The sequence below is a fragment of the Paenibacillus piri genome (genome assembly GCF_004354045.1).
Classification (GTDB): Bacteria; Bacillota; Bacilli; order Paenibacillales; family NBRC-103111; genus Paenibacillus_S; species Paenibacillus_S piri.
In genome coordinates, this window is sequence record NZ_SMRT01000005.1 from 57,672 (window position 1) to 115,342 (window position 57,671).

The window sequence follows — 57,671 nt, forward strand, 5'->3', positions numbered from 1 at the left end:
GCGCGGCAACAAAAGGATGCTGGACCGTATACGTTCGGCCGTCCAGCTGCACTTTTACTTCGGCCGCCGACGCTCCGGCCATCAGCGGAATGCCGTCGCCCTGATAGACGCCGGGGCGAACCTCCTTCGCTTTCGCCGTGCTGGTGCCGCAGAACATATCCGGCATGTACAGCGTAATATCGATGTCCGCTTGGCCGACAGGACGTTCATCTGCCCGCATAATCGTGACGGTGAACGTGTTGGGCTTCAGGACAACCGCTTCGGCGGCGTTTAATTGGACTTGGAACGTATAAGGCCCCTGTACCGATTCCGTCATAGCCGGGCGGTCCGAGACCGCCGCAGCTCCGGTGCCCGCTCCGGCCAGCATCCATCCGACAAACGCAATCATGGCCAAAACGGCCGCCCCGCAAAAAAACAGGTTACCCCGGTTTCGACTGGCGCTCATGCTACCCACCTTCCTTCTCCTTGGTGTAAATTTTCCGCTTTGGCCTTCGACCCGCACTTTATAAATATCGTGCAGCGGGAAAGTTTATGCTCCTTTTCGGTCATTCCGGACGAACGCGGCGGGCGGAACCTTCAATACTGTCATACCGCGCAAGCGAGGCAAGGCTGTATCAACCGCTTTCGGCGGCATGCAGTATGCCATGTATTGTCAATGGGTTGCCATGTGACAGCTGCGGCTCGGGAGTGTGCGGCCGCTAAAGCGTATCGCGGACTGCCGCACGGCACGCAAAAAAACGGCCTTCTCCGCTGCTGCGGTTCAAGGCCGTTCCAATAGCATCAATAGAACTTTAATAGCGGTTCAAAAGCAGTCCGATCAGGCCGGCTGTTTGATCGGCCTGGGAGCTTGTTTACCGAAGGATACGACATACAAGAGTGCGCTCGCAATGACAATAAAGCTCAGCAGCAAAATAAGATTGCTGTACAAGTAGGCATGCGAGTCCGAGATAAGGGGGTGCAGCGGGAACGCGAACAGCTGCCGCTCCATTGTTTTGGCGACAATCGCCGTCACTACCGCCCCGGAAATCGTCGATATCATATTAAACAGGCCCATGCCGACGCCGATTTGATGGCTGGGCAATATTTGCGTTACGCTTTCCGTCAATGCGGTTTGCAGGAAGGAAAATCCGATATACATCATAATTAGCGCCACACCGATATACCATACCCAAAGCCCGATGGAGGAAGATTGCAGCAGCAGGCTGAGCGTGATTAGCGACAGCCCCGTGTACACGACAAAATGGCTTCCCCGCTTGACCGTCATATTGCCCGCGACTTTACCGAAGATGACTGCGCTGATGGCTCCCGGGAACATGATGAGTCCGATATTTTCCGTGTTCAATCCGTATATTTTGTTAAGCATGAGCGGAAGCACGAACATGATGGACATGACGGTTCCGAAGATGAGAAAGCCGATGATAAGCCCGCTCCGGTACAGCCGGTTCGTGAAGAGGGCCGGTTCGACGAACGGCTCCTTCGCCCGGCGAATATGGATGATGAACACGATTAATGCGAAGAAAGCCGCGAGCAGGAAGAGCCAGCGCGTTTCTGTCGTAAACAGGACTAGCATTGTCACTACGACTCCTAGCAGCGCTGCGCCGATAATATCCAGGCTGCCCGTTTTGCGTTGTTCCTTCGGCAGAAACTTCCGGAAAAAAGGGATCGCGACGAGAACGGGGAGCGGAATAAGAAACAAATACGCCCAATGGAGCGATCCGGCAATATAACCGCCGAGCACCGGACCGATCCCGACTGCAAAGGAAGCCGTCGACGTGATGACGCCGAACAATTTTCCCCTTTCCGCTGCCGTGAAAAACCGGGCCACCATAACAAATACGAGCGCCGGGATGGCCGATCCGCCGGCCCCTTGAAGCGCCCGCGACAGGATGACGGCCGGATACCAAGCCTGCAGCACGAAACCAAGAACAGAACCCAGGCTGTACAAAATGATTCCGATCGTTATCAGTTTTTTGATACCGTACATATCGGATAGCTTGCCGAAAATGACCATTCCCATTCCGAAAAAAATGAAAAAGACCGTAACTACCCAGCTTACGCCGGCGGCATCCAGCTCAAACTGCTTGGCAATGCTCGGAGTCGATACGTTGAATACCGATTCGTTCAGTACAGAGAAAAAGATGACGTAATAGATCCACAGCACGCTTTTTTTTATATTTGAAGCTTCGGCTGCCTGTTTGTTGTTGCTCTCCACAAAGTTCATTTTCGATATACCTTTCCTATCCGTATAAGAGTTGTTCCGCTGTCGCCGGCCTGGGCGTGGCGTCAGCGTTTTATGCCGCTAACAGCTGTATAAATCGGCGTAGTATTTTCGGCCTGTCACTGGCCGGTTCATATCATACTATCTCCTTTCCCGGTGCTGTACGATCTTGATAACACAATGAATGAGTTTCGAATTCCCCCTTATACTAGCATGTAATTGGCGGCTGTATTTCTTATCAATTGCTGTGTTGGTTCACCCGATTGAGAAAAATATTCATCAACAGGGGAAGGGAAATCAGGATTGGAGGATCGTCGGGCCGAGGAACGTGGAGCGTAACAACCTGATAGGGCACCGGATAGTAAGGTTTGACGACAATAGGCTCTCTTGAACGGGTGCGCAGCGTCGTATGCGGGAGCAATATGTCCAGCGCCTGGCTTCCCCAAGAGATCGATGTAGCCATCAGGTAATAGGTGCCGGGTTTGACGCCTTTGAAGCAAAATTCTCCCGGGGAAGAAAGAAGTGTTCCGTGTATAGGCAGGCCTTCGGGGATCGGTTTGGCAAACAGGCCGATCAAAATTATGCCCTCAAAAGGTACCGAAGTCCTGATGGTGCCTTCGACTCTGGCGTGTTGGTCGACGATGAAGTTCTTTTCGCGCCAGTCGTCAAGCTTTCGCAATAACCTGAAGTGCCGGTCCGTTTGCAGCCTCGAGTTCCGGAAGTCGGACGGGGTCATGCCGACGCGTTCGGTAAAACGGGTGGTGAAGGTTCCCAGACTTTGCTGTCCGATCTCCAGTCCGATATCGCGTATGCTCAAATTCGTTTGCAGCAGCAAATCCTTGGCCTTTTGCAAGCGCAGAGAAGATACGAAATATAGAGGCGGAAGGCCGATTCTTTCCTTGAAAATGCGCGTGAAATGGTAAGGACTATAGGATGCTTGCTTGGCCAATCGGGAAAGCGGAAGCGGATCATAGATGTGCTGATGAATGTACGCAATCACTTCGTCAATCTCTGAATACCGGTCGTTCACCGTTATGGACACCTTCCTTTCGTCTATCCCTGCATCATACAGAACAAAGGTTCGCATTATATTTTATCACATTTATTATATAAATGGAAACACCGGCTTGTCTTTTTCTTCTCCCCGGAAGCAAGCGGAAGAGCAGGCGATTACGCCTGCTCTTCCGCTTGTACTTAATTATGGAGTTTCGGATCTAAATAGTTCTGGCGCCGATCCATCGTCTTGCTTCCTCGAACCGGATCGGCATCGTCGACGGATCGCCCTGCCATAAGCCGCGAAACATGCGAGCCACGGGAGGGAGGTCCAGATGAGCCTCATCCAGCAGCGCCGGATGCTCGCAAAACAGCTCCCGCGGGCTCATATGCCCAAGGCATACCCCGTCCTTCACGACGATTGCGTGATCGGCCCATTCGGCCACCAGCTGCATGTTATGAGTCGCTATAATGACCGTTTTGCCATCTGCGGCCAGCCGATCCATAATATGCTGTATGCGTTTTTGACCGAGCGGATCCAGAAATGCCATCGGCTCGTCCAAAATAACGACTTCCGTATTCATCGCAATGACGCCGGCGACGGCCACCTGTTTTTTTTGCCCGAAGCTCAGCTCCGCCGGATTCAGCCCGGCCAAATGGGAAATACCGACCATTTCCATGCTTTCCATGGCCAGACGATTCGCTTCGCTTGCCGACAGCCCCAGCTGAGCCGGACCGAATGCCACGTCATCCTTCACGGTCATCGAAATGATCTGGTCGTCGGGATCCTGGAATACAACGCCGACCCGCTGTACGAGCTCCGCCTGCGTCGTTTTATTCAGCCGTTCGCCACGAAATAAAATCGTGCCCGATTCGCAACCGAACAAGCCGTTCATATGAAAGATCAGCGTCGATTTGCCGGCGCCGTTGGGCCCGACAATCGCCGTCTTTTGACCAAGCGGAATACGGAAGCTGATCCCGTTCAACGCAGCCGTACGGTCCTGTTTGTAGCGGTAGCATACCTGCTCGAACTGAAAAACGGATTCAACCATCGGCTCACCACCTTCCTATCGCATCATATAAGCCTATGGCCAGCACCGGCGCCAACCATACTGCGGAGGCCGCCCGGTCGGCCGCCTCCGGCGGAGAGAGCTCCAGCTGCGGAGGGATGCCTCTGTAGCCGCGCGACATCATTCCCATATAAATCCGTTCCGAACGCGCCAACGAGCGCAGCAGCAGGCCGCCGAGCAGCCTCGACAATACGGCGTAGCTTGTCCATGAAATCAGACTCCGCCGCTTCATGCCGCGGCTTCGCAATGCCTGCAGCATGCGGGCCGCCTCCTCCCGGAGCACATCCGTAAAGCGCAGCGTAAACAAAATGAGCTCGATAAAAATACCCGGCACGCGGAGGCGGACTAACGCCTGGAAAAATTCGGGCATCGCCATCCGGTAAAACAGCAGCGTCAGCATCTGCATTGTAAAGAGCAGCCTGGCCGAGTAAATGGCGGCTTTCTCCAGGCCGTACAACGATATTGTAAATAATCCGGCGCTGACCGGCAGGCGATTTTCGTACAACGTAAAAAACAGCAGCGAGAAGGCTACAAACGGTATTACAAACCGCAGCCGGCGCCATAAAAAAGCAAGCGGAACGCGGCACAGCGCGAGCATCAGCTGACCGTACACAAGCAGAAAAATAAGCGGTTCCAGCTGTTTGATGGAAACGCCTATTATAATAAGAATAAGTACCGTTATTATTTTATAAGGCGGGTAATCAATCAGCCATTTCATCTCTTGCGACCTGCCAGAAATTTGCCCAGCAGCAGAAACAGAACGAATGTCAGCGCGACTCCTGCAAGTCCGGCCATACTGGAGGACAGCCAGGAATCGATTCCGGGAATCGTGTAGTCCGGCATCGGCGACGCTATCTTGCTTGCAGTGGCGTGCTCGATATAGCCGATTTCCTCTCCAGCTTTCTCAAAGCCGTCCGGGCTTGAAGACGCGAATAACGAAATAAATCCGCCGATAATGAGCGATACGATCAACCAGCTGATCACCTGCTTATTCATGGTGTCGTCGACTCCTCTCTGAACTGAAACGAGGACCGAAGCGCGAACGGCAGCACGATGGCGGTGATGACGCCTTCTCCGACGCCGATAAACGCATGCCAGAACAGCAGCGCCTTGGCGGCGGTGCCGAAAGGGATAACGCCCGAGAGCGCCAATTCAGCAGCGACCACGAGTGCAACCGCCTGGACGCACAGCCAACTGGTGATGAATACCTTCAACGGCTGCGGGATCAAGGAGATGGGCCGCAAAAGCCGGTCTGCAAGAACGGCTATGCCTGGCGCCAAAATGGCCATATTCAATAAATTGGTACCGAGCGCGGTAATGCCCCCATCCTGAAAAACGATCGCCTGAATGGCAACCACGGTGGTCATAATGAGCGTCGCCGGCCAAAAGCCGAACAATAACGCTGCCAGCGCGCCCCCGATCAAATGCCCTGAAGTGGCGGCTCCCAGCAGAGGAAAGTTAATCATTTGGGAGGCGAAAATAAATGCGGACATCACGCCCATGACAGGCACGGCGCGGTACTGCAGCTTGTTTCTGGAATACCGGACGCTCTTGGCCAGCACGGCAGCCGTTACCACCGCAGAAGCTCCCCATACTTTGGGATCCAATATGCCGTCAGGAATATGCACGGTACATTCCTCCATCCTTCATGTGAAAACCAGTATTTATCATACCACGGTAGCACGAATGTGTAAATGCGTAACACTAGAAAATGCGTTAGGAGAAAAGGCACATGATTTTTGTTTAAATCTGGCAGGAAAATGGTGCTATTTGCTTAGCGATTGTGATACAATGAGCACAGTGTCAAGAAACGCAAACATTTCACACCGATAGCGGCAAACCTGTCGAAAGATGAGGACGCAAAACCGCAGCCAACACATTTGGAACTGGCAGCGGGTTTACCGATATTTGTGTCCGTAATTGCTTTCTATGCAGAACTGTCCTGGGGTCGGGCAGTTTTTTTGTTTAAACGGAACGTATAAGAGTCTGTGCGTTGCTTCGCACAGCCTTGACTAACAACGCTCGTCCTTTGAGATTGATTCTCACGAATAAAATCAGAATACAGGAAGGTTCTCACCATGGATAACGAATCATTGTTGGCTAAAGTTCGCGACATGGAGCATGAATTTATTACACATTGGCTTAATGCAGTCAGTTCACAGTTTGCTGATGCGGATAAAGATCACTTGTATCAAATCGGGCGGGCTTATTTTCAATACATGACCGAGCTTGCAATTTCTGCTGAGAATCATCCGGCCATCTCGCACGCGGCGCAGTGGTTTATGCGTTCGGACAACGATATGATGACGGTTCAACGAATTCATTACAACTCCCGCTCGTGGCGGCAAGCCTTGCATGCAATCGGCGGCAAGCTGCTGACGATGGAGCTTTTCAAGCGGTTCTGCGACAGAATCGATCACTTCGAAAGCGAAATGTGCCGTATTTATTGGGAGCAGGCGGCCGAGCGTACCAAAGAGAAAGAGCTGGTATTGGATCAGCTGCACGACGACAGAATGAATTTGATCGGTAAAATGGCCTCCAGCATGGCCCATGAAATTCGCAATCCGCTTACATCCATAAAAGGCTTTCTGAAATTGCTGCGAACCGGCATTCATCAGCAGCCGTTTCATAAAGCGGACTCTTATCTCGATTACATAGAGCATGAATGCGATAACATTTTAATGCAGGTGACCGGATTTCTCAGCTTCTCCAAGCGTCCGATCATGGAGGAGGAGCCGGTCTACATTTCAGCCAAGCAGGTGCTGGATCATAACATCTCGCTGTTGAATCCGCGGCTGATCGATGAGAATGTCGATTTGACGCTTGCCGTTCCGGAGCATATCAAAATCCGGGTTCAAAAGCTGGCCATTCAACAGGTGCTGTCCAATCTGCTGAACAACGGCGTCGATGCGCTATCCTCCGTCAAAACAAACAAGCGGATCACGATCATTTGTTACGAGGATCATGCTAACGCTTACATAAGGGTCAGCAACAACGGTCCGAAAATTCCGCCGGAATTGGGGCAGACGATCTTCACTCCGTTCGTCACGAACAAAGAGAACGGGACCGGGCTCGGCCTTGCGATCTGCAAGCAGATCATGCTTCAGAACAATGGCGATATTTCATATACAAGCAACGATCAGGAGACGGCTTTTCTGCTTACATTCCGCCGATCCTAGCCGGCTGCTTCCGCCCGCGCCTACGATCAAATAACGAACCGCGCGCTGCGTTTCACGTAATAGCACGGTTCTTTTGCATGCTGTTATTCAATACAACCGGAACCGTCGATTCAACTTGGGCTGCCAATAAGGTATAATACTACCGACGATACAAGCTTGGGCTTACGAGGCCGGCTTTCTGCTGAAAGCCCGGGGGAGGAAACGCGAATGGATTTTTTCGGTCAAAAGGTACTGCCGGCCGTACGCAAAATGCGGGATTTGGAGCTGCTGGTAAACAGCCGGTTCGCCTATCTGGTTTTATTGGACAGCCATATTTCACAGTTGATGAGCATATCGCAGCTGGCGAGAACGCATAAGAAGAAGCTGCTTATCCATGCGGATCTCATTCACGGCCTGAAAACCGATGAATATGCGATTGAATTTTTATGCCAGACAATAAGGCCCGCCGGCATTATTTCGACGAAGAGCACCGCAATCGCTACGGCGAAGAAAAACAGGCTGCTGGCGATTCAGCGGCATTTTTTGCTCGATACGACCGCTTTGGAAATGACCTACAAGCTGACGGAGAAAAATCAGCCCGATTACATCGAGGTGCTGCCGGGTGTCATGCCGCATATTATCGCCGAAATGCACAGCAAGCTGAGCATCCCGATCCTCGCCGGCGGTCTGATCCGTACCGTAGACGAGGTGGAGATGGCGCTTCAGGCCGGTGCAGTTGCCGTTACGACCTCCCGTCGTGACATTTGGAGCCCGTATGAAGCCGGTGGCAGCGCAAATGAGTAAGGCAGCGGCTATTAGAGTGGCAATGACTTAGGCAGGAGAAGATCGGAACAAGGTCAAACGATTTGGTAAAAATAGGAGTATCAGGAAAAGTCCGTCAGTCAAGGGCAAAAGACAGAGGTTACATCCAGCGGAAGATGAGGTTGAAAGGACTGGGTTTAAAATAGCAGCAGGGCATTGGTTGAAGCAAAAGAAAAGCAAAACGCGAAGGTTGGCGTTTAGCTTTGGCTTTTTGGGCCGGACCGGCTGCTTTATGTCGGGTCCACAGCCGCGGGTTCGACCGCATCGCGAATATGGCGGTCGAGCGCCTGCAGCTGGCTCGCCTTCTGCGAATCGCTCCACCCGAATCGCTCCGCCATATAATCCGTAACCGGCTGTTTGAAGCGACGCACCGCCGCTATGTTGAAATAGAGCGACCCGGTTCTGCGGATGAAGAAATCAAGCGGCGACACGACCATTTCCTCCTCGATGCCGTACAGCAGCGAAGCGAACCAGACGCCTGGCATGCCGCGACGTGCCGCTTCTTCGCCGTGAGCCCGGTACAGCTCCAGCACGCGGTCCGTATTGGAGCCGTAGCGGCGTACCGTCGCTGCGGCATCCGCCTCGCTCAGACCGGCGTTTATACACTCGGATATCTTCGTTTGGACGAACATATCGAAGCCGCCTGAGCCTCCGACGTCGCCGCCGGAGAGTCGGATCTTGTCCGTCGCGCAGCCGGGCAATGCCGCATGGCCTTCCTGCTGCAGCTGCGAGGCGACCAGATTGACGATCCGTTCGGCCATTTTCCGGTAACCGGTCAGCTTGCCGCCGGCAATGGTAATGAGGCCGGACGGGGCGATGAAGATTTCGTCCTTGCGCGACAGCTCGGAGGGCGATTTGCCGTCCTCGTGGATGAGCGGCCGCAGCCCCGACCAGCTGGACTCCACATCGTCCGGACCGAGATCTAGCGTCGGGAACATAAAATTCGCCGCGCGCAAAATATAGTCCCGGTCGTCCACGGTCATACGGGGGTGGGCGATATCTCCGGCATAGTTCGTATCGGTCGTGCCGATGTAGGTTTTGCCGTCGCGCGGAATCGCGAACACCATCCGCCCGTCCGGCGTATCGAAGTAAGTCGCCTGATTGAGCGGAAACCGCCCGCCGTCGATCACGAGATGAACGCCCTTGGTCAAATGCAGCCGTTTGCCCTGCTTGGAGCCGTCGATCTCGCGAATCGTATCGACCCATGGGCCGGCAGCGTTGACGATCCGTTTGGCATACACGTTCACGCTTTCTCCATTCCACTGATCGACGACCGTAACTCCGGCGAGCTTCTCCTGCTCGTACAGCAGCTTGTCGGCTTTGGCGTAATTAACCGCTGTGGCGCCGCGGCGCACCGCCTCTTTCATCGTTTCGATCGTCAGCCGCGCGTCGTCCGTCCGGTATTCGACGTAATAGCCGCCGCCTTTCAGCTTGTCGGTGCGAAGCAGCGGCTCCATCTGCAACGTTTTCTCCTTGCCCAGCATAATTCTGCGCTCCTGCCGGCGGACGCCGGCCAGCAGATCGTAGACGAGCAGCCCGACAGAGGTGGCAAGCTTGCCGTAAGTTCCGCCTTCGATGATCGGCAGCAGCATCCATTCGGGCGTCGTCACATGAGGAGCATTTTCATAGACGATCGCGCGTTCCTTGCCGACCTCGGCGACCAGCTTGAACTCCAGCTGCTTTAAGTAGCGCAGCCCGCCATGAATCAGCTTGGTCGAACGGCTGGACGTACCCGCGCCAAAGTCCTGCATCTCGATCAATCCGGTTTGCATGCCGCGGCTTTGCGCATCCAACGCGATGCCTGCCCCCGTAATGCCTCCGCCGATCACGAGCAGATCCAACTGCTGCTGTCCCAATGCGTTCAAGTTCGCGGAGCGCTGTTCCCCTGAAAAACGTGCCACCATACCGAATCCCACCCTTTTTTTTCAACATAATGGATTTTCGTTGTAAGCCAAAAGCCAAAAAAGACCGTAAACATAACCCGTTCGCTTTTGCAAAGGGCATGTTCCGGTCGGCTCTCCATCTCTGACCAAGCTATTAACTTGTGAATTAATCCGATCATACCATGCGTTCCGGGATTAATCAATACAGTTGACAGTGAAAAACATAGTGTGTTAGATTGCATCTGTGAAAGCGTATCGCATTGTCAAAGTGAGGCGGCAGGGGGGAGAAGCCATGAATCAAAACCGTTACGTAGTTGCCATTGACCAAGGGACAACGAGCTGCAGAGCTATAGTTTTTGATCCGCGGGGGAGTATTGTCAGTACGGCGCAAAAGGAATTTACCCAATTTTTCCCAAAATCGGGTTGGGTGGAGCATGACGCCGAAGAAATTTGGCAAGTACAGCTGGAAGTGCTCCGCGAAGCGGTGCAATCGGTCGCATTGGAGGACATTGCGGCGATCGGTATTACGAATCAGCGGGAAACGACCGTCGTGTGGGATAAGCTGACCGGCAAACCGCTGCATCCGGCCATTGTATGGCAGTGCCGCAGAACGAGCGACATGTGCGAGCAACTGAAGCAGCAAGGCTGGGAGCCTGTCGTGCGGAGCAAGACGGGGCTCGTGCTGGACGCCTATTTCTCAGGCACGAAGCTGAAATGGCTGCTTGACAGCAGTCCGGAAATCCGCGTCAAGGCGGAGCGGGGAGAGGCGCTGTTCGGCACGATCGATTCTTGGCTGATCTGGAAGCTGACGGAAGGCCGCCAGCATGTAACGGACGTGACCAACGCTTCAAGAACGATGCTGTTGAATATTCATACCGTGCAATGGGATGAAGACATTTTGCGCGAATTCAATATTCCGAAGGCTATGCTGCCGGAGGTGAAATCATCCAGCGAGGTATACGGCTACACCACGCTGCTGGGCGCAGGCATCCGCATTCCGATTGCCGGCGCTGCGGGAGACCAGCAGGCGGCTTTATTCGGACAAGGCTGCTTTACCGAAGGGATGGCGAAAAACACATACGGCACCGGCTGCTTCGTGCTGATACAAACCGGAGAAAAGCCGGTCATATCGGAGAAAGGCCTTATAACGACGATTGCCTGGGGGCTGAAGGGCCAAGTAAGCTACGCTCTCGAAGGCAGCGTGTTCAATGCCGGCACGGTCGTGCAGTGGCTTCGCGACGGACTCGGCATCATCGGCCATGCCGCCGAGTCGGAAGCCGCGGCAGCCTCCGTCGACGATACCGGCGGCGTCTATTTCGTGCCGGCCTTCACCGGTCTGGGTACGCCGTATTGGGAGCCGGAGGCGCGGGGCATGATCACGGGCCTGACGCGCGCAACGACCCGGGCGCATATTGTTCGCGCCGCTCTGGAATCGATCGCGTTCCAAAGCCTGGACGTGCTGCAGGTGATGGAAGAGGAGTCGGGCATTCATTTGCGCGAGCTGAGAGTGGACGGGGGAGCGGTGAAAAACGATTTCTTGATGCAATTTCAGGCTGATCTGCTCGGCGTTACCGTCACAAGGCCGAAAATTACGGAGACGACAGCGCTCGGCGCGGCATTTTTGGCGGGCTTGGCCGTCGGCGTATGGAACGATCCGTCTGAGCTGGAGCAGTTAAAAGGCTATGACCGTTCGTTCGCCCCGCTCAAAGACGAAGCTTACCGCCGGCAGGCGGCTGCCGGCTGGCAGCGCGCCGTTGCATACCAATTAGGACGATAAAGACAAGCGATTCATATGAACGCGCCCCCTTATCGGTAATCCGCCAGCTTTCGGATACCGCTTGGGGGCGCTGTCATATCCCGGGAGTTCCGTATCGTCCGCTTCGCCATACGCATCTGCGCCTAAGCCTTTTTTACGAGACCGGCAATCCCTGTTCCTCCTTCACCGTCAAAATCATGCCGCGCAATTGTCAAGTCAATCCGTATGTATGGGAAATTTGCGCATATAGATAGATTAGATGTTTTGAATGGGGGAATGTTTATGGCGATTCATCCGCCACTGTTGCAGCGCGGGGCTACGATCGGTGTTGTGACGCTGGGAAGTCCGCTTCCCGCCTCCGAAATTGACCAACGGATAGCATTTTTAAGAAGCTGGGGGTTCCAGGTCATTACGGGCGATTACGTATACGCGGATAACGGATACTTGTCCGGAACGGATGAGCAGAGGGCGGCCGACTTGATGCACATGTTCGCGAATCCGGAGGTCAGGCTGATTTTACCTACGAGAGGAGGGGTGGGCGTTGCGGGGATTTTGCCGTTTCTCGACTACCGGATGATTGCCGCAAATCCTAAAATTATAAGCGGCTACAGCGATATCAGCGTTTTGTTGAACGTGCTGTACCAGTTTTCCAATATGATCACATTATCCAGCCTGCTGCTGATCGATTTCAAGCCGGAGACTCCCGCTTACAATTTCGATCAGTTTTTCGGGATGACCTCCACGACGGTCGCGCCGAAGGTTATTCAAAGTCCTCCCGGGATGTCGATGGTCGGTCGGGTGCCGGGAGATGTCACGGCACGAATCGTCGGAGGCAATATTTCGTCCATTGTCGACACGTTAGGCACTCCATACGAAATCAATACCTCCGGCAAAATATTGTTTCTCGAGGAAACCCATGAGCCTGTAAATAAAGTGTACCGGCTCGTCAATCATCTGAAGCTTGCAGGCAAACTGGACGATTGTATCGGTATTGTAATGGGCGAATGTACGGGGTGTCATATTTCGTACGGCAAAACGTATGAAGATCTGATTACGGATTTCATCGTTCCTCTGGGCAAACCGCTGCTGACCCATTTTCCCGCGGCGCATGGCACCTATAAAGCCGCTGTTCCGATTGGCGCGATGGTCAATTTGAATACGAATAACGCTACGGTCACCGTTTTGGAGCCGATGGTCGGAATAGGGATGTAATCCGGATTGTACGGCCCATACGAAAAGCCGAGTGGATCGACAAGACCGCACCCGGCTTTTTTTGTTGCCAGAAAGTATAAGATTTTATACTTTGCTTCGTACAACCTTGATAAACGCGCTCTTCCTCTAAGGTCGGCGGCGCCGTAGTAAAGTATGCGGCATGCCAGAATACAAGGGCAGTGCTAGAGAGGATGATCGACCATGAAACCGAAGCCATTGATCCTACTAACGTGTTCGGAAAGCGAAAAGATACCGCTTAGTGTGGTCCGGGACCTCGATAGGATGGATGATGGAGACCCGGAAGTGCCCCCGCAATTCGCATGTGCTTGCGGCGGAGCCATGTACCCGGAGTACTACAAAGGTGTGCATGGTTATGAATACCGGATCGAAGACCGGTTAATAAAAAAAGAGGTAGCAGAAGACACAAGAGTAGAACAGTAAGAGGGCATGGAAGTGGGGTGGAAAGTTTACGGGCCGTCTTTGAAGTCGTGTTCCCCCTGCCCAATCTAATCGAAGGAACACGACTTCAACAACGGCTGTAACCCCACATCCATCCCTCCCGACGCTCAAACGTAAATCCTATACCAAGGACGCCGCAAGGCGTTTTGTATTATAACGCAACCGATTGACGCTGCTTCTGCTTGAAATAAACCCATTCCTTGAAGCCGATCTCTTTCAGCCGCTTGGCAACCAGCTCCCAATCGTCGCCGACGCGTTCCGGCTTGTGGGCGTCGGAGCCAAAGGTGACCTTCACCCCGTAATGAAGCGCGCGTTCCAATATGGCATCGGCCGGGTACCAGCCGCCGCAATCTTTAGTTTTGCCGGACGTGTTGATTTCGATGGCAATATCCTGTTCGCCGATGATTTGCAGCGTGCGGTCAACCGCATCCGTCGGGATATCGGTAAACGGGGAGTAATAGGCGCGCATGGCGTCGATATGGCCGAGAATTTGAAACATGCCGCTGCGCGCGGATTGGCCGATCAGATCGTAGTACTGTTCCTTGTGCACGATTTTTTCCTTTTCGCTTAAGCCGTGGAACCGCTTTTTATTGAAAATGCTGACGCCCCCCGACAAATGAACGGAGCCGATAATATAGTCAAACGGATATTTCTCGTACATGCTGCTGTACAAGTCCGCATGCTCCGGAAAAAAATCCGATTCCACGCCGAGCAGCACATCGATTTTGCCGTTATATTCCTGCTTCAGCTTGAGGACTTCCTCCACGTAGCGGGCAAACTCGCTTTTGGCCATGGCGATACCCGGCTGCTCCTGCTCCACATCGCTTGCAAAATAGGGCGAATGATCGGATATTCCGATCACGGACAAGCCATGGCGGATGCCGGCTTCAACGTAGTCGCGTATCGTTCCTATCGCATGACCGCAGCGTTCATGGTGCGTATGCAAGTCGAATTTCATGATGAGATCACTCCGATCCAATAAATTGTATTTCCTGCATCCCTTTGAGATCCAGCAAAAATTGATGCAGCGCCGAGCTCAAATAACGTCCGGATTTGTAGACGACGCCAACGGGATGACTGATCTCAAGCTCGTTGACCTTGACCATCTTTAAGGTGCCCATCCGCAGCTCATTGGATATGGACAGTTTGGATATGATAGCCGCCCCGAGATTCAGCTCAACCATCCGCTTGACTTCCTCGCTGCTTGACAATTCCATCACAATTTGCGGCTCGACATTCAGCAGCTTGAAAATTTGATCCACGAACCGGCGCCCGGCCGTTTCCGGAGACAGCATGATCAGCGGCGTGTCGTGCAGCTTCTCGATCGGCAGATGGGCATACCGGCTTAACGGATGCTCCGGCGCGACCACCAGCTCGAAGGTGTCATAGTAAAGCACGGAGCTTTCGAGGGACGGATGCTTTTCGAACAAATACGTAATGCCGATGTCGATCGTCCCGTTTTCCACGCTTTGCATGATTTGCGACGAGGTCATGGAATGGATCGTTGTTTTGATCAGCGGAAACTGGTTTTGAAAATAGGACAGCACCCGCGGCAAAATTTGAATCGCTATCGACGTCGTTGTCCCCAAATGAATATGGCCCTGCGGAATTTGATTTAAATCGGCAAGCCGCTGCTTTAAATCCTCGACTGTTTGCAGAACCCGTTCCGCATGCTCCAAAAACACGCGTCCGCTGTCGGTCAGCGTCACCGGCTGATTGCGGTCGATCAGCACCGTCTTGAACTCGTCCTCAAGACTTTTGATTTGGGCGGATACGGCAGGCTGGGTCAAATTCAGCAGCTCGCCCGCTTTGCGAAAGCTCATTGTTTTGGATATCGTCAGCAATGTTTCCAACTGGTTTAAATTCATCTGGAACCCTCCTCTCCCAAAGGGTGAGCAATCGAAACAGGCAGAAGTATAGATATAATTTATCGGCCTGATACAAAATATAAATCCATTTTCTCATTAATATCCATTATAAAGCACTTGCGATGAGGGAGCAAACCCGTTAACGGTACATTTGAGACTGTCGATTAAAAGGGGATAAGGGCTTGGAGGATGGCTTCAGGGCGAGTTTGAGCTTCGAAGTCACCTCCAAAGTCTGTTCCCCGCAATTAATCGATAGTCTCCATTTAATCGTTAACAACCGCATGATTCACCTATTATATACGGTGAATGGGCAGATTATTTTCCGTAACGGATTTGCTGCCGCGATCTGTTACGTGTTTGAAAGCATGGCGGCCAGCTCCATCAGATGGCCGCACACGAGCTCCGGCCGGACGCCGGCGCGCTGCTGCTGTTCCTGCAGCGTATCCCGGCTCACGAGGCCAGACAGCACTAGCGCCGTGCGGCAGCCGGCGGCCTGCCCGCCTTGAATATCGGTCGACAGGTTGTCGCCGACCACCCAGATTTGCTCCCGCGGCAGCCCGAGCTTGGCGATCGCATAGTTCATGATGATCGGCGACGGCTTGCCGATCACGACGGGAGCGGTCTGGCTCGCCCGCTCGATAGACGCCGCGATCGAACCGGCTCCCGGCTGCAGCTCGTTGTTCCACGGCAGCAGGTGATCCGGGTTCGTCAGCACGGAGACGGCGCCGCCGCGAATATAGCGGACAGCAGCGGCGAGCTTGCCGTAGCTGAATTCGCGGTCGATCCCTTGCACGACAAATGCAGGCGTATCATCATCCTCGCAGACGATCGTAAAGCCGGCTTCACGCAGCGCCTGCCGCAGACCGTTTTCGCCTATGGCGTAGACGCGGCCGCCCTGCTGCCGCTCCTGCATATACAGTGCGGCGGCCTGGGAAGAAGTGAGCACCTCCTCCGGCAGCGCGGCGATGCCGACCTTCCGCAAATGATCCGCCACCTGATCGGGCGTGCGGGATGAATTGTTCGTGACATATAAATACGGGAAGCCCTGAGCTTTCAGCCATCCGATAAATTCAGCGGCATAAGGGATCGGTCGATCCCCGTGATATAAGGTTCCGTCCAAATCGAGCAAAAATCCGAGCATGTCGTATCCCCCTTGCTAATCTTTTTTCGTCATAAACTCCATTGTAACAAAAAGAAGGCCAAAAAGGCATACGCGTAATCATGCTGAGCTGCAGCGGTTGATTTTTTTTCGGAAACTGGCACCTGTCGACGGTTTATGGAATACATGTAAGAAAAGACATATAAGAATAGCTTATACAATAAATAACTATTTCTTATAATTTCATCGAAATAACTTCCATCCGCAGCTTTCTTATCATGTCGCTTATAATCGTTACTGGAGGAGTCGGCAGCATGAAACTACTTGAATCCATTGAGCAAGCGTTTCGAAGCGTTAACAACCCTGCCCCGCATGAATTGAAGGCCATCATTTTAAAGCTGGAATTGACCCCCGAGAAGGTAGCCCCCTATATTGCGGAGCCTTCTTCCTTGCCGTACGGGCGGACGGTGCTGCGTCAGTCGGACGATGCCGAGGTTATTTTGATCCATTTGCCGCAAGGCAGCCAAACGTTCATCCACGACCATGGGGCATCCACCGGATGCGCGTTTATTTTGGAAGGGCGAATGACGAACGTCGTTTACCGGCTGGACAATTATGGCTATGCCCGCGAAAGCGGGGAAATCGGCTTGCAGGAACGGCAGTTTCTGTTCGCTACGCGCGGGCAGGTTCATCAGATGAGAAACGCGGGACCGTCGCGCTTGGTGTCTTTCCATGTTTATACCCCCCGTCTGACCGATACGAGAACATACCGAACTTATGAGCAGGTGCTCGACTATGTAATTTAGCCGTCCAGCTGCTCCATCCGAACTACATGCCATCTAGATTTCGGGAAAAAGATACGGTTTACAGGTGGAACGACCTGTGATAGTATTGTTAAAAATTTTCGGATGGAGGGATGGTATGAACGGTTTGGAGTCCATTCAGGCGGTAGTGCTCGATTTGGACGGCACACTGTTAAACAGCGGGAAGCGCGTATCCGCAAACAATCTTCGGGCCGTATTGGATTGCTATGATTGCGGCATTCATGTGATCATTGCAACCGCCCGGCCGGCGAGGTCGGTCCGTCTGCTGCTGCCTGCGGAGCTGCTGGCTTTAGGCTGCCTGATTTACTATAATGGGGCTCACACCGTCGATTCGGCTTATGGTGTCGAAGATCATATCCGGCTTGACTCTGCAACGACTGCCGCACTTTGCGATACCGTTTGGGCCTTATGGCCAAACCGGCTTGTCGCCTTCGAAGCAGACGGTGAGATGTACAGCAACGCCGCATTGAGCATGGAACAAAGGGGCATTCTCGGACTGACGGACGGGGCCCCTTTGCCGGCAGTGCTGCCCCTGGATGCAATCCGCCGGCTGCAGCCGGAAAAGCTGCTGCTGACGAACGAAACGAATTTGAATATTTTTCCCGAGCTTGCGCGGAACTTCGCCGGTCGTGTCCAACTGGTGCTGACAGACGGAGAAAGGCTGATCCAGATCATGAGCGCTTCCGTATCTAAAGCTGCCGCGCTCGGACCGGTTTTGCGGCGCAGAGGATTACAGCCGGAACATATAATGGTTTTCGGGGATGACTACAACGATCTTGAGCTCTTCGAGTTGTGCGGTTATCCGGTCGCAATGGAAAATGCGATTGCGGATTTGAAGAGCAGGGCGGCGTTTATTACGAAATCGAATGACGATGACGGGGTAGCGTCAGTTCTTGACAAGCTGGTTAAGCTTCGTAAACCGGCTGTCATCTAGAACTAGAGCGATCAAGCAGCGGACAGGCAGTATGCGCGCCGGAATCCATATTTGCCGTCTATAACCGGCTGCAGGCTGAGAGGGAGCTCGTTATTTTATGAATGCTGCGGCCCCTGCGCTCATAACTATGTAATACCAGGAGCGATCCGGAATCGTTGCAAAGGGGCTGGTCCGATGTCATTTTTTGAGAAAATGAAGCAGGGAGCATCCGATGCTGCCAAAAAAGCGCAGCAAACGGTCGAAATTACGAGGCTGCGCGCGCAAATTTCGTCCAAAGAAAAAGAAATTGAAAAATCGTTCGCCCTCATCGGCGAATCGGTCTACCAGGCTCATTCGGCCGGCGATTGGAAGAAAGCGGCCGTTGCCGCTTATTTCGCGCATATCCAGGGATTGCAGCAGGATATTCAGGCGATTGAGTGGAAGATCACGGAAGCGAAGCATGAGAAAGTATGCCGCTGCGGCAAGGTGGTTGCCCGCGATGTGAAGTTTTGCTCGGTCTGCGGCTACCGCTTTGAAGAGCAGCCGGACCCGGCCGAAGAGGCCGAGGCGGCGGTAGTACAGACGATTTGCCGCGTGTGCCGGACGTCGAACGAGCCCGACGCCAAATATTGCGCTAATTGCGGCATCTCCATGTAGCTGGATAACTTCCAGATTTTTCTTGTAAAAGGTAACAGCACATGGTAGTATATAACAATTAAGTGGAAGGGCTTCTAGGGATCCGAGGGCGCGAAAGCGCCGGTTCGAACCAAGCGAAGCCGGACGCCGGCCGGAAGGCCGCGTTACACCGTAGGGATAAAAGACCTCGAGCAAGTTCCGCCTGCCAAGGCGAAACGGCACGAGGTCTTTTCTGCTTTAGCGGAGGAAAGGAGAAGGGCGATCGATGAACGCAATACGGGTCGAAGGGTTGAGCAAAACATTCGCAGTCAAGCAAAAGGCAAGCGGGCTGATGGGCAGCGTGCAGTCGCTGTTGAAGCCGCGCTTCAGCGAGAAAGCGGCGGTCCGCCGGATCGATCTGACGGTGGAACAGGGAGAGACGCTGGCGTTCCTCGGACCGAACGGGGCGGGCAAATCGACGACGATCAAAATGCTCACCGGCATTTTGCATCCGTCCGGCGGCGCTGCGGAGGTGCTGGGTCTGTGTCCGTGGAAGGAGCGCCGCAGGCTGGCTTATCATATCGGCTCCGTATTCGGGCAAAAATCGCAGCTCTGGTATCATCTCCCGCCGCTCGACTCCTTCGAGCTGATGAGCCGGATTTACGAGCTGAAGCGCGCGGACTATTTCAGCCGCCGCGACGATCTGATCCGGCGCTTCGAGCTGGAGCCGTATTTGCACACCCCTGTGCGCAAACTGTCGCTCGGCGAGCGGATGCGCTGCGAGATTGCCGCGGCCATGCTGCACCGGCCGAAAATAGTATTTCTCGACGAACCGACCATCGGGCTGGACGTCATCGTCAAGCAAAAGATCCGCGAGCTGATCCGCGAGATGAACAGCGAGGAAGGAACGACGGTGTTCCTGACCTCGCATGATGCCGGCGATATCGAGCAGCTGTGCAAGCGGGCCGTCGTCATCAATCACGGCCAGGTTATTTTGGACGAAGGCGTGGAACGGATGAAGCGGGAGCTGCTCACCGAGAAGACGATCCGGCTGCAGCTGCAGGAGCCCGGTCCGCCCTTTCGTTTTCCCGGCGTCGAAGTGCTGCGGCAGGAGGGAGGCGCGATGGAGCTGTCTGTCGAAACGGTGACGGCCGGCATCGAACAGGTGCTGGCTCACATCGTAAGCCACTACCGTGTCGTCGACGTGACGATTGAGGACCCGCCGATGGAGCAGATCATCACTCACATTTATGCCAAAGATTCCGCCGTACGGCGGGAGGAAGCGAGGCAGCGGCCATGAGCGTACTCCCGGAAAGAGAGAGCCGGATGGCAGACCGGCATGCTGTCGAAGCCGAGGGGCGTTTCGCCAAGCCGCATAGGCTTGCAGCCTCGGTGTTGGGAAAAGCGGTGAAATATAGCGCCATCGGCCGGGTGACGCTGCGCAACCATTTCGCCTATGTAATTGATTTTATCGTCCGCTCGATCTTTCTCATCATGATTATGTATGTGTTCATCCAATTGTGGCGCGTTACCTATCAAGGCGAAGGAACGGCGCTGATTGAAGGCTACAGCTACGAGCGGCTGATCTGGTATATTTTGTTCGCCGAAGCGCTCACGACCGCATTCCCCAGCTTATCCACGCGCATCGAGGAGGAAGTGAAGAACGGCGATGTCGGCTACAAGCTGACCCGGCCTTTGAACTATATCGGCTACCACTATGTCGGGTATGCAAGCGAGGTCGGCATCCGGCTGCTGGTCAACGTCGGCATCGGCGGCTTGCTCGGAGTGGCCGTGTTCGGATGGCCGTCATTCGGGTGGGGCTGGGCCGGTTTTTTGCTCATATCGTTCGGCGCCGTTACGATCAACTTTTTACTGAATATGGGGCTGGCGCTGTGCGCTTTTTGGGTGGAGGAGACGCGCGGCCTGGAGTTCGTTTATCATAAAATGCTGTTCACGATCGGAGGCATGCTCATGCCGCTCGAGCTGTTTCCGCAGCAATTGCAGGATGTATGCCGGTGGCTGCCGTTTCAAACGGTGCTTTATTTTCCGGCGAAAACGGCGGTCAGATGGGACGATGTTCACCTGCTGCCGATGCTGTTGACGCAGGCGCTGTGGGTTGTACTGTTGGCAGCGGTCGTCGGACTGATGTATTGGAGAGGCGTAAGGAAGCTGAACGTAAACGGCGGGTAGCTGCGCTTGTCTCGTCCCCGACGGGCGGCAAAGTCAATGATCCCGAATGCCGCAGCGCTTGCATCTGCAGGGGGGAGCTATCGAATGCCAGCGATATCAGGAAAACTGCGCCATGATTCAGGAGTCATGCGATCGGAGGAATACAGCCAATGTGGGGAAAAATAGCAGGATTATCCGCTTTTGTCTGGGGCTGCTGGAAGCTGAATTTGGCGGGCTCGATGGAGTTCCGCATGAGCTTTCTGCTGACTGCAGGAATGATGGTCATCAACAACATGGTATGGATTTTGTTCTGGGGCCTTTACTTCAACCGGTTCCAGGTGGTGAACGGCTGGTCGTTCCAGGACGTCGTGATGATGTGGTCGGTCAGCGCGGGCGGCTTCGGCTTATCGGCCGTTTTATTCGGCAACGCATACCGGCTGGGCTCGCTGATTGCGGCCGGACAGCTGGACATTTATTTGTCCCAGCCGAAGCCGGTGCTGCTGCATATTTTGATCAGCCGCATGTCGGTATCGGCGATCGGCGATGTTATATTTTCGCTGCTCTTGTATGCCCTGTTCGGCAACCATACCATTGCAGGCTTGCTGAAATATGCGCTTGCGCTGCTGATCGCCATGCTGATTCTGATGTTTTTCGTCGTCATCGTGCAGTCGCTCGCGTTTTTTATCGGCAATGCCGAAGGCTTGGGCCAGCAAATATTTAACGGACTGCTCGCCTTTTCAACGTATCCGACGGGAATTTTTACCGGCTGGGGCAAGCTGATTTTGTTCACGGTGCTGCCGGCGGGCTTTATCAGCTATTTGCCGATCGGATTGCTGCGCGCGGCGGAGCCGGTATTTTTGACGCAGGCCATAAGTGTAGCGGCAGCGCTGGCCGTGGGCGGGACGTGGTTTTTTTATTACGGGCTGAAAAAGTACAGCTCCGGTAATATGATGGGCATGCGGAACTAGCGGATGACGTACCTCCCGGCATTTGCGGAGCTGCTGCAAGATGTCGATTCGTTGCGGAATACTGCGAAAGTAGTATACTTATTTGGTATATTTAGGTATAATGTAGGGAGCGTTTGTGCCTAATCCGTGTGATTTTGTCGAAGAGAGGACCGATTCGTTTATGAAGGCTGAATATATTAATCCGTTTTTGGAGTCTGCAAGAATAGTCATTGAGCAAGTGGCTAACATTAGACCTTCGACCGGGCAGCTTGGAATCAAGGACGTGAAATTCGCAGAAAAATATATTTGGATCCAGATCGGGATGACCGGACAAATGCAGGGCGACATCGTATTTGGCCTGCATGAGGAAGTTGCGTTGAAGATGGTGTCCGCGATGATGGGCGGATTCGTCATTACCGAAATGGACGAGATGAGCAGAAGCGCCATTTCCGAGCTCGGCAATATGATCAGCGGCAATGCGAGCACGATGCTGTATAACCAAGGCGTTAGGGTCGATATTACGCCTCCCAAATTGCTGCATTCCGCAACTTCGGCAGGATTTTTGCCCAAGAAAGCATTGACCATTCCGCTTATCATGGAAGGAATCGGCGAGCTGGATATTCAGGTTTTGATCGTATAAGACAAATCGGCTACAATACAAAGTGGAGGTCTTCTGGCAAAACTGCAGAGGACGGTCCGCTTTTTTTAGTTGTTGTGGAGTTTAGGAAATTATGCGCAGCAAATTTCTGTGGATAACCGGGGGCTCCCCCAAAAGTAATAGGAATTGGCTTCGGAGCTTCACGTCACTTTTGGGGGACTTTGTTAGTTGTTGTGGAGGAGTAGCGAATGTTGAACGGAAAAATTGCGGTTATTACCGGGGCTTCGAGCGGGCTCGGCGCGATACTGGCGCGGCAGCTCTCCGAACGCGGGGCTGTTCCAGTATTGATGGCCCGCTCGGAGGATAAGCTGTCTCTGGCGGCGGCGGCTCTGGCAGGGCGTCCGCACGGCATGTACAAGCTGGACGTAACTTCAACCGAACAGGTCATGCGGACGATGCAGCAGGTGATGGACCGCTATGGCCGTATCGATATTTTGATTAATAACGCCGGCTACGGCGTATTCGAATCATTCGTCGAAGCGTCGCTGGAAGAAATCGAAAGCATGATGGACGTCAATTACTTGGGTACGGTGCGGTGCACCAAAGCGGTGCTTCCTTATATGCTGAAGGCGGGAAGCGGACATATTGTCAATATTGCGTCTATGGCCGGAAAAATCGGTTCCGCCAAGTCGAGCGGCTATGCGGCGACCAAGCATGCGGTGCTCGGCTTTACGAACAGCCTGCGCCAAGAGCTGGCAGGCTCGGGCGTTTCGCTCACGGCGGTTAATCCGGGTCCGATCGACACGCCCTTCTTCGAACGGGCGGATCCTTCCGGCAATTATGTGAAAAACATTCAATGGTTTATGCTGAAGCCGGAGAAGGTGGCGACAGTCGTATTAAAAGCGATCGGGAAACGGATTCCGGAGATCGATCTTCCGTTCGTCGCCGGTGTGGGGATCAAGTTGTTTCAGCTATTTCCGCGGACATTCGATAAATTGGCGGGCAAACTAATAAATAAAAAGTAAGACGTTGACGGACGATCCGGGGTTAAACGGGAGGAGCGGGGAACGCGAAGTTCCGCCGGCTCCTCCTTCGAGTTTTCGTCGTATCCCCGATGCGGCAAATCGCCGCAATCCCGACGGACGGACGGGTGGGCGGCGGCTATTGTTGCTCCGGCGGCTGTTCGGTCTCACTGTGCTTGGCTTTCAGCGCTAAATTCAAATCGCGTACCTCTTCGTACAAGCCGCGGATAACGGCCCGGCTTTCCGGATGAGACTGGTTCCAATGACTCGCCAATGCCGGCATCGTTCTGTGAATATGGTTATAGATCGACCATACTTTAATTTTCTCTACCGTTTCAGGGCTGCTGTCGCCGGTCAGAAGCTCGGCGAATTTTTCGACCAGGGCGTCGAATTCCTTCGCGAATTCGGGATTCATAGAAGCTCCACCTTTCAGAACATAATAGGATGAGATGAGTGTAAGTCTAGCGCACGTATGCTGTTATGTCAAAATATGCCTTCAGAAGCTGCGGCTTATGCGCCGGTACGGATTAGCGAAAGGAGCGGACATAAGCAATGGAAACCGCGAACGGGACATTGATCGAACGGCTGGCGATGCGCAGCCCGAATAAAGGCATTTTGCTGTATACGATCACCTATATGAGCGAAGGGTTGAAGGTGAAAGGGTATTTGGCGGTGCCGGATAGGCGGAAGCCCTGTCCCGGGGTGATCTATTGCCGCGGCGGGATACGCAAAGTGGGCATGGTCCGCAAACGCCGCATCTTGTCGATGGCGAAGCGCGGATACGCGGTGTTTGCGCCATTTTACCGCGGCAACGAAGGCGGCGAAGGCAGGGAGGACTTCGGCGGCGAGGACCGGTTCGACGTATGCCATGCGATCACGCTTATGCGATCGCTGCCGGAGGTGGAGCCGGGACCCGTGCCGCTGATCGGCTTTTCCCGCGGAGCGATCATGGCGCTGCTGGCGGCCAGGCAGTGCGAGCAGGCCGGTCCGGTTGTCGTCTGGGGCGGCGTCAGCGACCTGTTCGACACCTATGAGCAGCGGGTGGACCTGCGCCGCATGCTGAAGCGGGTCGTCGGCCACCCGCGCAAGGAGGCGGCGGCCTACGTGAGCCGCTCGCCCGTTTATTGGCTGGATGAGCTCCGGGTTCCGGTCATGATTGTGCACGGAACAGCCGACAGCCAGGTCGATGTCTCCCATGCCCGCAAGCTGGCGTTGGGCTTGGAGCAGGCCGGCAAAGATTATACAATGGAGCTTTACGAGGGAATGAACCACCGGTTTCCGAGGGAGGCCGACGAACGGGCGCTGGATGCGGTGTTCGCCTGGATTTCCAGAAAACGGATGGATTCGGGGGCAAGGGGATAAGCCTTGATGTTGGGAACAGCCATTGGTATGATGCTTTTATGAAGGGGGAGTTTGATGAACAGCGGTTTTTCGGCTTTACAGGTGGATGAGTTTTACGTCCGAAAGCTTCAGGAGATGAACATCGTATCGCCTTCGCCGATTCAGGCGGAAGCGATACCGATCATTTTACAAGGCAAAGATGTGGTGGCGCAGTCGCAGACCGGCTCGGGCAAAACGTTGGCTTACGCGCTGCCTTTACTGCATAAAATAGACAAGGATTCCAAGGACGTACAAGCTGTCGTGCTCGTACCTACCCGTGAGCTGGGGGTACAGATCTTTCAGACGCTGGAGCTTCTCACGGCGGAGAGCGGCATTCGTGTGCAGGCTTTAATCGGCGGGGCTGCGATCAGCAGGCAGATTGACCGCTTGAAGCTGCGTCCGCAGCTGATCGTCGGCACGCCGGGACGCGTGCTTGAGCTGTTGAAGCTTCGCAAGCTCAGCATGCATTATGTGCAAACCATCATCGTGGACGAGGTCGACCAGGTGTTCGAGCTCGGTTCGATGAACGAGGTCGAGGCGATTTTCAAAGGGATGCAGCGCGAGCGTCAAATGCTGTTTTTCTCGGCTACGATGCCCGAACCGATCGAAGCGGTCATTGGCCGCTGGATGCAAGCTCCGGTATATGTACAAGTGAATCCGCAGCAGCGAACGTCGGAAACGCTGGACCATTTGTATTTCGTTTGCGAGGAGCGGGACAAGATCGACATGCTGCGCAGAATCGTCCGGTTGTACAACCCGCCTGCCGCCATCGTCTTCATTAATGAGATCGAAGATGTAGCGGAAGTGATCGGCAAGCTGCAGTTTGCCAATTTGTCGATTGAAGCCTTATACGGAGATGCCGGCAAGCAGGACAGGGCCGCAGTGATGCAGGCGTTCCGCGCCGGAAAGTTCCAGCTGCTGCTGGCGACGGATATCGCTGCGCGGGGATTGGACATTCCCCATGTGACGCATGTCATTAACCTGGACCCTCCGATCGATGCGGATCATTACGTGCATCGGGTCGGGCGGACCGGGCGGATGGGGAAAAAGGGGACGGCAATCTCGATTATTACGCCTAAAGAACGATTTATTATGAACAAATTTTCGAGGACGCTAGGCGTAACGATTCAGGAAAAAGAAATGGCTTACGGCAAAGTGTACGAGCCGGGCCAACGCAAAAACTACGCTGCGGAAGCGCGTCAAGCGAAGCCGGCGCTTTCCAGACGCCCCAAGGGGAAAGCGGACGGGGACGCCGCCATGCGTCAGCCGGGAGAGCAGCCGCATGCGCCATCCAAGGCTCCCGCATCGCAAGCGCGCGCAGGCATGCCGGCCGAAACCGGCGGCAAGCCTGTCAGCAAAGCCGCCAACCCTCCCGCCCCGGCGGTTAAGAAGAAGTCGGAGCGCGAGCGGAAGCGCGATAGTAAAAATAAAGGAGCGCCGCGATGGCTCAAGGAGAAGCGGAATAAGCCGACCTAATCCGGAAGCGGCGTCCGGCTTGCAATGACTTGGCAGAGAAGAGTCAAAACGTAAAGAGCTTTATTGGGTTATCGGAAGGAGCCGTGCATGGGAGCATGGGGAAGCTGATCAGATTTTTACTGATGCTTGCGCTGGCGGCAGCGCTGCTGGCCGGAGGTCTGTATTTATACGCCCAGCCGCAGCAGACTTTGGATCTGAATTACTCGGATCTGTCGATCAAAAACAAGCTGGCGGACATGATCGCCTCGCGGAAGCTGGAGGTTGAGCTGACGGAGCCCGAGGTGAACAATTTGCTCAAAAAGGCGCTGGCCAAGCAAAGCTCCGTCCGCGGCGAGGTTGAAGTGACCGGCGCCCGGTTTACGCTGAACGGCAGCGAGTGGATCGCCGATGTCAATCTGCTGTACCAAAAGCGCTGGCAAATCGGCGCTGAGCTGATGTTTGCCGTCAGCTGGCAGGAGCCGTACGTGACGGTAGTTCATACCGGTACGCGCATCAGACAGGCGGGCATTCCATCGGAATGGTTCCGGCTGAAGCCGCTTCAAGTGCCGCTCAACGATTATATGCCGAAGCTGGCCGGAGTTAAAAGCATTGACTTTCTGGAGCATGGCGTAAGGCTGAAACTGGGAATCATGCTTCATTAGCCGATACTTCGTACCGATAGATCCGCCGAATTATTTTATCACGAAAGAGAGCACCCGTTCCAAGGCAATCAAACCTTGCAGCGGGTGCTCTTTATTTAGCGGCTACCGCTTTGGGTTGCCGCGCAGCTGCTTGTGAATCTTCTTCCACCGTTCCTTCTCCGCACGCGCTGCGCCGGCATCGATTTTGCGCTCGTTATAAGCGAGCTCCTTTTGCAGCTTCACATAGCTGGCATACCGCTCCCGGCCGAGCGTCCCGTCCTCCAGCGCGGCGCGGACGGCGCAGCCGGGCTCCTGCTCGTGCCGGCAATCGCTGTAGCGGCATTCGGCGGCGAGCTCCTCGACGTCGTGGAATGCGGCGCCCAGCGAATCGCTGCCTTCCCACAGCTGCAGCTCGCGCATTCCCGGCGTGTCGATGATGATCGCGCCGTCGGGCAGAACGACGAGCTCGCGATGCGTCGTCGTGTGCTTGCCGCGGTCGTCTCCTTCTCGGACACCGCCGGTTTTCTGACGCTGTTCGCCGTACAGGCTGTTGAGCAGCGTCGACTTGCCCGCGCCGGAGGAGCCGAGCAGCGCAATCGTTTCGCCCGGCCGCAGCGTGGCCGCGAGCGTTTCGACACCGTCTTCCGCCAAGCTGTTGACGGTGTATACAGGCAGTCCGAGGGATATGGCCTCGACCTCGCGCAGCCGGGCCTCCACATCGTCGCAAAGATCTTTTTTCGTCAGAACGATTTCAGGAGCGGCGCCGCTTTCGTAGGCCATGAGCAAGTAACGCTCCAGCCGGCGCACATTGAAATCGAGGTTTAATGCCATGATGAGAAACACCCGATCCACGTTCGTGGCGACAATCTGCTCCTCCGTTGTCGTTCCGGCAATTTGGCGGGAAAATTTGCTCTTGCGCTCGAAAATCCGGTGAATGACCGCCTTGCGTTCTCCCGGCAGCTTGGTCATCCATACCCAATCGCCGACGGCCGGATAATCTTCCCGTCTTATCGCCGCAAAGCGGCTTTTGCCCGACAGCTCGCCCAGCCATTCGCCGTCCTCTGCGTAAATGCGGTACAAATGCTTATGCTCCAGTGCAATTCGGCCGATATCGTGGCTGTCCGGGTTAGGTTGATTGGCAAAAAGCGGCTGAAAGCCGTAAGTTTCCAAAGTTGTCTGTTTTTCCATGAATCCTCCTCGAATTGATGAACCTGTACTTAATTATTCTCATTCCGGATGCCGGCACACTCATTCCCTACATCACTCCGTTCCTTATAGATAACGACTAGTATATACATAATCGCGGCATTTCAAAAGGGTGAAAATCGCTATAACCGATCATTCTTGTGCATGGGAGCGCAGCGACTTCCAGGGATAGACAAACAACCCTCCGCGCGCCGTGAAGGCGGGGCAGAGGGCTCTACAAAAGCCTCGAACAATTACTTTTTCCGTTTATTTACATAAGAAGGATAGACGATTTCTCCCGTGTCCAGCTTCGCCAGTTCATCGGCAGTCCAGCCTGCAAGCTTGTTGTTGCCGGTTACGCCGGTCAGCTTAATTTTATATTTGCTGTCCAGATAGCCGTTCAGAGCCGGCATATCGGCTTCCTTCAGCTCGCGCAGCTTTTTCTTGCCCTGCAGCTGACCGAGCATGATGCCGATCGTTTCGGCGGCCAGGCTTGTGTTCGGTTGAATTCGGGCGCTGCCGTAAGCAATCGCGGAGGAGCCGACATTTTTACCGGCTACGATCACGTTATCGTAATTTTTCAGCATAAAGCTGCGCAGCGGCATGCCGTACTTGTCCGGACGTCCCATCTCGATGCCCCATTTGTTCGCGCTGGTGCCCTGCAGATCGAGCGGGTATCCGGCAATGCTGACGTTATCCCAGAACATTTTCGCGCCGAGCATATCGGAAGGCTTCAATACGTAATCCGTTTCGTAATGGTTGTATTCCCGAATGTACAAATAGTTGGGGAAGCCGTTCAGCTCCGCATGCTCCCAGCCCGTTATATTTTTACGGAAATGGTTCAATATGAGCGGTAGTTCTTTTTTGCCCAACTCCATTGCTTCGGCCACGGACTTGTCGTCGGACGGATCGACCGTGTAAATCAGAAACGCGTTGATCGCCACCTCGCCGTCCCGCTGATTGACCGCATTAAGCCCGCGCAAAAACAACCGGTCGTTCGTCGGCTTATATTTATTCGTCATACCGCTTAACCCGATGGCGAAGCTTTCGCTGACAGAACCGCCGCCGTACTTGGCGCTGCGCTGCTCCGGCGTCAGTGCGTTAAAGCTGGAATTGAACTTGGCCCAGTCGACATTTTTAAATTTCATCATCATTCCGGCGCTCATGTACTCAATATTTTTTTGGCCGTAAAACTGCTCCAAACCCGGCAGCCGGTTCGACTGCAGCTTGCTGAGCAGGGCGGCAAAGTCGGTATTATCGACCCAATAGTCAGCCTTGATCATTTTCTTGGCGCCGTCTTTGCCTGTATAGGTAACGGATTCTACCGCATGCGGTCCGAATTGGCCTTGAACCTGCTTAATGTCCCCGATTTTAATACCTGATTCGATAGGGATATCTTTTTTCAGCTTGTCAAAATATTGCGTGAACTCCGACAGCTTGCGGATTTTCCCGTTCCGGAAGCCGTCGAACAGCTCTTTGGCCCGTCCCTGTACAAGCAGTTGATGCTTTTCGTCCCTCGTTTCGTCGAGAAACAGCATCTCGCCCTGCAGCACTTGGCCCCCGAACGCTTCGCGCGGATCAAGAACCTTAACCTTCAAGCCTTCATCCGCTGCGGCTCTTGCCAAATAAAGACCTTCCAGCTCGCTTCCGAAAATGGCCACATCTACCTTTTCCGCAGGAATAGGCGGCTCCGGCGGCACGGCGTTTTTTTTAGGATCGGCTTCTTTGGACGAGTCTGCTGCAGGCGCAGCCGACGGTTTATCCCCGGCGTTGTTTTTGCTGAAGAAGGGCAGCGAGGTGTACAGGGCGGCCAAGGCCACAAGCGCTAACACCGCAATGCCGATCGAAAGCTTTTTTCCATTCCGTTTCATGGTTTTAATTTCCCCCCTGAATGCTGTTATGCTATGTTCTTGTTCCCATGATGCCAATGGTAAATGACACTTATCCTAGATAGTCTACCATTTTTAAACAGACCGATCAAAATGACCCCCACAAACGATTTGAGGGCGGCGAAAGCTTTAGTAAATCCAAGGAACTCTTCGCGAAGGTTCTATTCATTACAGCTAGTCAAGCCTTTAGTCTACTATATATATCATTCAGGGAAGGCAGACGTACATCCTGCGCGCCCTTACGATTTCTGTCGGCAAACGGCAGGGCATGTTTGTCATGCCTTGAGCTTTCGGAGGCGCCAGTTTTCAACGGCTGTACACTTCACCTGCAAAAAAAGGAGAAAATTAAATGAATAATTCATTCAAAAAGGCTATCGTTACAGGGTTGACTCTGGCTATGGTTATGGGGGGATCCACTTCAGTATTCGCTGACAGCAAAGGCAAGGATAACAAGAACGATCGTGAATGGAAAAAAGCTTTTCAAAATAACGGTAATAACGGAAAAAATAACAATAAAAATAATAACAGCAGCGACAAAGACATCTACGTCAACAACCTGAACGTTAAAAATTTAATAATCAGATTGTCCTTTGACGATGTTAAGGGCGGAGACGTCGAATGGGCTGCGCGCTACATTGCGAGCCTTGCTTCCAAGCGGGTCTTCGAGGGCTATGAGGACGGAACGTTCCAACCGCGCAAAACGATTTCCCGCATTGACGCGATCGCTGCGGCCGTCCGCCTGATGGGCTTGCGCGACGAAGCGGAATCCGCCGAGGCGAAGCATACGAACCTGAATTTCAAGGACGCCGATAAAGTAAAAGATTGGGCAAAAGGTTACGTTGCTGTGGCGCTGAAAAATGACCTGTTCTCGGAATCGGACGATAAAGTGCAGCCGGATAAGGAAGCGGATCGTCTCTGGGCAACGACGCTGCTTGTAAAAGCGTTGAAAAAACAGGATGAAGCCAAAGCCAAAATGAGCACGAAACTGACCTTCAAGGATGCCGACAAAATCCCTGCGGGCTCCGTAGGCTATGTGGCGGTTGCAATCGAACAAAACCTGATTGATGGCTACGAAGACAATACATTCCGTCCAAATCAACCGGTAACGCGTGCAGAAATGGCTAAATTGCTGGATCGTACCGGCGTCAGTCTGCCGAACGATACCGATTTCAACGGTACTTTGAATGCGAGTGTCAGCAACAATACATTGACGTTGACTGAAGACGGTCAAACCTACAGCATTGAGCTGGCGTCGGACGTCTACATTATCCGCAACGGCTATAGAGTAAACGCATCCGAGCTTAGAGCAGGCGATAAAGTCCGCGTAAGTGTCGCCAACAATCAGGCGATTTATATCGAAGCGACCGGCAGCGGTACAAATAACAACCAACTGCCGCAAAATTCAACGTTTACAGCTACCGTCAATTCGGTTGTAAACAACAACAACTGGATTTCGTTGACAAAAGACGGCCGCACTTACAATGTTGAAATCGCGTCGAACGCTTATTTCGAACGTGGTGGTGTTTCGGTGTCCGCATCCGCACTTCGGGTGGGCGATCAAGCAAGCGTAACGACTTCGAACGGTAAAGTCAGCAGAGTGATCGTGACCAACGCTACTACAGACAACCAGCTGCCGCAAAACGGTATCTTTACGGCCAGCATTAATTCGGCTGTAAATAACAATGTGCTATCGGTAACGAAGGACAACCGCACTTACAATGTCGAGCTGGCTTCGAATCCGTCGATCGAACGCAATGGAGTGAACGTGGCGGCGTCGGAGCTTAGAGCAGGCGATCAAGTACGGATTACAATGGTCGGCGGCAAGGCCAAAGTATTGATCGTCACTAACGGCGTTCAATCCACTTACTCGATCAACGGTACGTATAACAGCATCGATACGTATTCCAACGGCGATATTTACAGAATTTCCATCAACAGAACACTGGATGACGGAACAGTTCAAAACAATGTGTACGTAGATACCGTTTCGAATGTCGCATTCTTGTACGCCACTTCCACAGGCACAATCCAGGGCGACCGTTCCCAATTGAGAGTCGGCGGTCAGGTTGAGCTTAGAATCAACAGCAATGACGACAAAGTAAATACGGTCGTAATTAAATAAGATCCTTGCATATAAGCTAGTGAAGTTTGGATCATGACAGGAGCAGCCCTTCCGCCTCAAGCCCCCGCTTGACGGATGGGCTGTTCTTTTTTTTTGCGGTTGAAAAATGTGTGGACAGCCGTGCAAGTAGGTGTATAATAAGAAAAATTACTTGAAACAGATTACGGAGGATGCGATGAACAGTCAATCGGTCAAGCTGGAAGATATCATAGTCGCAAGTCATATGCTGAAGGATGTCGTGAACCATACGCCATTGCAAAAAAACTTTATCCTGTCGGATAAATATAACTGCAACGTGTACTTGAAACGGGAAGACCTGCAGGTCGTACGTTCGTTTAAGATCCGCGGTGCTTATCATTTGATGCGCAGTCTCCCCGAGGACAAGCTGCGCAAAGGCGTCGTCTGCGCAAGCGCGGGCAATCACGCCCAGGGCTTGGCCTATTCCTGCAATACGCTGCAGGTCCAGGGCAAAATATTCATGCCCACCACAACGCCACGGCAAAAAATTTCCCAGGTCAAGCTGTTCGGCGGCCCGTACATCGAGGTCATTCTCATCGGCGACACTTTCGACGATTCGCTGAGAGAGGCTGTCAGCTACAGCGAACGGGAGGAAATGCAGTTCATCCATCCGTTCGATCATCAGAAAATCATTGCCGGTCAAGGCACGGTAGGATTGGAGCTGATGAACGATATGCGGGAGCGTGTCGATTACGTGTTTGCCGGCATAGGCGGCGGCGGTCTGGCGGCGGGTGTCGGCACCTATGTCAAAAGCATCAGTCCGTCGACCAAGGTGATCGGAGTCGAGACGACCGGCGCTCCGTCCATGCAGCAGTCGATCGGCAAAGGGGAAATCGTCACCTTGACCGATATCGATAACTTCGTGGATGGCACGGCGGTAAAACGGGTAGGTGAGCTGACCTACGACATTTGTCAAAAGGTTGTGGACGACATTGTCGTTGTTCCCGAGGGCAAGGTATGCACGAAGATTCTTGAGCTGTATAACGAGAATGCGATTGTGGCCGAGCCGGCCGGAGCGCTGACGATTACGGCGCTCGATTTCTACCGCGAGCAAATCGCCGGAAAAAACGTGGTCTGCATCATCAGCGGAGGCAACAACGATATCGACCGGATGCAGGAAATTAAAGAGAGGTCGCTCATTTATGAGGGGCTTAAGCATTATTTCACGGTGGAATTTCCTCAGCGGGCCGGCGCATTGCGTGAATTTCTCGATGAGGTGCTTGGACCGAACGACGATATCACCCGCTTTGAATATACGAAAAAAACGAGCAAAGAGAACGGGCCGGCACTGGTCGGAATCGAATTGAAAAATAAGGAAGACTACGAGCCGTTGATCGAACGGATGATCAACAAAGGCATCAAATATGTGGAAATTAATAAAAATCCGCATTTATTTAATTTGTTGATTTGATGGAAGAGCGGCGCGGGCAACCTGTGCGGACGGCCGGTTGAAGTAAGGTATGGCGCGGCTCTTGTTCCACTAATCAGAATTTCGTCATAGGCATTATCCCGTTAACTCAGGGGCTGAATGATCCGAGTCGAATAGTTGGCGCAACGGGAGAAGCTCCGCATTGCTGATGCGAATGGCGAAGCTCCGCATTGCTGATGCAATGGGCGAAGCTCCGCAATACTGATGCAATGGGCGAAGCTCCGCAATACTGACGTAACGGGGGAAGCTCCGCAAAACTGATGCAAATGGAGAAGCTCAGCAATACCGACGTAAAGGAAGAAGTTCCGCATTATTGACGCGAATGGAGAAGCTCCGCAATACTGACGCAAAGGGATAATAATTATAGTGCTTAAACAACAGTATGCCTGAAGGTAAAGCCTTCCCCATACGACGTCTGCTTGCTTTGAGAGGCTTCACTTCGTTATTCCGCACAATTGGATCCGCACAAATTGGCACCGCACAAAAAACCGGGTTCTCGTTTCATGAGAGAGCCCGGTTTGTTTTTTGATCGGTTTATTTTGCCGATACTTTCTGAATGTCTTGAACGCCTTGGAAAATCAGGTTGAACATCTCTTCCAAATTTTGTTCCTCGATGCAGGAGAAGGCGACGCGCAGGTCGGTTTCGCCCAAGGCGATCGTGCCGATCCCGTAATGGTCAAGCAGGTGCACGCGCAGCGATTCGGCTTCGACCGTCTTCAGCTTCAGGCACATGAAGTACCCGGAGTTAAACGGATAGTATTCCCATGCGGAGTCGAATTTGCCGCTGTCAAGAATCGCTTTAACTTTGTTGGCGCGGCCCTTCATGATTTCAAACTTTTCTTGCTTCTGGGCTTTAAATTCCGGTGCGTTCAAGGCATGAAGCACGAACGTTTGGGAAGGGTGCGCTCCGCTTGAGATCGTTGCGCGAATAATTCCCATTGTTTTTTGCTCAAGCGATGCGAGGATGCCTTCGATTTGCCCGGCGTACGTAATGAAGCCTACGCGGAAGCCCCATACGAATTCCTCCTTCGTCGCTCCGTCGACTTTAACGGATAACACGCGCGGATGCAAATTCGCCAGCTGGCCGGCCAAAGATTCCTGAAGCGAATTTTCAAAGAACAGGCCGAAATAAGCGTCGTCCGTAACGGCAACCACGTTGATTCCGGCCTCGGCGGCTTCCTTGATTGCGGCAACGATTTGTTTGCCCTCTTCGGGACCTGGCGTATAGCCGGTCGGATTGTTCGGAAAGTTCAGCACGACGATCGCCTTGCCCTTGCTTTTTTGTGCGAGCATCGCATCCCGCAGGCCGGCTGCATTGAACTTGCGATCGCTGTTGTAGAGCGGGTAATTGACGATCTCGGCGCCGCGGCGGATGCCGAACGTAAGCTCATAGTTTTCCCAGTTTTTATCCGGAAAAATGACGGCGTCGCCTGCGTCGGCGAACAAGTCGGCAATAACGCTCAAGCCATGGGTAAGCGCATTGGTGACGATCGGATTGCCCAAACCTTCGCTTGAAAGACTTGGATTCTCCTCCAGCATTTTGCTGCGCCAGGCCGCACGCAGCTCGGGCTTCCCGGCCGGCGGCGCATATTCGTATAAATCCTTCGGATTATAAGCTGATAACGTATCTTGAATGACCTTCAGGTGCATGGGCTGTCCGTTTTCGAGCGCAGTACCGATGGTGGCATTAAACTTTTTTGCTTTTTGCTTAGCTTCCGCCGATTGGCTCAAGATGCCGACTTTCGGGAAATAGATTTGTTTCCCCAAGCTGGACAGCATGTCGTATACATGCGGATTTTGTTTGGCAATCGTATCGTTTAGCTGTTGGGCAAGTGGATTCATTAGGGTCCGTCCTTCCGTAATCTATGCTTCTGATTAACTCGAGCTTCGCATTTCTGTAAAGCCCGACATTTAGGCTACATTATACCATTTAAGCGAGGGCGAGTCACGCTGATTTCGTTTGAACCCGACGATCGGATGAAACTATTTTCACGTGAACAATCTTGTCGTGGCGCCATTGTGGAACGCTAGCGGGAAAAATTGATTTATGTTACCATAATGTAGATGCGGACGATTGTTCGACTATCAACTTACCATTTTGAGGAGGCAATTATTGCGATGGAAATCCGTTACGCAACCAATCCGACAGAAACAAAATCATACGATACGGACAGACTGAGAAGCGAGTTTTTAATTGAAAACTTGTTTGTTCCCGACAAGCTCAATATGGTTTACAGCCACGTAGACCGTTTTATTACAGGCGGCGTTATTCCGACGACCGAACCGATTAAACTGGAAGCGGACAAGCACGAAATGGGCGCGGACTACTTCTTGGAACGCCGCGAAATCGGCATTATAAACGTCGGTCCTGCAGGGACTGTAACCGTTGACGGCACCGAGTATGTGCTGGAAAGCAAAGACTGCCTGTATGTCGGTCTTGGCAATAAAGAAGTCGTGTTTAAGAGCGCGAATGCCGCTAATCCGGCCCGTTTTTATTTTAATTCCACACCGGCTCACAAAAACTATCCGACCGAAAAAGTGGAAATCAGCAAAGCCGAGCCGCAGCATTTGGGCTCGATCAATTCGTCGAACGAGCGTACGATTTACAAGTACATTCATTTGAACGGCATCCAAAGCTGTCAGCTTGTTATGGGCATGACGCTGCTGAAGCCGGGCAATATGTGGAACACAATGCCCTGCCATACGCACAACCGCCGTTCGGAAGTGTACTTCTATTTCGATATGCCTGAAGACGGTCTTGTGTTCCATCTGATGGGCGATCCTGGCGAAACCCGCCATGTCGTTGTCCGCAACGAGCAGGCCATCATTTCTCCGAGCTGGTCGATCCACTCCGGCGTCGGCACCAATAATTATACATTCATTTGGGCAATGGCCGGTGAAAACCAGGAATTTACCGACATGGATATGGTCGCTCCAAAAGATTTGCGTTAATCTTGCGCATTGCAAATATTCGTACAAAAAGGATGCTGAAAAGCGTCCTTTTTTGTATTTATTTGAAATAATTACGTAGGAAAAGGAGGATTTTGCGGGAGAATGTAGAATTGTAGTATTAAGTTAAATTTTCCCATAAAAGTAATTGTGTAGAAAAAACATGAATTGAATCGAAAAATGTTGAAAAAGGGGGAATTATGATGAAGGCAGTACGGAGTGTGGTCGATTTTTTGGAAGATGGTGGAGTCAAGTATATATTTGGTATCCCCGCAGGTTCGGTCAACGGCTTTTTTGATGAATTGTACGAAAAACCGCAAATCACACCCGTCATTGCCAAGCATGAGGGCGCCGCTTCATATATGGCCGCGGCTTACGCCAAACATTCCGACAGCTTGGGCGTATGCATCGGCTGCAGCGGCCCCGGCAGCACCAACCTGTTGACGGGTGCTGCCCATGCGATGCGCGAGCATCTTCCGGTTTTGTTTTTGACGGGCTCCGTGCCTGTCGGAACGGTAGGCTTGAACGCATCCCAGGAATTAAATGCCGTGCCTTTGTTTAAGCCGGTAACGAAGTACAGCGTATGCGTCCAAAACGCAGCCGACCTGCTTCCGGAAGTGACCAAGGCGGTTACGATTGCTCTTTCCGGCATCCCGGGTCCGGTTCATGTGCAGATGCCTATCGATATTCAACTGGAGCAGATCGAGCCCGCCCTTCTGCCGCCTTTTCCGCAGCTGCAAATAAGCGTTCCGAACCGGACGCTGCTGCGCCAGGCGGCAAGGGAGCTTGCCGAGCACAGCAAGGGCATCGTCTTCGTTGGCCAGGGCGCGCGCCGAGCTGTCCCGGATGTGCTCAAGCTGGCGGAAACGTTGAACTGGCCGATCGTTACGACGCCGCAGGCGAAGGGATTGGTGCCGGATACGCATCCGTTGTACGACGGCGTATTCGGCTTCGCCGGGCAGCCCAAAGCCTCCCGGCTTATCGAAGATCAGGAGCATAGCGCGATACTGATCGTTGGCTCCAGCCTCGGCGAAACGGCTACGAGCAATTGGAACCGCAGCCTGACGGAAAACCGTTATACGATCCAAATCGACATTGATGATACCGTATTTCACCGTAAATATCCGGTCGATTTGCCGATCGTGGGCGATGCGGGGCTCAGCCTGAGCTTCCTGCTGCAGGAGCTGGAGCGAATGGGGGTTCGGCGGAGCAGCGGTGCAGAGCCCGATCATAACAAGGCGCATCCGCAGCCTACAGCCGAATACACGACGCAGAACGTGCTGCTGGCGCTGCAGAAGCATATGCCTTCCGACACGCGTTTTGCGGTCGATATCGGAGAGTTCATGTCCTACGTCATTCATTATATGAAAGTTCCCGAATCGGATTCATTCGATATCAATGTGCATTTCGGGGCTATGGGCGCCGGAATCGGAACGGCTATCGGCATGCATTTGGCGGATCCGTACCGTCCGACGGTTTGCATAACGGGCGACGGCTGCTTTTTTATGCACGGCATGGAAATATTGACGGCGAAAGAGTACAACCTCCCGATTTTGTTTGTCGTTATAAACAACGCAAGGCTCGGGATGGTGTATCATGGCCATACGCTGCAGTACAAGCGCAGTCATCCGCGGTTCGAGCAGCGGCCGGTTTCAATATCCGATATGGCTTATTCGCTCGGCATTCCGAGCTGGCGCGTTGAAAGCATGCAGGATTTGTCAGCCGGAGTGCTGCATGATATTCGTACGGACGGGCCCGCTCTGCTGGAAATTGCGATTGTGGATAACAACACGCCCCCCATGGGTGACAGGGTGAAATTTCTTTCCTCATTTCAAAAGTAAGCAATAAGAATCGGATAATTGGAGGATGGTGTTATGGATGAGTGGCGATCAAGCAAGATACGCCCGCTTGGCTAAGATCAGTCAACTGATAAATTCGAATTTGGATTTGCGCTCCTTGCTTGAGGCCGTGGCAACGGCCATCTCCGAGGAGATCGTCAAATGCAATTCCACCGGGATCTATTTGCCGCAGCCGGACGGAACGTTTCGCGGCTACGTCGGCAAGCCGGATCATATTAACGGAATTACACTTGACCAGATGGTAGTCGATCCGGAGAAGGATCATTTGGCCCGGGATATTATCGCAACTCGGAAGAGCATCTATATTCCCGACACCTCGATAGATAACAGGCCGGATCCCACTCCGGTCGAATTGTTCAAGATTCGCTCGCTTTTGGGACTGCCGATTTCATATGGCGACGAGCTGTTCGGCATTGTTTTTCTGTTTGATTACGGCATTCCTATGAATTTGACGGAATCGGAAATTCAGACCGTGGAAGCCTACGTCAATATGGCGGCGGTGGCGATTCATAACGTAAAGCAGTTCCAAGCGATCCAATCGCTTCTCAAGGAGAAGCAGCTGCTGCTCGACTTTACGCGCGAGCTGTCGCTATGCTCGACTACGGATAAAATATTGGATACCTGCTTCCGTTATGTCGGCCAAGTTCTCAATAATACGAATATCGGCGTTCATCTGTGCGATTCGATCGGCAGCACGTTTCGCCCCGCCAAACTAAGCCGGAGCAGCGACTGGACAGAGGAGCAATGGCATAAAACTCACAGTAAAATCAAGCTTAATTATGAAAATGACCTGCTGTTTCAGGAAGTGATTCAAACCAGGAAGTATGTGTTTATTCCGGATATCGACAACGATCATCGACCGAATCACGAGGCTTGCCACCGGTTCGGGATCCGTGGCGTGTTTATGCTTCCGCTGGTCGCCACGGGAGAAGTGCTGGGCACGATCGCCGTCGTAAGCTTGGGCGAAATCCGAACGTACGCGGATATTGACATGCAGCTCGCACAATCGATTGTCGATATGACGGCTCCGGCTTTATCCAATGCCATTCAAGTCGAACAGCTGGAGCTTATCATCAATGACAGGACGAAGGAATTAAGGGAAAACCACCGTATTTTGGAGCTTATCCTCAATTCGGCAGGCGAAGGTATATATGGCTTAAATCTGGACGGAGAAATTACATTTTGCAATCCGGCAGCCGCACGTATGCTTGGACTGCCCGTGGACCAGCTGATAGGCCGCAAGCATACCGACATTTTACAGAGTGAGGATGGGATGGTTAACGTACAAATCGAAGATTCGATCTTTGACGTGTTGGGCGGCGAGACGGACGCGTATATGCGGGAAGGGATGTTTCAACGGGCGGACGGCATCTTTTTTCCGGTCGAGTATGTGTTGACGCCAATTATGGAGGAAGATGCCATACAAGGCGGGGTCGTTACGTTCTCCGATATTTCTTTAAGGAAAAGCACCGAGGAAATTATCCGCAAGACCGATAAGCTGTCTGTCATCGGCGAGCTGGCTGCCGGCGTTGCTCACGAAATACGCAATCCGCTGACGACGCTGAGAGGATTTATCCAGCTGCTGAATGCCAACCCTAATACAAAGCAGTCGAATCTGGAGGTCATGCTGTCGGAGTTGGACCGCATCAATTTTATCGTCAGCGAGCTGCTGTTTATCGCCAAGCCGCAATGCATCAGCATGAAAAAGCATGACCTGGGGGAAATACTTCAGCATGTAGTAAAGCTTCTGCAAGCCCAGGCGATTATGAGCAATGTCGAAATCGTTTTGTTTGTGGGCGGCGCTATTCCTCCGATAGCCTGCGCGGAAAATCAATTGAAGCAAGCATTTATCAACATCGTCAAAAACGCCATCGAATCGATGGAGCACGGCGGTCTGCTTCAGATTAGCGTCGAGCTGAATCATAATTATGTGACGGTACGGTTCAAGGATCAAGGCAGCGGGCTGTCGAAGGAGCGGATTCCTAAGCTGGGCGAACCGTTTTATACGACGAAGGAAAAAGGGGTCGGGCTCGGCCTGACGGTCACGTTCCAAATCATTAAGTACCATCATGGCCGGATTCATGTGGAAAGCGGCGAGGGGCTCGGCACAACAGTTAAGATTGAACTGCCGCTTGTGCTGTCGAAGGGCAATCAGGTCGATCATTTGCCATTCACGTATACGACCAATTAAACGGCCGCCGGGCAACCATCACTTCATACCTCCATCATTGCGGGTATGGAGTGTTTTTATTTCGAGGTTGAATTTTTTGGCGTTACGTGATACTTTTCTTTTATCCTGAATAGAAAAGGTATGGTACTGGTATGCAGCAACAAACGGTGTCTATTATGGGAGTCCCTTTTTCAAAACTTAATTTGCAGCAAACTTTAGAGAAGCTGGCCAATCGGATTGACAAGCAGGATGACGGCCTGTTTCATCTTATAACCGCGAATCCGGAGATCGTCATGATGGCGGGTCAGGACGACGAGCTGAAGTCGATCATCGGCCGTGCGGGGATGATTACGGCGGATGGCATCGGGGTCGTGATGGCGGCCAAATGGCAGGGCGAACCGCTGGAAGAGCGCGTAACCGGATTCGATATATTTACCGGCCTGCTGAAATCCGGCAATGAGAAGGGCTATTCCGTCTACCTGTTGGGGGCCGATGAAGAGACGAACCGGAAATCGGCCGAGGTGATTGCGAAGCAGTACCCGGGCGTCCGTATTGTCGGCAGGCAGAACGGATTTTTCGGCAAAGACGAGGAAGCGGGTGTCGTGGCCGCGATCAGGGAAGCCAAGCCCGATATATTGGTCGTGGCTATGGGTGCGCCGTATTCGGAGAAGTGGATTTATCGGTATAAATCCGAGCTTCAGGCGAAGATCGCATTCGGCATAGGCGGAAGTCTTGACGTACTCGCGGGTAAGGTGAAGCGCGCCCCGGTCATATGGCAAAATCTTCACCTCGAATGGCTGTACCGGCTGCTGGCTCAGCCGTCGCGGTGGCGCCGTCAGCTCGTTTTGCCCAAATTTGCGCTAAGGGTGCTGTTCGGACGCGGCAGATAGCGGATAATGTCCGGGAATAGCGATAACCGAGCGATCGTATGGCTTATCGGAGAACATGCGCAAATAAAAAGAGGAAGCTCCAGTCAGCTGTACTGCTGAATAGCTTCCTCTCCATGCCTAAACCAACGTCCCGAGCTTCTCGCCCATTTTCACCGTACTTCCGACCTCCAGATCGCTGCGGCTTACAAACGTGTCGCTTTCCAGCAGAAGGACGACCGTCGAGCCGAATTCGAAGTATGCGAGATCGTCGCCGCGGACCGGATGGCTGGCCAGCGGAGAAGCGTATTGAATGCTGCTAACGTTCATGGCGCCGACCTTGACGACCGCCAGCTCGCCCGATTCATGCTGCATATACGTAATCAGGCGCTCGTTGCGGCTTAGCACCCTGCGCATATGGCGCAATCCGAACTCGTTGACCGGGTATACTTTGCCTGGAATATGTTCTTTTTCAATGATGGTTCCATCGATCGGCGAATGGATCCGGTGATAATCCGTCGGGCTCAAATATAGTACAAAGTAGAAACCGTTTTTATAGTTAACCATGCGCGGCGAAAAGTTGAGCAGTTCTTCCACCGTGTAATCCTGCCCTTTTACATTTAAAATCAGGCCGTCGGCAATCGTGCCGATGCCGGTAATTTTGGCGTCGACCGGACTGACCAAAGCTCTCGGGGACGCATCAACAGGGCGAAGCCCCGGCTTCAGCCGTCTCGTAAAAAAATCGTTGAGGGAGGCGTACTCGCTCAACTGTTTTTCGGCATCCTCCAGCCGGATACCGTATATTTTGGCAAAGCGGGGAATAAGCGCCCGGCTTGCTCGTGATTTTGCAAACGCGCCTGTTAATTTAGAGATCGATTTGCGGGAAGAAAGCTCCGTTAACAAGCGGAAAAAAGATTTCGTCATAGCTCTGCATTCACCTGTTCCCTCTATTTGTTGTTTATCAAATATCTTGACATATAAGCTGTCCCAACGCAAGAGAAAAAGATACCGGCCAATGAAGCGGCGAGCCTTTTGCCGGCTGCATTTTATAAAGGAGCTGATGTTTATGCCAAATGTTGATTTGCCCTTATCGGAACTTTATCATTATAAGCCTGATTTGACGGCGCAGCCCGATTTCGATGAGTTTTGGAACAATGCGAAAGCGGATTCAAAGCAAGCACCGTTGAATGCCAAGGCGGAGCCGGTGAACGATCATCCGTTGACTTCAATCCGGATATACGATGTCGTTTTTGACGGTATGGACGGTACGCCGATTCACGGATGGTATGTCGTACCGGCTGGGGATCACGCTCCGGGTTCGCTGCCTGTTATTGTCAAGTATCACGGCTATAACGGCAACCGCGGGAACCCGCATGAATTGCTGCATTGGGCTTCGATGGGAATGGCGGCATTCGCGATCGACGCAAGGGGGCAAGGCGGCTTAACGCCGGTCGGCGCGGTTTTTCCGCAGGGCAGCGTATCCGGCTGGATGACGCTCGGCCTTTTGAACCCTGCCGAGTATTATTACAGGCTGGTATATATCGATTGCATCCGCGCGCTTGATTTCGTGTGCGGACGGCAGGAGGTCGACGCTTCGCGGATCGCCGTGTACGGCGGCAGCCAGGGAGGAGGCTTGGCGTTGGCGGCGGCCGGGCTGGACGAGCGGCCTAAGCTGGCGATGCCGTATTATCCGTTTTTATGCCATTTCCGGCGTGCCGTCGAGATACATAATAGCGGACCGTATGCGGAAATCAAAAACTGGTTCCGCCGGTTCGATCCGGAGCATCTCCAGGAGGAGCGGGTGTACCGGACGCTTAGTTATTTTGACGGCATAAACATGGCCTCGCGGGTGAGAGCGAGAACGTTAATGGCGATCACGCTGCAGGACATCACCTGCCCGCCGTCAACCTGCTTTGCCGTCTACAACCATCTGGCCGGAGAAAAAGAGCTGAAGCTGTATCATGATTACGGTCATGAGGCGCTGCCTTTTCACGAAGAGGCCATGATGCGGTTTGCAGCTTCGTATCTTTAGGATGAAGCGGAACCGGCATTAATTTTGGCGTTGACTTTTTTTACATACATGATAATATGATTTATGTCACTAGGGGAGCCTAACCGGCTGAGATTGGATCGCAGATCCTAGACCCTCTGAACCTGATCTGGATTGTGCCAGCGTAGGGAAGTGGAGAGCGTTTGAAGCGTGTAATGAAATTCACACATGCAGACCACTTTCGGAAGCGGAGGTGGTCTTTTTGCTTTTCAACGGGCCTCCGGAACAGTGAATGAGCTTATTTATATTATCGGGAGAAAGGGTGGAGCAGGTACAATGTCAAAAGGTTTGAAATTGACCGATATTTTGGTCACGATCGTCATTGCGGTTGTTTTTGCTGTGATTTACAGGTTATGGGGGGATGTCTCGAACATTGTCAAACTGGCCGGACTGCAGCTCGATCAGCTCGTCTACGGCGTCTGGTTCATGGCCGCAACGGTTGCTTACCTGCTGATCCGCAAGCCCGGCGTCGCGCTGCTGGCGGAGGTAGCCGCCGCATCGGGCGAACTGCTGGCCGCCTCGCAGTACGGCGTCGAGGCGTTGACATACGGGATCGCCCAAGGTTTGGGAGCCGAGCTTGTGTTTTTTCTGTTTCGCTACCGCAGCTTTTCGCCTGGGGTTGCCGCGCTCGCAGGTATGGCTTCCGCGGTCGCTTCGTTAATTTTCGACGGATTCAAAGGCTACTTAACGGATTTGCAATCATGGAATTTAATTTTGTATCTTGTATTTCGCCTGATCAGCAGCGTGTTTATTACAGGCCTGTGCGCATATTGGCTTGTCAAAGCGCTGGAGGCCGCAGGCGTGGCCAATCTGGTCCGTCCGGCGAGCCGGGCCGACTATGACGCGTTGGAGCGCAAAACCGAATGAGCGCGATCGCCGCGGTCAATGGTCTGAGGCTCAAGTTTGCCGGAACTGCGTCGCTGCAGTTCGACGATTTGTCGTTTGCCGTGCCGGCCGGCCAAAAGGTGCTGCTGCTCGGACCGAGCGGAAGCGGAAAATCGACGCTGCTGCAGGTGCTGACCGGTTTGATTCCGGGAGCGATTGAAGTGCCGATGCGCTGCGACGGCATCACGATTCCTTCCTCCTGGGGCTATTTGTTCCAGGACCCGGATACGCAGTTTTGCATGCCTTACGTTGACGAAGAGTTGGCCTTTGTGCTGGAAAATTTGGGCGTGCCGAGGGAAGAGATGGACGCCCGCATTCGCGACGGGCTGCTGCAGGTGGGACTGGACTTGAAGGACCCGCATATCCCGATCCAATCGATGTCGCAGGGGATGAAGCAGCGGCTCGCTATCGCTTCTATATTGGCGCTGGAGCCTGACGTCCTGTTCCTGGATGAGCCGACGGCATTGCTCGATCCGGAAGGGACGGAGCAGGTGTGGGAGACGTTAAAGAAAGTCGGCCGGCATAAAACGCTGATCATCGTGGAGCATAAAATCGACGCGGTGATCGGGTTTGTGGACCGCGTCGTGTTGTTTAACCACGACGGGGCTGTGCTGGCGGACGGCCAGCCAGCGCATGTGTTCGCCGTACACAAGCCGGAGCTGCAGGAGTACGGCATCTGGTACCCCGGCGTGTGGCGGGATTATACCGCCGGCCCCGGCTACAAAGCGCTGCAGGCGGCCCGCGAGGCCGGCCCCGCAGATGCCGGAGCCGCCCGGGAAGTGCTGACACTGCGCGAATTCGCCGGATATCCGGACGGGCGCAGCGGGAAGCCTCGAATCCAGGTCGCGGATGCGCGACTGGATTCCGGGGAATGGATCGCCGTTGTCGGGCCTAACGGCGCAGGAAAAAGCACGCTGCTGCAGTCGATCATGCAGCTGATCCGCACGAGCGGCGGCTATGCGTTTCTCGGCCGCCGCGTGCTTGGCTTTAAAGATATGGCGGACGAGGCCGCCTATGTGTTTCAAAACCCGGAGATGCAGTTTGTCACCAACTCCGTGTTCGACGAGGCCGCATTCGGCTTTCGCAGGGACGGCGCCGCCGATGCCGAGCGGCTGACGGAGGAGCTGTTGGCCGAGTTTGGCCTCGAAGCCCGGCGGGCGCAGCACCCGTTCCAGCTGTCGCTCGGGCAGAAGCGGCGTCTGAGCGTCGCGACGGCGATGGGCAAGTGCCGGCAGCTGGTGCTGCTGGATGAGCCGACGTTCGGACAGGACGCGGCCAACACCTTCGCCATCCTGGAAAAGCTGGAAGGCTGGCGCCGTCAGGGCGCATCGATCATCATGGTGACGCATGATATGGATATTGTGCGATACTTTGCTACCCGCGTATGGCGGATCGAGCAAGGCCGCCTTGCCCTGGATGCCGCGTCGACTGCTTATTTGCGCACGTTGGAGCAGCCGGCAGCACCGCCAAGCGGTCTTGAGCCGGCTGAAATGCGGCGCTGACGACAACATGGAAAACGGAGGGCATAAGCTTGTTCACATTCGAAGAAACATGGCTGCACCGGGTAAATCCGAGCGTGAAGCTGATCTTGTCGGTCGGGATGTTTTTTGTCGTGCTGTTTACGGATAACATCAATGTGTTGGTCAATATGACGATAGCCCAACTGCTGCTGCTGCTTTTATTCTCCGGACATCCGCTGTCGCGGCTGCTGCTGTTGCTCCTGCCGTTCGGTCTCGTCTTTGTCTCCTCCTCGATGTCGATGATGCTGTTCGGCAAAGGCGATACGACATGGCTTAGATGGGGGCTTGTCCATGTGACGGAGGAAAGCTTCTTCCGCGGGCTGCATATCGGCTTGAAGACGGTCAACATGGCTTTGACCGGCTTGCTGTTTGCGCTCACGACGAAGCCGGTGGCGTTGTTCTATTCGTTAATGCAGCAGTGCAAGCTGCCGCCCAAATTCGCATACAGCTTCATGGCCGCACTGCGGCTGATGCCGATCATGGCGGATGAGCTGCGGACGCTGCGGATGGCGTTGAAGGTGCGCGGCGTCAAGCGGCGCGCAGGATTGGCGGGCTTCTACGAGACGCTGCGGCTGTACGCGATCCCGCTGCTGGCGCAAAGCATTCGCCGCGCCCAGCGCATTGCGGTGGCGATGGAAGCGAAGCGCTTCTCCATGGCGCGCGGGCGCACCTATTATTACCGCATCGGCTTTTCACTGCGGGATGTGTACCTGCTGCTGTTTTTCGCAGCGGCCATTTCGGCCTCCATATATGCAGGGCAGCACTTGCCATATTTTCATATCGGCGACGTACGGTACAAAGTATAGACTGCATCAACATCAATCCGCTTCTTCGGCAGATCGCTGAAGAGGCGGATTTTTTTGTTGCTTGGCAAATGATGCGCAATTAATTTCTGCGGAGATCGGGTGGCGTACACAAAACGTTCAAGGTTGCCTAACATCCAATGTGACTTTGGTCATAGATGCCCGCCGGCCCACCTTCTACAATAAGAGCATCAAAGTTAAGTCTGAAAGGAGTGAAGGCAGCGTGGATCAACAGCATAAGCAGGAAGATACGGCTTTAAAAGGAACGTTAGTATCGGTATTGCTGCTTGGCGGGTTTCTCATACTGACATGGGTCGGCGTATTCGCCATCTTCGTTTCCAGAGGCTAGGCAGCAATTTACACTTCAGTAGAAGGGGTTGGACATTCCATGCATATTCACCGCTATGAAAAAATTTGGTTAAGCTTCGGCATCGCCATGCTGGTCGTATTTTTGGTTGTCTTAGGGGTCGGCGCCTTTGCGTTGGGAGCTCAGACACCGGGAGATCATGATCATTCGCAGCATCAATCGCGGCAGACGGTCGACCCGGAAACCGTGGATCAGACGGCGCCTTTCAACGATTTGGGTTTGAAAAAAATCGGCGAAAACGAGTACGACGCCTATATGCTGGCATTCGCCTTCGGGTACGGACCGGATAAAATGGAAGTTCCGCAAGGAGCTACCGTTCACTTTCATATCACAAGCAAGGATGTCGTTCACGGCTTTCAAATTCCGGGTACGAATGTGAACATGATGGTAGTGCCGGGCGAGGTAAACCATCTGACCTATACATTTACGAAAAAAGGCGAATTTCTGATTTTATGCAATGAATATTGCGGCGCCGCTCATGAAATGATGCAGGCTGTCATTATTGTGAAATAGTTTGTGAAATTAAGAACAAGCCTGGCTTGTTCGGCAAAGGAGAACAGAACGATGATCACACAATTCAAAAGCTTTGACCGCCGCGATTCGGCGCTGGTGCTTGCACATATTTTGTTCGCATTTTTCGCCCTGCTGCTCGGCGGGGTGGCCGGGGTACTGCAAGGGCTTGTGCGCGGCGGTATGATTACACTGCCTTACGGAATCGGCTATTACCAACTGCTGACAGCGCACGGAATTTTGATGGCGCTCGTATTTACGACCTATTTCATTATCGGCTTCCTATACTCCGGAGTGGCGAAAACTTTAGGCGGGCATTTGCTGCCGGTCCCGCGCGCGCTCGGATGGCTCGGTTACGGATTGATGACGACAGGCACCGTTATCGCTACCATTTTAATACTGCTTAACAAAGCGACGGTGCTGTACACCTTCTACGCGCCGATGAAAGCTTCCCCGTGGTTTTATGTAGCGCTTGTCTTCATTGTAGTCGGCAGCTGGATGAGCTGCTTCGGCATTTTCATCAATTACCGCTATTGGAAAAAAACGCATAACGGCAAGCTGTCGCCTTTATTCGCTTTTATGGCTGTCGTGACGATGCTGATGTGGTTTATCGCTACGTTAGGGGTTGCGATCGAGGTGTTATTCATGCTCATTCCGTGGTCGTTCGGATGGGTCGAAACAGTAAACGTCACGTTAAGCCGTACCTTGTTCTGGTATTTCGGCCATCCGCTCGTTTATTTCTGGTTGCTTCCGGCTTATATTTGCTGGTATGTAGTCATTCCGAAAGTAATCGGCGGCAAAATGTTCAGCGATGCTTTGGCGCGATTGGCTTTTATCCTGCTGCTGCTGTTTTCTATCCCTGTCGGATTTCATCATCAGCTCATGGAACCGGGAATCAGCTCGGTATGGAAATATGTTCAGGTAGTGCTAACGTTCATGGTAGTAGTGCCATCCTTGATGACGGCCTTCTCGCTGTTTGCGACATTTGAACTGCATGGCCGCAGTATCGGAGCGAAGGGTCTGTTCGGCTGGCTGAAAAAGCTTCCTTGGCGCGATGTCCGTTTTTTCGCTCCTTTTATGGGCATGCTGGTCTTTATCCCTGCCGGGGCGGGCGGCCTTATCAATGCGAGCCATCAAATGAACATGGTCGTTCACAATACGCTATGGGTCACCGGCCACTTCCATCTGACGGTAGCGACGAGCGTCGCATTGACCTTCTTCGGCGTTACGTACTGGCTGATTCCAGCCATAACTGGCCGTGTGTTGACGCCGCGTATGCATAAATTAGGCATCGTCCAGACGATCATCTGGCTGGTCGGCATGTTCTTTATGTCGGGCGCGATGCACACGGTCGGCCTGTTCGGTTCGCCGCGCAGAACCGCGTACACGACATACCAGGATCATCCGGACGCTATCTTATGGATGCCGTACCATGTCGTCATGGCCATCGGAGGGACGGTTTTGTTCATCGGCGTCGTCATGATGATTATGAATGTCGTGATGCTCTTGAGAGCGCCGAAAGGCGAGACCGAATATCCGGTCGCCGAGGTCAGAGATACGGCGGAGCGGACGCCGGCTATTTTCGAGCGCTGGGGCATATGGGTGGGCGCGATTGTCGTTCTCATTTTGATCGCTTACTCGATTCCGGTCATGGAGCTGCTGAACAATCCGGGCACCGGAGCCAAAGGAATCGTAACCTGGTAGCCAGTTCGCCGCTGCATTTCAACCGATTCCGATTCAATCGACGGGACCGCTGTGATCTGCGGTTCCGTCATTTTGTATGTTCCGCTCCTCCATCATCCGGCTGCCGGTTTCCTGAAGCCAACGAAGGCGGTAGCAGTTCATTCCGACACGGCCTAGCTCATCGAGCAGGCCGTAGTTGGCCCACGCGCCTATTACGGCGCCGATCCCGGGAACAAGCTGCAGCATTTTGCGAAAATCGATCGTATCTCGATATTCCTGTTGAAGCTGCTGCCAATCGATATGCTCCGCGTAGGACTCGGCGGGAGGGAGGGTACGGGCGGTCTCCGGCCATTGAATGACCGTTTGCAGCAGAACCCGTTTTTTCACCTGGCTGGAAAAGGCCAGCTGAAATACATGCAGAATGAACAACCGCTCCCGGTAATCGCTGGTCGAATGGCCGTAAATATGAGCCAGCTCGAACAAAAATTTCATTTTGATACCGATCAAAATCGGAAAATCGGCAACGCCGAGCAAAATGCCCCCCGCACCCGCACCCGCTCCTTCGGCTGCGGCGAGCTTTTTGTATAACGATATTAATTCCTCAGCCTTATAATCTCTTGCTGCGAGCGAGCTGCCGGACAAGGGAGGGTTTTTAGGCATATATTCGATACTGAACAGCGCTGTTTTGACGATCCCTTTTACCGTAGCTGTAATGGTTTGATGTACTTTATCGGGGATGACCTGATTGATTCGCGCCGAAATGACTTTTGACGTATTTTCCAAAAAACCGGGAGGCTTAAGCAATTGTTTCTCCCAAATTTTTAACGCTTTTGCGGTCTGTTGTTCGTATACGCTCCATCTTGTATTCATCTGCACGGCACTCCCTTTGTCACCCTTCATACTACCATTATACGTTACCGGAGCAACAAGTAAAAAAAACGGCTTCGCATGCCAAAGCATGGAAACCGTCAGTGGAGCTTTATACCTGCTGAATTTTTATTAAGTTCGTAGAGCCGGATTGTCCCACCGGCACGCCTGCGGAAACAACCGCCAGCTCGCCGGATCGGATTAGTCCGCTTTCCAGGGCGCTCTGAATGGACGTGGCGAACATTTCATCCGTTGATTGAACGGGGATTCCTTTAACCGGAAATACGCCCCAAAACAAACAAAGTTTTCTCTGCACCCGCTCGTCCGAAGCTACCGCGATGATAGGAGCTTTCGGGCGGTATTTCGAAACCATCCGCGATGTAAATCCGCTAACCGTCGGCGTAATAATAGCGGCGGCTTCCAAATCAAGCGAAGCGCCGACGGCGGCTTGGCTGATCACCTCGGTGATGTTGTTTTTATGCAGCGCGGCTTTCTTTTGCAGCATTTCAGTATAGGAGAGAGTGGATTCGATATTTGCGGCAATGGCCGCCATCGTCTTTACGGATTCCAGCGGATATTTTCCGGCTGCGGTTTCGCCCGAGAGCATCAGCACATCGGTGCCGTCATAAACCGCGTTTGCCACATCGCTTGCTTCCGCTCTGGTTGGACGCGGGTTCACCTGCATAGAGTCGAGCATATGGGTCGCTGTAATGACCGGCTTGCCGACTGCATTGCTTTTTTGGATCATTTGCTTCTGGATAATCGGAACGTCCTCAATTGGAATTTCAACCCCGAGATCGCCGCGCGCAACCATTAGCCCATCCGATGCTTCGAGGATTTCGTCCAAATTTTCGACGCCTTCCTGATTCTCAATTTTCGAAATAATTTGAATGTGAGAGGCGCCCCCCTCATCCAGCAATCGTCTGATTTCCAAAATGTCGCTTGCCTTACGGACGAATGAAGCTGCGATAATATCGACATCCTGTTCGATTCCGAACAATATATGCTGCACATCCCTTTCGGTAACTCCCGGCAGCGAGGTGTGGATTCCCGGCAAATTAACCCCTTTGCGGGATTTGATGATGCCGCCATTAATAATGCGACAGTGGATTTCCGTGCCGTCGATCGCCTCCGCATGAAGCTCGATCAGCCCGTCGTCCAGCAAAATCCGCGAACCGACCGCAACGTCTTTGGTCAATTCCGAATAAGAAACCGATATGCGCTGTGCTGTCCCTTTGATCTGCTCGGTCGTTAAAATGAGCGTCTCTCCGGTACGAAGCTCGTATGAAGGCTGCTCCAATACGCCGGTGCGGATTTCGGGCCCCTTAATATCCAACAATATGGAGACGGTAGCTCCCAACTCCCGGGCAGCCTGACGCACTCTTTGAATTCTTCCTCTATGATCGTCCAAATCGCCGTGAGCCATGTTCATCCGGGCCGAGTTCATGCCGGCACCAATCAGTGCCTTCAATGTCTCTACAGAATCGCATGCGGGCCCCATTGTGCACATAATTTTCGTTTTGCGTAACATTGCTGCTGTCCTCCTGTGATGGTTTCGATGAACATCATTGTAGTGGAAAAAATAATTTCTTACTATGAAAAATAGTACTGTAAATGTATAATAGTATTTAAATCTAATCGTTGGGAAGGTTGATCCTTTGCTGTTCATTCAATCAATTCGGCAAGATACGGGCGCGCAATGGTTTGAGGAATATGTAGAAGGCGCTGCGTCATGGATGTTGATACTGGTCAATTACGGGAAATGCTTGTATTGGATTCGGGAGGAAAAATGGCTGCTGGAAAAAGGAGACCTGCTGCTTGTCCCAAGCGGGGTTCCATTTTACGGGAAAAGCATTCCTTCCGTTACTCACGGTAAATATGTCGTCTGCTTCACGAGAGAGGAGGGGGCATGGATACGTTTGCTTCCCATGTTGCTTGAAAAACGCGTTTACAAATGGAAAACCGGCAAGTACGAGCTGCTGCTGCAAAAATTCAGAACCATGCAGGAGGAATGGACCGAACGGCCGGCCTTTACCGATGCGATGTGCTCAACGCTGATGATGGAGGTGCTGACTCGCTGGAGCCGTGAAATGGCCGAAGGGCAGCCATCCACGCTTAAAGAAAGTCATGCCGAGCTGATGAAAGCCTATATTCAAAACCATTACCGCGAAAAAGTGACAAAAGACGTCCTTGGCGACGTCATCGGCAAAAGTCCTAACTATGCAGCCGCTGTTTTCAGTGAAGTGACAGGCCAAACCATCGGCGGATTTGTGCACGCACTGCGGATCAAAACAGCGCTTTATTTGCTCACGCAATCCCAAAGAACAATCGCCGATATTTCCGACTATTTAGGCTATTGCGATCCTTCGTATTTTCACCGGATATTCAAAAGAGAAACCGGCCTCCCGCCTGCCGCCTATATAAAAGAAAGAGAGGAGAAGCGATGAATCCCCGCTTTACGCTGTACTTTTAAAAAAGTACTATCCCCAACGGTCAGTATACCGTTCATTGTTCGTTATCCTAAGGTGCTTCTTTCTCGCTTTCTGCTAACCGCACGGAATCAATCTCTTGCACTTCCCGCTAACCGCACGGAATCGATCTCCTGCACTTCCCGCATACTATCCTCTGACACCTGAGGTTAATCCCCATGGTATTTATCACCGACTTTTTCCACTCATTATCGTTCAACACATCACAGAATCAATCTTCCGGCACTCTTGCGGTACTATCCCCAAGCGTCAGGTAGTCGGATCAATCACAAGACCCGCCTCATAAATGTAAGTATAAAATAATAAAACAAGCTTGAAATAAGAACATATGTTTGGTATAATGAATTATAGACTAGAAACTTTGGATTTTATCGAATCATTTTTTTATGTATTGTGCTATTTATTTTGCTTCTTAACCTGTGGTGCTTTGTTTGTGAGCTGCAGTCTGCATTTGAAGCCTTTGAAGCCTTTGAAGCCTTTGAAGCCTTTGAAGCCTTTGAAGCCTTTGAAGCCTTTGAAGCCTTTGAAGCCTTTGAAGCCTTTGAAGCCTTTGAAGCCTTTGAACACTTTTCGGCATGACTTATTCATGTGGCTTTATATATTAGCGGGAGAATAGACTTTTCCATAGTTTTGCATAGTTCTCAATCCTCTTTATCATTGGTTCGTCTGTATCCCGAAAGAATCAGGCTCTAATTCATGGCTTCTTTATAGATGATAAAATGTTGTCTTATTTTCTTATTTCGGGGAGGTTGTTCGAATGGAATTAGTTGAGGCGCAGATACAGACGATTTCAAAAGAGCAGCTTCAATTAATCAGTTCGGAACAACAGTGTATGGAGGCGTTGTTTTCCGCAAAATGGCCGGATGGTTTTCGTTGTGCCCGATGCAATCATTCCCATGCTTATAAGATAACGACTCGCAGACTGCCGCTTTTCGAGTGCAGCTCATGTCATTATCAGGAATCTTTAACCAAAGGCACCCTCATGGAAGGTAGCAGAAGCGATTTGCGTAAATGGTATCATGCTTTGCTGCTTTTTTCGCATAATCCGACGGGTATTACTGCTCTTCAGCTCAGTGCTGCAATAGGCGTCACCTATAAAACAGCTTGGCTTATCCTGCATAAGTTCCGCTATTGTATGGGCGAGGCAGATGCGAATACGATGCTGTCTGGTATCGTCCGGGTTAATTGCGCTATGTATGGCAAGCCTTATAATCCATCGATGGAGCGCCATCCCCAAGAGCAGCCGCTGCTTATAGGGGCGTCGGTAAATGATGAAGGCGACCCTGTTTATGTCAAAATAAAACAAGTTTTTCAAGAACATCTGCTTGGCCGTACCATTCGTCCCATTGGAACCCGGCATTTTAGTGACTGCCATATTGAACCTGACACGGATGATTTGGAGTCGGTGACTGCCCGATACAGCTCTCGCCGCTTCCATCGTTTGCTGAACGTAGTTAAAAAGGCTGGGCAATGGATCAATACAACCTTTCATGGCATAGGTCCTAAATATTTACAAGCTTATCTCAATGAATATTGCAGCCGATTGAACCTGGCTATCCATGGAACATCAGTCTTTCGCTATTTAATCCGCTTATGCGTCACAATTGCGCCAGTTACATATGCATCCCTATTGCGTAGTGCAAGCCGCTCATAAGCAGGAGTGGTTAGGCCTGGGGTTCACTTACGGAATTAACTTCTTAACGATATGATTCATCTTAGGTTGTATTCTGAAAGGTTAGTTTGCTTTTGCCCAAATCAGAAGTGTCGCGTCATTTAATTTTGATACAACGAATAAGAGAAGCTGGATCTTGTTTACAGGTGAAGTATCATAGCAATAAGCAGCCTAAAAAATATAGGACATAAGAAGCCGAAAAATAACGTCTCAAGGAACGTCTCAAGGAACGTCTCAAGGAACGTCTCAAGGAATCTCTTCTGAAAAAATCTTAACACTGTTGCATGCGGGCTCCAAAATGTTGCAACCAAAATTTTCGGAAAAATGTTGTGTTGGTGAAATTCCATCTGAATAGCGTCTCGCGGTTGAGTAGTGCCTGTCTTCTCGTGGTTGAGCAGTGCCTGTCTTATTATAGGATTTGATCAAAATTCTTTTGGTCGCGGCTTAAACTGAGTTAATGGGATAATGACCGTAAGGAGGCGAAAAGGTGACTACTCACGAATGATGCTGCATAAAATGATTCATTGTAGCCGTTGAATAGTACCGAATAGCTGCCGAACAGCGGGAACAGGTCAGAACATCCATAACAGGTCAGAACATCCATAACAGCAAAGAAGTAGTATTTAAAGAGAGCCTAGTTTTGCATAATAAAAGCAATACATAATAAACGGCAATCAATCACTGAGCGGAGAGGACGAGTTATATGGAATTACAACGATGCGGATGGGTAAATGAGGATCCGTTATATATTGCTTATCACGATTTGGAATGGGGCGTGCCGGTACATGATGACCGCAAGCTGTTTGAGATGCTTGTCCTGGAAGGGGCGCAGGCGGGATTGAGCTGGTACACCGTTTTAAAAAAGCGGGAATCTTACAGGCAGGCTTTTGACGGATTCGATCCGTACAAGGTAGCCGCCTACGATGAGACGAAAATGGAAGAGCTGTTGAACAATTCCGGAATCATACGCAACCGGTTAAAAATTATGGCGACCGTTACGAATGCGCAATGCTTTCTAAAGGTTCGCGAGGAGTTCGGCAGTTTCGATTCCTATATTTGGAGGTTTGTTGAAGGAGAGCCGGTTCGCAACAGCTGGTCAACATTGGCGGAGGTGCCCGCAAGCACACGTCAATCCGATGCGATGAGCAAAGATTTGAAAAAACGAGGCTTCAAATTTGTCGGAACTACGATATGCTACGCTTATATGCAGGCGACCGGCATGGTTAACGATCATATTCAGAGTTGCATTTGTTTTGATGGCAATCGGACGTCGTAACATTGTTGAGCAAAAATTTGGCATAAGCCATCGGATTGAAGTAGGCGGCTCTCCATTCTTTATGCATGCCGGCTTCGCGAAAGCTGTAGCGCTGATCCCTTCCGTTGCATTCGATAATCATAGGAAAGCCGTTAGCGTCAATGCCAACATCCAGACCAAGATCGGCGATGTGCGGCAGGGATGCACCAAGATGGCGAGCAATTCGGAGCGATAAGTCTGCGATTCCCCGAAACACCTCCTCCTTGTTCAAAGCCATATAATAATCCGTATCTAAAATGGTTTCAAGCCGGTATACGGTACCGCCTTGCGCGACGTTAGTTAAAAAGCACTTTTTCGACGCGACTTTAGCTACGATGCCGGTAATTTGCCAGCCGCCGGAGCTGTCACGCTGCACCGATACGCGCAGGTCGAATGGCCTGCCCTTATATGTGGCAAGCGGCACGCATTGTTGAACGATATGTTTTTGAGCGCGAAGCTTTCGCTTCAATAAAACTGGCAGCGTTTGGCCATGAAGGTGAATAGTTCGCCAATTTTGGTTTTTGACGCCGGTACGGACCGGGTAGGTCAATATCCAGCCTGTTGTTTTTCGTTCCAGCTTCATAACGCCAAGACCGGTGCTGCGATTATTCGGTTTAATGATCAGTGAATGATATTGCTTCATCATGGCGCGCACGCTTGCTGCCGTTGCCAGGCAGGTCGCAGGGAGGTGAGGCTTCAGCTCCATATTCTCCAGTAACATGCGATGAATGCGAAGCTTCCCATAACGGTTCCACCGGTTGAATAAGCGGATTCCGTTTCTCGACCAGGTACACAGCTTCCGGTACGCTTTACTATCGGCATGAATGGCCCGATTGTGAATGACCTTCGGTATAGGTACCGCGATGCGGATGAACTTTTTATTGTCGTTCATTACGTAGGCCCGAACGGTCTCTCCTTTGGACCGGAAATCCTGCAAGCGGAAGAAACAAGGCGTAACCTCCAGCTCTTTCCCCGCCTCTATATAAAGCTTGACCGCTTCATGATTCGTTTTCCCTAAGGGGATGTTGCGGTACAAGCTGTCATTAACGAGAATGCCCACGTAAGGAATTTGCATGCGTCGTCTCTCTCCTTTGCTGCTTTGAGCCTACCGGATTGCTTGACTGACTGTACAGCATATGCCAGGGGCAACGGGTATGTATGGACAGGTGCGGTGGGCATTGATTGATTCCCGTGATGCTTGTCTATTGACGGTTCCCGCCCCATTCTCTAATGAATATAGTAAGGAAACGTTCATTTCGTACAGAGGGGGCAGCATCATGGATATGCCTGTCGTCGCATTTGTGACTCCTGGCACGTTCGATATTCCTTCCGCGACCAGCAGCTCGGTTGAGTTGGTGGTAGAGCATGTCGTACCTTATTTGATGCGTGAGGCGATGCCAATTGTTTTTGGAAGAAAGAGCGGGAGAAGGCCCGGCTTTGAAGTGCGGGGAGGGGTGCGCTATGTAAGACTGGCAGCTCCGTCGCCTCTTCGTTATATTCGAAATGTAAGCCGTAAACTAAAAGAACACGAGCACAGCCTGTCATGGATACAGGTAGAAAACCGACCAAGGTTCGTACGATATTTGCGAAAGCGCCATCCGGGTTTAAAAATCGGGCTGTTTCTCCATTCTCTTACGTTTATTTCCCGGCCGCATATACAGGTCGCCGAGCTGAAGGCTTGCTTGGCGGCCGCAGACCGGATCATCGTGAACAGCCATTTCTTGAAGGAGCGGGTGATCCGAAAAGTACCTCAAGTAAAAGCAAAAGTAAGCGTCAATCATCTGGGAGTAGATCAGCACCGGTTTATTTCTCGCTGGTCGGAGGAAGGGGCTGCACAGCGTCGGGAAGCGATTGCGCACCGCGGTTATGAAGGAAAAAAAATCATTATGTACGTCGGCCGGCTCATCCCGATTAAAGGGGTTCACCACCTCATCCAAGCGAT

52 protein-coding genes and 2 riboswitches (2 of these 54 cut by a window edge) are annotated in these 57,671 nt (G+C 52.5%); of the genes, 33 read left to right on the forward strand and 19 right to left on the reverse strand.

The window, feature by feature from the left end; translation table 11 throughout:
• From E1757_RS12835 to E1757_RS12865, 7 genes are all read right to left on the reverse strand, one after another.
• Positions 1-445: the 5' portion of a FixH family protein gene (locus tag E1757_RS12835; protein ID WP_133228573.1), read on the reverse strand. The gene continues 5 nt to the left of window position 1, outside the view; only the first 445 of its 450 coding nucleotides appear in the window; its start codon is at positions 443-445; its stop codon lies off the left edge, out of view.
• A 372-nt stretch (positions 446-817) separates the two neighbouring features.
• Positions 818-2,221, reverse strand: coding sequence for an MFS transporter (locus E1757_RS12840; protein WP_133228575.1), 1,404 nt, complete (start codon positions 2,219-2,221; stop codon positions 818-820).
• A 235-nt stretch (positions 2,222-2,456) separates the two neighbouring features.
• Complete coding sequence (locus E1757_RS12845; RefSeq protein WP_133228578.1) at positions 2,457-3,248, reverse strand: helix-turn-helix domain-containing protein; 792 nt, start codon at positions 3,246-3,248, stop codon at positions 2,457-2,459.
• A 184-nt stretch (positions 3,249-3,432) separates the two neighbouring features.
• Positions 3,433-4,263, reverse strand: a complete 831-nt coding sequence (locus E1757_RS12850) for an energy-coupling factor ABC transporter ATP-binding protein (RefSeq protein WP_133228581.1) — start codon at positions 4,261-4,263, stop codon at positions 3,433-3,435.
• 4 nt (positions 4,264-4,267) lie between these two features.
• Positions 4,268-4,999 (reverse strand): cobalt ECF transporter T component CbiQ, encoded by a 732-nt coding sequence (gene cbiQ, locus E1757_RS12855; RefSeq protein WP_133228585.1) that lies wholly within the window; start codon positions 4,997-4,999, stop codon positions 4,268-4,270.
• Positions 4,996-5,277 carry a PDGLE domain-containing protein gene (locus tag E1757_RS12860; protein ID WP_133228588.1) on the reverse strand — a complete coding sequence of 94 codons (282 nt, stop codon included), beginning with the start codon at positions 5,275-5,277 and terminating at the stop codon, positions 4,996-4,998. The genes cbiQ and E1757_RS12860 overlap by 4 nt, the downstream gene beginning before the upstream one ends.
• Positions 5,274-5,909 carry an energy-coupling factor ABC transporter permease gene (locus E1757_RS12865; protein ID WP_133228590.1) on the reverse strand — a complete coding sequence of 212 codons (636 nt, stop codon included), beginning with the start codon at positions 5,907-5,909 and terminating at the stop codon, positions 5,274-5,276. The genes E1757_RS12860 and E1757_RS12865 overlap by 4 nt, the downstream gene beginning before the upstream one ends.
• A gap of 196 nt (positions 5,910-6,105) precedes the next feature.
• Positions 6,106-6,187, forward strand: a riboswitch (cyclic di-GMP riboswitch).
• A 172-nt stretch (positions 6,188-6,359) separates the two neighbouring features.
• Between E1757_RS12865 and E1757_RS12870 the strand changes: the two genes are divergently transcribed.
• Both E1757_RS12870 and E1757_RS12875 read left to right on the forward strand, forming a co-directional pair.
• Positions 6,360-7,460, forward strand: a complete 1,101-nt coding sequence (locus tag E1757_RS12870; RefSeq protein ID WP_133228593.1) for a sensor histidine kinase — start codon at positions 6,360-6,362, stop codon at positions 7,458-7,460.
• A 207-nt stretch (positions 7,461-7,667) separates the two neighbouring features.
• Complete coding sequence (locus tag E1757_RS12875) at positions 7,668-8,243, forward strand: glycerol-3-phosphate responsive antiterminator (protein ID WP_133228596.1); 576 nt, start codon at positions 7,668-7,670, stop codon at positions 8,241-8,243.
• 248 nt (positions 8,244-8,491) lie between these two features.
• Here the strand turns inward: E1757_RS12875 and E1757_RS12880 are convergent, their stop codons facing one another.
• Positions 8,492-10,165 (reverse strand): glycerol-3-phosphate dehydrogenase/oxidase, encoded by a 1,674-nt coding sequence (locus E1757_RS12880; protein WP_133228599.1) that lies wholly within the window; start codon positions 10,163-10,165, stop codon positions 8,492-8,494.
• Positions 10,166-10,436: 271 nt separating this feature from the next.
• Between E1757_RS12880 and glpK the strand changes: the two genes are divergently transcribed.
• Together glpK and E1757_RS12890 are read left to right on the forward strand one after the other, a co-directional pair.
• The gene (gene glpK, locus E1757_RS12885; RefSeq protein ID WP_133228601.1) at positions 10,437-11,921 is read left to right on the forward strand and encodes a glycerol kinase GlpK; all 1,485 of its coding nucleotides are present in this window, start codon (positions 10,437-10,439) and stop codon (positions 11,919-11,921) included.
• Between the two features lie 261 nt (positions 11,922-12,182).
• A complete protein-coding gene (locus E1757_RS12890) occupies positions 12,183-13,112 on the forward strand; it encodes a S66 peptidase family protein (protein WP_133228604.1) in 930 nt (309 codons plus the stop codon).
• 610 nt (positions 13,113-13,722) lie between these two features.
• Here E1757_RS12890 and E1757_RS12900 read toward each other — a convergent pair.
• The 3 genes from E1757_RS12900 to E1757_RS12910 form a co-directional block, all read right to left on the reverse strand.
• On the reverse strand, positions 13,723-14,529 hold the full coding sequence (locus E1757_RS12900) for a histidinol-phosphatase (protein ID WP_133228611.1): 807 nt from the start codon (positions 14,527-14,529) through the stop codon (positions 13,723-13,725).
• Positions 14,530-14,536: 7 nt separating this feature from the next.
• Positions 14,537-15,439, reverse strand: a complete 903-nt coding sequence (locus E1757_RS12905) for a LysR family transcriptional regulator (protein WP_133228615.1) — start codon at positions 15,437-15,439, stop codon at positions 14,537-14,539.
• 349 nt (positions 15,440-15,788) lie between these two features.
• Positions 15,789-16,580, reverse strand: coding sequence for an HAD-IIA family hydrolase (locus E1757_RS12910; protein ID WP_133228618.1), 792 nt, complete (start codon positions 16,578-16,580; stop codon positions 15,789-15,791).
• Between the two features lie 272 nt (positions 16,581-16,852).
• Between E1757_RS12910 and E1757_RS12915 the strand changes: the two genes are divergently transcribed.
• The 8 genes from E1757_RS12915 (at position 16,853) to E1757_RS12950 (ending at position 23,629) form a co-directional block, all read left to right on the forward strand.
• Positions 16,853-17,344: a cysteine dioxygenase gene (locus E1757_RS12915; protein WP_133228621.1), complete on the forward strand. Its 492-nt coding sequence runs from the start codon at positions 16,853-16,855 to the stop codon at positions 17,342-17,344.
• Positions 17,345-17,459: 115 nt separating this feature from the next.
• Positions 17,460-18,296 carry an HAD family hydrolase gene (locus E1757_RS12920; protein ID WP_133228625.1) on the forward strand — a complete coding sequence of 279 codons (837 nt, stop codon included), beginning with the start codon at positions 17,460-17,462 and terminating at the stop codon, positions 18,294-18,296.
• Positions 18,297-18,470: 174 nt separating this feature from the next.
• Positions 18,471-18,932: a zinc ribbon domain-containing protein gene (locus E1757_RS12925; protein WP_133228628.1), complete on the forward strand. Its 462-nt coding sequence runs from the start codon at positions 18,471-18,473 to the stop codon at positions 18,930-18,932.
• 244 nt (positions 18,933-19,176) lie between these two features.
• The gene (locus E1757_RS12930) at positions 19,177-20,190 is read left to right on the forward strand and encodes an ABC transporter ATP-binding protein (protein ID WP_133228632.1); all 1,014 of its coding nucleotides are present in this window, start codon (positions 19,177-19,179) and stop codon (positions 20,188-20,190) included.
• Positions 20,187-21,080, forward strand: coding sequence for an ABC transporter permease (locus tag E1757_RS12935; protein ID WP_246079174.1), 894 nt, complete (start codon positions 20,187-20,189; stop codon positions 21,078-21,080). The genes E1757_RS12930 and E1757_RS12935 overlap by 4 nt, the downstream gene beginning before the upstream one ends.
• A 149-nt stretch (positions 21,081-21,229) precedes the next feature.
• Complete coding sequence (locus E1757_RS12940) at positions 21,230-22,027, forward strand: ABC transporter permease (RefSeq protein ID WP_133228635.1); 798 nt, start codon at positions 21,230-21,232, stop codon at positions 22,025-22,027.
• 160 nt (positions 22,028-22,187) lie between these two features.
• Complete coding sequence (locus tag E1757_RS12945) at positions 22,188-22,646, forward strand: chemotaxis protein CheX (protein ID WP_133229096.1); 459 nt, start codon at positions 22,188-22,190, stop codon at positions 22,644-22,646.
• A gap of 206 nt (positions 22,647-22,852) precedes the next feature.
• The gene (locus E1757_RS12950) at positions 22,853-23,629 is read left to right on the forward strand and encodes an SDR family NAD(P)-dependent oxidoreductase (protein WP_133228638.1); all 777 of its coding nucleotides are present in this window, start codon (positions 22,853-22,855) and stop codon (positions 23,627-23,629) included.
• A 136-nt stretch (positions 23,630-23,765) separates the two neighbouring features.
• Here the strand turns inward: E1757_RS12950 and E1757_RS12955 are convergent, their stop codons facing one another.
• Positions 23,766-24,041 carry a DUF2573 family protein gene (locus E1757_RS12955; protein ID WP_133228641.1) on the reverse strand — a complete coding sequence of 92 codons (276 nt, stop codon included), beginning with the start codon at positions 24,039-24,041 and terminating at the stop codon, positions 23,766-23,768.
• A 137-nt stretch (positions 24,042-24,178) separates the two neighbouring features.
• Between E1757_RS12955 and E1757_RS12960 the strand changes: the two genes are divergently transcribed.
• The 3 genes from E1757_RS12960 (at position 24,179) to E1757_RS12970 (ending at position 27,123) form a co-directional block, all read left to right on the forward strand.
• The gene (locus E1757_RS12960; RefSeq protein ID WP_133228644.1) at positions 24,179-24,988 is read left to right on the forward strand and encodes an alpha/beta hydrolase family protein; all 810 of its coding nucleotides are present in this window, start codon (positions 24,179-24,181) and stop codon (positions 24,986-24,988) included.
• Between the two features lie 54 nt (positions 24,989-25,042).
• Positions 25,043-26,482 (forward strand): DEAD/DEAH box helicase, encoded by a 1,440-nt coding sequence (locus E1757_RS12965; protein WP_133228647.1) that lies wholly within the window; start codon positions 25,043-25,045, stop codon positions 26,480-26,482.
• 95 nt (positions 26,483-26,577) lie between these two features.
• A complete protein-coding gene (locus tag E1757_RS12970) occupies positions 26,578-27,123 on the forward strand; it encodes a hypothetical protein (protein WP_133228651.1) in 546 nt (181 codons plus the stop codon).
• 102 nt (positions 27,124-27,225) lie between these two features.
• On the opposite strand, the gene rsgA is transcribed toward E1757_RS12970, so the two are convergent.
• Positions 27,226-28,290, reverse strand: coding sequence for a ribosome small subunit-dependent GTPase A (gene rsgA / locus E1757_RS12975; RefSeq protein WP_133228655.1), 1,065 nt, complete (start codon positions 28,288-28,290; stop codon positions 27,226-27,228).
• Positions 28,291-28,541: 251 nt separating this feature from the next.
• Positions 28,542-30,158, reverse strand: a complete 1,617-nt coding sequence (locus tag E1757_RS12980) for an FAD-dependent oxidoreductase (protein WP_133228658.1) — start codon at positions 30,156-30,158, stop codon at positions 28,542-28,544.
• 367 nt (positions 30,159-30,525) lie between these two features.
• On the opposite strand from E1757_RS12980, the gene E1757_RS12985 reads away from it, so the two are divergent.
• Complete coding sequence (locus tag E1757_RS12985; protein ID WP_133228662.1) at positions 30,526-32,298, forward strand: S-layer homology domain-containing protein; 1,773 nt, start codon at positions 30,526-30,528, stop codon at positions 32,296-32,298.
• A 175-nt stretch (positions 32,299-32,473) separates the two neighbouring features.
• Positions 32,474-33,727, forward strand: coding sequence for a threonine ammonia-lyase IlvA (ilvA, locus tag E1757_RS12990; RefSeq protein WP_133228665.1), 1,254 nt, complete (start codon positions 32,474-32,476; stop codon positions 33,725-33,727).
• Between the two features lie 552 nt (positions 33,728-34,279).
• Here the strand turns inward: ilvA and E1757_RS12995 are convergent.
• Positions 34,280-35,587, reverse strand: a complete 1,308-nt coding sequence (locus E1757_RS12995) for an aminotransferase class I/II-fold pyridoxal phosphate-dependent enzyme (protein ID WP_133228668.1) — start codon at positions 35,585-35,587, stop codon at positions 34,280-34,282.
• Positions 35,588-35,863: 276 nt separating this feature from the next.
• Here E1757_RS12995 and kduI point away from each other — a divergent pair, with 276 nt between their 5' ends.
• The 4 genes from kduI (at position 35,864) to E1757_RS13015 (ending at position 41,613) form a co-directional block, all read left to right on the forward strand.
• Positions 35,864-36,697 carry a 5-dehydro-4-deoxy-D-glucuronate isomerase gene (kduI, locus tag E1757_RS13000; protein WP_181956643.1) on the forward strand — a complete coding sequence of 278 codons (834 nt, stop codon included), beginning with the start codon at positions 35,864-35,866 and terminating at the stop codon, positions 36,695-36,697.
• A 200-nt stretch (positions 36,698-36,897) separates the two neighbouring features.
• The gene (locus tag E1757_RS13005) at positions 36,898-38,535 is read left to right on the forward strand and encodes a thiamine pyrophosphate-binding protein (RefSeq protein ID WP_133228672.1); all 1,638 of its coding nucleotides are present in this window, start codon (positions 36,898-36,900) and stop codon (positions 38,533-38,535) included.
• Between the two features lie 37 nt (positions 38,536-38,572).
• On the forward strand, positions 38,573-40,744 hold the full coding sequence (locus E1757_RS13010; RefSeq protein WP_165972094.1) for an ATP-binding protein: 2,172 nt from the start codon (positions 38,573-38,575) through the stop codon (positions 40,742-40,744).
• 131 nt (positions 40,745-40,875) lie between these two features.
• Positions 40,876-41,613 (forward strand): WecB/TagA/CpsF family glycosyltransferase, encoded by a 738-nt coding sequence (locus E1757_RS13015; protein ID WP_133228680.1) that lies wholly within the window; start codon positions 40,876-40,878, stop codon positions 41,611-41,613.
• A gap of 117 nt (positions 41,614-41,730) precedes the next feature.
• Here E1757_RS13015 and asd read toward each other — a convergent pair whose 3' ends face one another.
• Positions 41,731-42,513 carry an archaetidylserine decarboxylase gene (asd, locus tag E1757_RS13020; protein WP_133228683.1) on the reverse strand — a complete coding sequence of 261 codons (783 nt, stop codon included), beginning with the start codon at positions 42,511-42,513 and terminating at the stop codon, positions 41,731-41,733.
• A 142-nt stretch (positions 42,514-42,655) separates the two neighbouring features.
• Between asd and E1757_RS13025 the strand changes: the two genes are divergently transcribed.
• From E1757_RS13025 to E1757_RS13055, 7 genes are all read left to right on the forward strand, one after another.
• Positions 42,656-43,621 (forward strand): acetylxylan esterase, encoded by a 966-nt coding sequence (locus E1757_RS13025; protein ID WP_165972095.1) that lies wholly within the window; start codon positions 42,656-42,658, stop codon positions 43,619-43,621.
• A 61-nt stretch (positions 43,622-43,682) separates the two neighbouring features.
• Positions 43,683-43,787, forward strand: a riboswitch (TPP riboswitch).
• 128 nt (positions 43,788-43,915) lie between these two features.
• On the forward strand, positions 43,916-44,506 hold the full coding sequence (locus E1757_RS13030; RefSeq protein ID WP_133228690.1) for an ECF transporter S component: 591 nt from the start codon (positions 43,916-43,918) through the stop codon (positions 44,504-44,506).
• Positions 44,503-46,026: an ABC transporter ATP-binding protein gene (locus tag E1757_RS13035; protein WP_133228692.1), complete on the forward strand. Its 1,524-nt coding sequence runs from the start codon at positions 44,503-44,505 to the stop codon at positions 46,024-46,026. Before E1757_RS13030 ends, E1757_RS13035 begins: the two co-directional genes overlap by 4 nt.
• Before the next feature lie 29 nt (positions 46,027-46,055).
• Positions 46,056-46,850 carry an energy-coupling factor transporter transmembrane component T family protein gene (locus E1757_RS13040; protein WP_425464837.1) on the forward strand — a complete coding sequence of 265 codons (795 nt, stop codon included), beginning with the start codon at positions 46,056-46,058 and terminating at the stop codon, positions 46,848-46,850.
• Positions 46,851-47,070: 220 nt separating this feature from the next.
• A complete protein-coding gene (locus E1757_RS13045) occupies positions 47,071-47,196 on the forward strand; it encodes a cytochrome c oxidase subunit 2A (protein ID WP_133228697.1) in 126 nt (41 codons plus the stop codon).
• Positions 47,197-47,235: 39 nt separating this feature from the next.
• Positions 47,236-47,727 carry a cytochrome c oxidase subunit II gene (locus tag E1757_RS13050; RefSeq protein WP_133228700.1) on the forward strand — a complete coding sequence of 164 codons (492 nt, stop codon included), beginning with the start codon at positions 47,236-47,238 and terminating at the stop codon, positions 47,725-47,727.
• A gap of 51 nt (positions 47,728-47,778) precedes the next feature.
• Positions 47,779-49,428, forward strand: a complete 1,650-nt coding sequence (locus E1757_RS13055; protein WP_133228702.1) for a b(o/a)3-type cytochrome-c oxidase subunit 1 — start codon at positions 47,779-47,781, stop codon at positions 49,426-49,428.
• A gap of 33 nt (positions 49,429-49,461) precedes the next feature.
• On the opposite strand, the gene E1757_RS13060 is transcribed toward E1757_RS13055, so the two are convergent.
• Together E1757_RS13060 and pyk are read right to left on the reverse strand one after the other, a co-directional pair.
• Complete coding sequence (locus E1757_RS13060) at positions 49,462-50,277, reverse strand: EcsC family protein (RefSeq protein ID WP_133228704.1); 816 nt, start codon at positions 50,275-50,277, stop codon at positions 49,462-49,464.
• Between the two features lie 109 nt (positions 50,278-50,386).
• The gene (gene pyk / locus E1757_RS13065; protein WP_133228706.1) at positions 50,387-51,805 is read right to left on the reverse strand and encodes a pyruvate kinase; all 1,419 of its coding nucleotides are present in this window, start codon (positions 51,803-51,805) and stop codon (positions 50,387-50,389) included.
• Positions 51,806-51,932: 127 nt separating this feature from the next.
• On the opposite strand from pyk, the gene E1757_RS13070 reads away from it, so the two are divergent.
• The 4 genes from E1757_RS13070 to E1757_RS13085 all read left to right on the forward strand — a co-directional run bounded on the left by E1757_RS13070 (position 51,933) and on the right by E1757_RS13085 (position 55,711).
• Complete coding sequence (locus E1757_RS13070) at positions 51,933-52,721, forward strand: AraC family transcriptional regulator (RefSeq protein WP_133228708.1); 789 nt, start codon at positions 51,933-51,935, stop codon at positions 52,719-52,721.
• A 447-nt stretch (positions 52,722-53,168) separates the two neighbouring features.
• Positions 53,169-53,342 carry a hypothetical protein gene (locus E1757_RS36195; protein ID WP_220446501.1) on the forward strand — a complete coding sequence of 58 codons (174 nt, stop codon included), beginning with the start codon at positions 53,169-53,171 and terminating at the stop codon, positions 53,340-53,342.
• Positions 53,343-53,520: 178 nt separating this feature from the next.
• Positions 53,521-54,417 carry a transposase gene (locus tag E1757_RS13080; RefSeq protein ID WP_133228710.1) on the forward strand — a complete coding sequence of 299 codons (897 nt, stop codon included), beginning with the start codon at positions 53,521-53,523 and terminating at the stop codon, positions 54,415-54,417.
• 721 nt (positions 54,418-55,138) lie between these two features.
• Positions 55,139-55,711: a DNA-3-methyladenine glycosylase I gene (locus E1757_RS13085; protein ID WP_133228712.1), complete on the forward strand. Its 573-nt coding sequence runs from the start codon at positions 55,139-55,141 to the stop codon at positions 55,709-55,711.
• Here the strand turns inward: E1757_RS13085 and E1757_RS13090 are convergent.
• Positions 55,659-56,804 carry a YheC/YheD family endospore coat-associated protein gene (locus E1757_RS13090; protein ID WP_133228714.1) on the reverse strand — a complete coding sequence of 382 codons (1,146 nt, stop codon included), beginning with the start codon at positions 56,802-56,804 and terminating at the stop codon, positions 55,659-55,661. The two genes, E1757_RS13085 and E1757_RS13090, sit on opposite strands and share 53 nt — an antisense overlap.
• A 202-nt stretch (positions 56,805-57,006) precedes the next feature.
• On the opposite strand from E1757_RS13090, the gene E1757_RS13095 reads away from it, so the two are divergent.
• A protein-coding gene (locus E1757_RS13095; RefSeq protein WP_133228716.1) for a glycosyltransferase family 4 protein crosses the window boundary here: on the forward strand, positions 57,007-57,671 show its 5' portion. Its footprint extends 502 nt past the window's final position; 665 of the gene's 1,167 nt are visible here — the first part of the coding sequence; its start codon is at positions 57,007-57,009; its stop codon lies off the right edge, out of view.

Coding starts and splice junctions, on each gene's coding strand:
- E1757_RS13015 (WP_133228680.1), top strand. CDS start 40,876: ATGCAGCAACAAACGGTGTCTATTATGGGAGTCCCTTTTTCAAAACTT.
- E1757_RS12850 (WP_133228581.1), bottom strand. CDS start 4,263: ATGGTTGAATCCGTTTTTCAGTTCGAGCAGGTATGCTACCGCTACAAA.
- E1757_RS12900 (WP_133228611.1), bottom strand. CDS start 14,529: ATGAAATTCGACTTGCATACGCACCATGAACGCTGCGGTCATGCGATA.
- rsgA (WP_133228655.1), bottom strand. CDS start 28,290: ATGGAAAAACAGACAACTTTGGAAACTTACGGCTTTCAGCCGCTTTTT.
- E1757_RS12935 (WP_246079174.1), top strand. CDS start 20,187: ATGAGCGTACTCCCGGAAAGAGAGAGCCGGATGGCAGACCGGCATGCT.
- E1757_RS12970 (WP_133228651.1), top strand. CDS start 26,578: ATGGGGAAGCTGATCAGATTTTTACTGATGCTTGCGCTGGCGGCAGCG.
- cbiQ (WP_133228585.1), bottom strand. CDS start 4,999: ATGAAATGGCTGATTGATTACCCGCCTTATAAAATAATAACGGTACTT.
- E1757_RS12875 (WP_133228596.1), top strand. CDS start 7,668: ATGGATTTTTTCGGTCAAAAGGTACTGCCGGCCGTACGCAAAATGCGG.
- E1757_RS13005 (WP_133228672.1), top strand. CDS start 36,898: ATGAAGGCAGTACGGAGTGTGGTCGATTTTTTGGAAGATGGTGGAGTC.
- E1757_RS12840 (WP_133228575.1), bottom strand. CDS start 2,221: ATGAACTTTGTGGAGAGCAACAACAAACAGGCAGCCGAAGCTTCAAAT.
- E1757_RS12955 (WP_133228641.1), bottom strand. CDS start 24,041: ATGAATCCCGAATTCGCGAAGGAATTCGACGCCCTGGTCGAAAAATTC.
- E1757_RS12995 (WP_133228668.1), bottom strand. CDS start 35,587: ATGAATCCACTTGCCCAACAGCTAAACGATACGATTGCCAAACAAAAT.
- E1757_RS13030 (WP_133228690.1), top strand. CDS start 43,916: ATGTCAAAAGGTTTGAAATTGACCGATATTTTGGTCACGATCGTCATT.
- E1757_RS12950 (WP_133228638.1), top strand. CDS start 22,853: ATGTTGAACGGAAAAATTGCGGTTATTACCGGGGCTTCGAGCGGGCTC.
- E1757_RS12960 (WP_133228644.1), top strand. CDS start 24,179: ATGGAAACCGCGAACGGGACATTGATCGAACGGCTGGCGATGCGCAGC.
- E1757_RS13060 (WP_133228704.1), bottom strand. CDS start 50,277: ATGAATACAAGATGGAGCGTATACGAACAACAGACCGCAAAAGCGTTA.
- E1757_RS12920 (WP_133228625.1), top strand. CDS start 17,460: ATGAACGGTTTGGAGTCCATTCAGGCGGTAGTGCTCGATTTGGACGGC.
- E1757_RS12985 (WP_133228662.1), top strand. CDS start 30,526: ATGAATAATTCATTCAAAAAGGCTATCGTTACAGGGTTGACTCTGGCT.
- E1757_RS13010 (WP_165972094.1), top strand. CDS start 38,573: ATGAGTGGCGATCAAGCAAGATACGCCCGCTTGGCTAAGATCAGTCAA.
- ilvA (WP_133228665.1), top strand. CDS start 32,474: ATGAACAGTCAATCGGTCAAGCTGGAAGATATCATAGTCGCAAGTCAT.
- E1757_RS12860 (WP_133228588.1), bottom strand. CDS start 5,277: ATGAATAAGCAGGTGATCAGCTGGTTGATCGTATCGCTCATTATCGGC.
- E1757_RS13050 (WP_133228700.1), top strand. CDS start 47,236: ATGCATATTCACCGCTATGAAAAAATTTGGTTAAGCTTCGGCATCGCC.
- E1757_RS12905 (WP_133228615.1), bottom strand. CDS start 15,439: ATGAATTTAAACCAGTTGGAAACATTGCTGACGATATCCAAAACAATG.
- E1757_RS13085 (WP_133228712.1), top strand. CDS start 55,139: ATGGAATTACAACGATGCGGATGGGTAAATGAGGATCCGTTATATATT.
- E1757_RS12965 (WP_133228647.1), top strand. CDS start 25,043: ATGAACAGCGGTTTTTCGGCTTTACAGGTGGATGAGTTTTACGTCCGA.
- E1757_RS13080 (WP_133228710.1), top strand. CDS start 53,521: ATGGAATTAGTTGAGGCGCAGATACAGACGATTTCAAAAGAGCAGCTT.
- E1757_RS12910 (WP_133228618.1), bottom strand. CDS start 16,580: ATGCTCGGATTTTTGCTCGATTTGGACGGAACCTTATATCACGGGGAT.
- E1757_RS13035 (WP_133228692.1), top strand. CDS start 44,503: ATGAGCGCGATCGCCGCGGTCAATGGTCTGAGGCTCAAGTTTGCCGGA.
- E1757_RS12940 (WP_133228635.1), top strand. CDS start 21,230: ATGTGGGGAAAAATAGCAGGATTATCCGCTTTTGTCTGGGGCTGCTGG.
- E1757_RS12930 (WP_133228632.1), top strand. CDS start 19,177: ATGAACGCAATACGGGTCGAAGGGTTGAGCAAAACATTCGCAGTCAAG.
- E1757_RS13090 (WP_133228714.1), bottom strand. CDS start 56,804: ATGCAAATTCCTTACGTGGGCATTCTCGTTAATGACAGCTTGTACCGC.
- E1757_RS12980 (WP_133228658.1), bottom strand. CDS start 30,158: ATGAAACGGAATGGAAAAAAGCTTTCGATCGGCATTGCGGTGTTAGCG.
- asd (WP_133228683.1), bottom strand. CDS start 42,513: ATGACGAAATCTTTTTTCCGCTTGTTAACGGAGCTTTCTTCCCGCAAA.
- E1757_RS12915 (WP_133228621.1), top strand. CDS start 16,853: ATGAAACTACTTGAATCCATTGAGCAAGCGTTTCGAAGCGTTAACAAC.
- kduI (WP_181956643.1), top strand. CDS start 35,864: ATGGAAATCCGTTACGCAACCAATCCGACAGAAACAAAATCATACGAT.
- E1757_RS12870 (WP_133228593.1), top strand. CDS start 6,360: ATGGATAACGAATCATTGTTGGCTAAAGTTCGCGACATGGAGCATGAA.
- E1757_RS12890 (WP_133228604.1), top strand. CDS start 12,183: ATGGCGATTCATCCGCCACTGTTGCAGCGCGGGGCTACGATCGGTGTT.
- E1757_RS12945 (WP_133229096.1), top strand. CDS start 22,188: ATGAAGGCTGAATATATTAATCCGTTTTTGGAGTCTGCAAGAATAGTC.
- E1757_RS12880 (WP_133228599.1), bottom strand. CDS start 10,165: ATGGTGGCACGTTTTTCAGGGGAACAGCGCTCCGCGAACTTGAACGCA.
- glpK (WP_133228601.1), top strand. CDS start 10,437: ATGAATCAAAACCGTTACGTAGTTGCCATTGACCAAGGGACAACGAGC.
- E1757_RS12925 (WP_133228628.1), top strand. CDS start 18,471: ATGTCATTTTTTGAGAAAATGAAGCAGGGAGCATCCGATGCTGCCAAA.
- E1757_RS13025 (WP_165972095.1), top strand. CDS start 42,656: ATGCCAAATGTTGATTTGCCCTTATCGGAACTTTATCATTATAAGCCT.
- pyk (WP_133228706.1), bottom strand. CDS start 51,805: ATGTTACGCAAAACGAAAATTATGTGCACAATGGGGCCCGCATGCGAT.
- E1757_RS13055 (WP_133228702.1), top strand. CDS start 47,779: ATGATCACACAATTCAAAAGCTTTGACCGCCGCGATTCGGCGCTGGTG.